The sequence below is a fragment of the Thermus arciformis genome, assembly GCF_900102145.1.
GTDB lineage: Bacteria > Deinococcota > Deinococci > Deinococcales > Thermaceae > Thermus > Thermus arciformis.
In genome coordinates, this window is record NZ_FNBC01000015.1 from 1 (window position 1) to 53,511 (window position 53,511).

Genomic DNA, 53,511 nt, shown 5'->3' on the forward strand with positions numbered 1-53,511 from the left:
GGAAGAAGGCGCGGAAGAGAAGGAGGGCCAGGTAAAGGGCGTGGCTGTAGCGCCAGGGGCGGCCCCGCTTGCCTTTGGGGGTGGGAGGGGCCACCTCCCGGGCCAGGCGCAGGCAGTGTTCCAGGACCTCCTTGGGGCTTGCCTCCCTGCGAAGGAAGCCTCGCTTGCCCATCAGGAGAGAGATATACACCCGTCCTCCTGACCTTTGCAAGGCAAGCCCGCCTACCCCTTGACGCCCTCCCGCAGCAAGGTTAGGATTGACCCCGGAAACTGCGAGAAGGAGGTGCCGTATGACCCACACCTATAGGCCTAGGCTCCGGTCGCAAAGGATCCCTTCCGTTGGGGGTGATTTATGAGAAAAGCGTTAGGGCTCGGGCTTTTACTGGGCGCTCTCCTCTTGGCGGGCTGCAGTCAGGACACCGTCAAGCCCAGCGTCACCATCACCGCCCCCCAGAACGGCGCCACGGTCAACCAGGACACCCTCACCGTCCAAGGCACCGCCCAGGACAACGTCCGCGTAAGCCGGGTCACCTACCAGCTCAACAACGGCCAGGAGCAAGAGGTCCCCATCACCCCGGGGACCTCCGTCAACTTCGCCTTCACCCTCACCCTCCAACAGGGCCAAAACACCATCACCGTCCACGCCTACGACCCCTCCGGTAACAAGGGAAGCGCTAGCGTACAGGTCACCTACGATCCCCAAGCCGTCCATACCCTTTCGGGCTACGTGGTGAGGGAGAACGCTGGCGGTCCTGTGGCCTCGAGCACCCTTAAGCTTTACCGGGGAGGTGCCCTCGTCGCCACCACCACCACGGCGAGCAACGGCTCCTTCACCTTCACCAACCTGGCTCCCGGGACCTACCGCCTCGAGGCCCAAAAACCCGGGATGGCGGGGAGCCTCGTGGAGGGCATCCGGGTCCCGGAGATGGCCTCCATCACCCTCATCCAGAAGCCCGCCTTTGACGCCACCGCCACCACCACCCCGCCCACCCTCCTCATCACCCAAGACGGGAACACCCCGCTGGAAGGGGGAACCTTCACCAACGCCATCCCCTTCCGCGTCCAGGTGGACACCTCCAAGGACTACGTGCGCCCCATGCGCTACATCTACGTGGCCTTAGGCCGTACCCCAGGCTCGGCCTTCGTCACCAACTCCGCCACCTGGACGCGCCGCATCTTCACCGACACCGAGGACACCGGCAACCAGGCCCTGAGCGGGTCCAACGTGGCGGGCTTCGGCAGCGCCGCCGGGGAAACGGTCTACGTGGAAGTGGTAGCCTACGACTTCAACCAGAACCGAAGCCACTACATCCTCCCCGTGACCTTTGTCAACACAAGTGCTACCCAGGCCAATACCGTCCAACCTCCCACGGGCGTGGCCGCCACCGCCATCACCCTCACCCAGGCCGTGGGCTTCTACGGCGTCAATGCCCCCGCCAAGATCCAGGTTCCCGTGGCCAAGGGCCAGGTGGGCGAGCTCACGCTGGACCCCATGGCCGTCCCCGAGGAGAGCAACCTCTACGTGGAGGTGCGTTGGTGCTATACCAACACCAACTCTTCCGCCCGCCCATTCGCCTTTGACGTTGAGCGCTCCACCGACGGGGCCAACTGGACCCGGGTGGGCACCGTGGGCGGTGGGGCCAGCTCCAGCTGTCCCAGCAACCCCTTCAACCGCCCCTTCTACTTCCGCGACGCCTCTCCCGACCTCACCCCCGGCCAGACCTACTACTACCGGGTGGTGGCCCGGGGCGCGAACTCGGCCGAAAGCCAACCCAGCTCCACCACACCCCTCCCGCCCTTCTTCGCCCCCCTCCTCTCCCCCGCCGACGAGAGCGTGGGCGTGTCCAAAACCCCGGACTTCGTGATCGGCCATCCCCAGCTTGAGATCGGTGCCGACGGCGCCGCCTACAACCTGGTCCTCTGGGACATGCTGACCGGGGACAGCGTGGCCTGGCAGACGCTTGCGGGCTACAACCTCTACGTGGAGTTTGGCAACGAAGATAACGGCATCCCCGCGGGAGAAGCCTTGGTCTATGGCTTCCATCCCGCCGCCAACAACCTCGTGATCTTCACCGACACCACCGACCCCAACAACCCCGACCTCGTCCCCGTGGACGTGGCCCAAGGCCAGGTCGCCCTGCCCTACAACTTTGACGGCCTGGCCCAGCTTCCCGAGCTCCAAGCCCTCCGCACCTACGCCTGGCAGCTTTACGTGAGCTACGCCTACAAGTACAACCCCGGAGAAAACTACCGCATCTCGGCCTACAGCATCCAGACCTGGCCCAGCTCCACCACCTTCATCCGCATCAGCCGCCCGGGGACCCAGGTCTTTGATTTCACCACCGGTGAGTAAGGAGGCAGCATGAAGAAGCCCTTGATCCTCTCCGCCCTTGCGCTGGCCGTCCTGCTCTCGGCCTGCTCCCAGGCTCCGAGGCCGACGAACACCTCCCCGACGCCCGGCCTCGTGACCACCTCCGAGGGCGTGCGCCACTACCAGGGGCAGGTGGTGGTGGGCTATGAAGACGAGCCCGGCCTTCAGGAGGCCATCCGTAAGCTTAGGGCCAAGGAGGTCGCCCGCATCCCCGAGCTGAAGGCTGCCCTCCTCGAGGTGCCCGGGGACGCCGTCAAGGCAAGCCGCGCCCTGAAGGGCCTCCCTGGCCTCCGCTACGCCGAGCCCCACCTGGCCCAGGTGACCCCACCCAAGGACGACCCCGTGGAGCTCCCCAGGGGCCGGGAAAGCAGCCTCATTCCCTTGGGCAACCCCAGCGACCAAATCCTGGACGAGCTGCCCCAGTACGCCCTGGACCCCCGCCACCTCGCCGCCAAGGCGGCCTGGGACAGGGGATTTGAGGGTGAGGGGGTGGTGGTGGCCATCATTGACGATCCCGCGGACGTAACCCACCCCGACCTCGCCCCCAACTGGGCGGGGAAGGCCTATGACCCGGTCACCGACACCACCTACACCAGCGCCAGCGGCTGGTTGAGCTTTATCCAGAACCTCAACGCCCCGGCCGACCTCTACCACGGCACCTACGTGGCCTCCACGGTGAGCGCTCCTAGGGACGGCCAAGGCATCGCCGGGCTTGCCCCCAAGACCAAGTTCCTCCCCGTGGCCATCTTCCAGCCCGACTATGTGGGGGATTTCTACGTGGCCCGGGGCATCGTCTGGGCCGTGAACAACGGGGCCCAGGTGCTCAACAACTCCTGGGGCGGCCTCGGCTACGGCCACCTGGTCAAGGAGGCCTTTGACTACGCCTTGGCCAACGGCGTGGCAGTGGTGGCGAGCGCCGGAAACTCCTCCAAAGACGAGGTGCGCACCCCCGCGGGCTATCCTGGGATCATCGCCTCGGCCGCCGCCGACGGCAACCGCAACAAGACGGACTTCTCCACCTACGGGAGGCACATCTCCAGCGCCGCCCCTGGCCTGGACGTCCTCCTGGCCAACCCCACGTGGCTTGGAGGCGGCTATGGCCTCATCTCCGGGACTTCCTTCTCTGGCCCCTACACGGCCGCGGCGGCCGCCCTGGTGAAAGCCACCTGCCCCGGCGCCACCCCTTACCAGGTGCGCCGTGCCCTGGAGACCACCACCTGGGAGGAAAGCTTCAGCCGGGAGAAAGGGTGGGGGCACCTGAACGCCGACAAGCTCTCCCAGCTCCTCGCCCAAGGGTGCACCGCCCTCCCCGCCAAGGGCTCGGTGGTGCGGATCAAAGTGGAGTACTTCAACGAACGGGGCACCTTCCCCGGTCTTCTCGCCGACGTGATCCTGCGGGGAAAGGGCCTAAAGCCAGGGGATCCCAGCGACCCCACCCCCGTTTACTGGGCCCGCACGGACCAAAACGGCGAGGCCTGGTTCTATGAGATCGCCCCGGGCGAGTACGACATCTACGTGGCCGGGGCGGACCTGGCCCTCACGGGCGGACTTCCCGAGGAGCGGGGCACCTTCGTGGGCACCCTGGTGGCCACCCCGGGCTCTAGCGCCTTCAGCCCCGACTCCAGGCTCGTCCGCCTCAACGCCAGCGAGGTCAACCTAAACCCCACCGATCCTTACGAACCCAACGACACCCTTTCTCAGGCCAAGCCCATCGCCTACGGCCAGACCACCCAGCTGGCCTACATCTACGGCCAGCCCCAGGACTACGACTACTTCCAGTTCACGGGAAGCGCTGGGGACACGATCAAGGCCCGCGTCTACGCCCGCTCCAGCATCGGGGGTACTTTGGACTCCTACCTCTACCTCCTGGACGCCAACGGGCAGGTCATCGCCGAGAACGATGACGTTGTTGCCGGCCAAATCACCGACTCGGAAATCACCCTTACCCTGCCCCAGAGCGGCACTTACTACCTGGTGGTGACCAGCTACACCATCGCCAACGGCGGGAGCGACGACAGCCCCTTCAACAAGTACCGCCTCGAGCTCCAGAAGACCAACTAAGGTCCGTTAGCACCCACCCCCCGGGCTTCCCCGGGGGGTGGTCAAGTTTCGCCTACAGGTGGATCGGCCTCTCCCACGCCGCCAAGGCCGCCTCCTTGAGGACCTCGGAGAGGGAGGGGTGGGCGTGGGGGGCGCGGCCCAGGTCCTCGGCGCTCGCCTTGAAGAAGATGGCCAAGGCCGCCTCGGCCAGGACGTCCCCCACCCGGGCCCCGATCCCGTGGACCCCGAGGATCCGGTCCGTCTTGGCGTGGGCGAGGACCTTGATGAACCCCTCCGTCTCCCCCATGGCCCGGGCGCGGCCCGAAGCGGAGTAGGGGAACTTCCCCACCTTGTAGGGGATGCCCTGCGCCTTCAGCTCTTCCTCGGTGTAGCCTATGGCGGCGATCTCGGGGTGGGTGTAGACCACGCTGGGGATGGCCTGGTAGTCCACGTGGCCGAAGCCCCGCGCCATGTGCTCCACGGCGGCGATTCCCTCCTCGCTCGCCTTGTGGGCGAGCATGGGCCCCCGCACCACGTCCCCGATGGCGTAGATGTGGGGGACGCGGGTCCTCAGGTGCTCGTCCACGGGGATGCGGCCCTTCTCGTCCGTGGCAAGCCCGGCGTTCTCCAAGGCAAGGCCTTCAGTGTAGGGCCTCCGGCCCACGGCCACGAGGACCCGGTCCGCCTCCAGGACCTCGCCCCCCTCAAGCTCCACCCGGGCCCCCTCGGCCTCGGGCACCACGGCGGTGACCCGCACCCCGGTGCGGATCGTGAGGCCCTGCTTCTTGAAGACCCTCTCCGCCGCCCGGGAGACCTCGAGGTCCATGGTGGGGAGGATCCGGTCCAGGTACTCCAGGACGAGGACCTCCGCCCCCAGGCGGTGCCAGACCACCCCGAGCTCCAGCCCGATCACCCCGCCCCCCACCACGATGAGCCTCTTTGGCACCTCGGGGAAGGCAAGGGCCTCGGTGGAGGTCACCACCCGCTCGTGGTCCACCTGGGCCCAAGGGGGGATGAGGGGGGCGCTTCCCGTGGCGATGAGGATGTAGCGGGCCTCCAGCTCCTCCCCCGTCTCCTCCACCAGGACCTTACGCTCGGAGAGGAAGCGGGCCGTGCCCGGGTAGCGGGCGATGCCGTTCTTCTTGAAGAGGAACTCCACCCCTTGGGTGTTGGCCTGGACCACCTTGTCCTTGTGGGCCATGAGGGCGGGAAGGTCGGGCTCCACCCCCTTCACCTTGGCCCCGAGGAGGCCCTTCTTCGCCTCGTAGATGCGCTCCGTGGTCTCCAGGAGGGCCTTGGAGGGGATGCACCCCACCCGGAGGCAGGTCCCCCCTAGGGCCTTCTCCTTCTCCACCACCCCCACCTTCATCCCGAGCTGGGCTGCCCGGATGGCGGCCACGTACCCCCCGGGCCCGGCGCCGATCACCAGGAGGTCGTACACGCTACACCTCCAGAAGGAGCCGCGCCGGGTTCTCAATGAGCTCCTTCACCCGGCGGAGGAAGGTGACCGCCTCCCGCCCGTCCACGATGCGGTGGTCGTAGGAGAGGGCCAGGTACATCATGGGCCGGATCACCACCTGGCCCTCCCGGGCCACGGGGCGCTCCTGGATGGCGTGCATGCCCAGGATCCCCACCTGGGGCGGGTTGAGGAGGGGGGTGGAGTTCAGGGAGCCGTAGATCCCCCCGTTGGTGATGGTGAAGGTGCCCCCCATGAGCTCCTCGGGCTTGAGCTTCTTGGTGCGGGCCCTTTCGGCGAAGTCGGCGATTTGCCGCTCAATCTCGGCGAAGGAGAGGCGGTCGGCGTCCCGGATCACGGGGACCACCAGGCCCTCGCCCCCACCCACGGCGATGCCGATGTCGTAGTAGCGGTGGTAGACGATGTACCCTTCCCGGATCTCGGCGTTGAGCTCGGGGATCTCCTTCAGGGCCTGGACCACGGCCTTGACGAAGAAGCTCATGAAGCCGAGCTTGACCCCGTGCTTCTTCTGGAAGGCCTCCCCGAGCTCCTTCCTGAGGGCGATCACCGCCGACATGTCCGCCTCGTTGAAGGTGGTGAGCATGGCCGTGGTCTGCCGGGCCAGGAGGAGGCGCTCGGCGATGCGGCGGCGCAAGGGGGTCATGGGCACGGCCTCGCTCACCCGCCAGGGCTTGTCGGCGGGGGGCTGGGTGGGCGCGGGGCGGGAAGGGGGAGGAGGCGGCACCTCTTGGGGCCTGGCGGGGGCCCTTTCCTCCAGGTAGCGCTCCACGTCCTCCTTCAAGATGCGGCCGCCGAGGCCTGTCCCCTGGACCTCTCCCGGGGAGACGCCCCTTTCCCGCATGAGCCGCTCCGCCGCGGGCATGGCCAGAGGCTCCGGGGAGGGCTCCACGGGGGCCTCGGCGGGGGGCTGGGCCTTGGGGGAGGCCTCCGCTCTCCCCTCCTCCAAAAGGGCGATGGCCTCCCCCACCCGGGCGGTCTCCCCGGTCCTCTTCAGGATCTGCTTTAGGGTCCCGGGAAAGGGGGCGGGGAGCTCCAGGGTGGCCTTGTCGGTGATGAGCTCCACCAAGGGCTCGTCCTGGGCGAAGCTTTCCCCTTCTCCCTTAAGCCAAGCGCCGATCTCCACTTCCACGATGCTTTCGCCCACGGAGGGCACCTTGAGTTCCTGCACGGCTACCTCCTTACCTGAACGCTTCCTCCAGAAGCTCCTCCTGCTCCAGCCTGTGGACCTTGGAGGAGCCCACGGCGGGGCTCGGGGACTCGGGCCGGGCCACCACGGAGAAGGGGTGGCCGTAGATCTCCCCGCAGAAGCGGGCGGAGAGGTACCACCAGGCTCCCTGGTTCACCGGCTCCTCCTGCACAAAGACCACGGGGACCTTCTTGGGGTAGAAGCCGAGGGCCTCCTGAAGCTCGGCCTCGGGGAAGGGGTAGAGGAGCTCCAGCCTCAGGATGGCCACGTCCTCCGCCTGAAGCTCCCTGCGCTTCTGCAGGAGGTCGTAGTAGACCTTGCCCGAGGTGAGGAGGACCTTCCGCGCCCCCTTGACCCTTTCGGGGATCACCTTCTGGAAGCGCCCTTCCGCGAGCTCCTCCAGGGCGGAGACCACCTCGGGGTGGCGGAGGAGGCTCTTGGGGGTCATGACCACGAGGGGCTTGCGGATGGGGCGCTTCACCTGGCGGCGGAGGAGGTGGAAGAACTGGGCGGGGGTGGTGGGGTAGGCCACCTGGAGGTTGTCCTTGGCCCCAAGCTGCAAGAAGCGCTCCAGCCTCGCCGAGGAGTGCTCGGGGCCTTGGCCCTCGAGCCCATGGGGCAGGAGGAGGACGAGGCCCGAGAGGCGGTTCCACTTGGCCTCGGCGCTCGCCAGGAACTGGTCTATGTAGACCTGGGCCACGTTGACGAAGTCCCCGAACTGGGCCTCCCAGAGGACGAGGCCCTCGGGGTAGTCCAGGCTGTAGCCGTACTCAAACCCCAAGACCCCGGCCTCGGAAAGGGGGGAGTTGTAGATCTCCACCTCCGCCTGGCCCTCGGCCAGGTGCTGGAGGGGGATGTAGGGTTCTCCCGTCTCGTAGTCGTAGAGGGCGGCGTGGCGCTGGGTGAAGGTGCCCCTTAGGGCGTCTTGGCCCGTGAGGCGCACCCTATGCCCCTCCACGGCCAGGGTGGCGAAGGCCAGGGCCTCGGCGGTGGCCCAGTCCACGGGGCGCTTCTCCTCGGCCATCTCCAGGCGGGCCTCGAGGAAGCGCTTGAGCTTGGGGTGCACCCGGAAGCCCTCCGGCACGGAGCCAAGCCGCACCAGGAGGTTCTTCAGGCCCTCCTTGGGGAAGGCGGTGTCCGCCTCGGGCACCAGGCGGTCGGGCCCGCCCACGTAGCCCTGCCAGATCCCGGAAAGCCCGTGGGGGACCACGGGGCCAGGCTCGCCCTTGACCCGGGCGAACTCGCTTTCCAGCCGCCCCAGGTAGGCCTCCTGCCAGGCTTTGAGCTCTTCCTCAGAGACCAGGCCCTCGGCCTTCAGCCTCTCGGCGTAGACCCGCCAGGGAGCGGGCTTCTTGGCGATGAGGGCGTACATGGGGGCCTGGGTGAAGGTGGGCTCGTCCGTCTCGTTGTGCCCCCGGCGGCGGTAGCCCACGAGGTCAAGGACCACGTCCTTCCCGTAGCGCTGGCGGTAGGCGAGGGCCAGGCGGAGGGCAAACCAGAGCTCGTCCAGGGCCTCGGCGTTCACGTGGAAGACGGGGGCCCCCACCATCTTGGCGATGTCCGTGGGGTAGCGGCAGGAGGTGTACTCCGAAGGCAGGGTGGTGAAGCCCAGCTGGTTGTTGGCCACCACGTGGAAGGTGCCCCCCACCCTATAGCCCGGAAGCCCGGAGAGGTTCAGGGTCTCTTGGACGATGCCCTCGCCGATGAAGGCCGAGTCCCCATGGACCAGGATGGCGAGGCCCCGCTTCCTCTCCCGGTCGCCGAAGCGGTCCTGCTTGGCCCGAAGCCTCCCCAGGGTCACGGGGTTCACGAACTCCAGGTGGCTCGGGTTGAAGTTCAAGGAGACGTGCACCGGGCCAAAGGGGGTCTCCTGGTCGCTGGAGAAGCCCAGGTGGTACTTCACGTCCCCCGAGTACCCCTCGGGGAAGATCTCCTCAAACTCCCGGAAGATGCGCTCAAAGGGCTTGCCCACCACGTGGGCCAAGACGTTGAGCCGCCCCCTATGGGCCATGCCCAGGACCACCTCCCGCACCCCCTGCCTCCCGGCCTCGAGGATGGCCTCCTGGAGGAGGGGGATGAGGCTTTCCAGGCCCTCGGCGCTGAAGGTCTTGGCCCCCAGGTACTTCCGCTGCAGGAACTCCTCAAAGAGGCTCGCCTCCAGAAGGCCCTTTAGGAGCCGCCGCCGGGTCTCGGGGTCGGGCCTGGGCCAAGGGGCCTCCACCTGGGCGAGGAGCCAGTCCCTCTCCTCGGGCTCCAGGTGGGCGAGCTCCCACCCCACCGGGCCCAGGTAGGTGGCCTCGAGGCGCTCAAGGAGGGCCCCCAAGGTAGGCGCGCCGAAGAGGGGGGGAAGGGGCCTCCCCAGGTCCTCGCGGGAGAGGCCGTGGGCCTCGAGGGAAAGCGCCCTGGGCCTCGGCCGTTCCCGGCCCAGGGGGTCTATCCGGGCCGCGAGGTGCCCGAGCTCCCGGTAGGCCTGGCGCAAGGCCTCCACCTTGAGGAGGAAGCCCAGGTCCAAGGCCTCGCCCGGGAGGGGAGCGGCCTGGCGTTCTCGTCGGCCGTCCTCCAGGGTGAGGGCGGAGAAGTAGCGCCGCCACTCCTCCGGCAGGGAAAAGGGGTCCTCCAGGTACGCCCGGTAGAGGGCCTCCAGGTAGCCTTGGCTTTCCAGCGTGAGCTCCATGCCTCGCCTCCAAGGGGGGTATACCCCTCCATCTACCCTACACCAAAAACCGGTGTAGGTGCGCCGCCCTTTACAATGGGGCCATGATCCTCAAGGAGCGCCAAGAAGGGGTCCTGGTCCTCACCCTCAACCGGCCGGAGAAGCTCAACGCCCTCACCGGGGAGCTCCTAGACGCCCTCCACGCCGCCCTGAAGGAGGCGAACGAAGACCCTGGGGTGCGGGCCCTCCTCTTCACGGGGGCGGGAAAGGCCTTCTCCGCCGGGCAGGACCTCACGGAGTTCGGCGAGGAGAAGCCCGACTACGAGGCCCACCTCCGCCGCTACAACCGGGTGGTGGAGGCCTTGAGCGGCCTGGAAAAGCCCCTGGTGGTGGCGGTGAACGGCCCGGCGGCCGGAGCGGGAATGAGCCTCGCCCTCTGGGGGGATCTGCGCCTCGCCGCCGTGGGGGCGAGCTTCACCACGGCCTTCGTCAGGATCGGCCTGGTGCCGGACTCGGGGATGAGCTTCCTCCTCCCCCGCCTGGTGGGTCTGGCCAAGGCCCAGGAGCTCCTCTTCCTCTCCCCAAGGCTTTCCGCCGAGGAGGCCTTGGCCCTCGGGCTCGTGCACAAGGTGGTGCCCGCGGAAAGGCTCATGGAGGAGGCCCTTTCCTTGGCCCAAGCCCTCGCCCAGGGCCCCACCCGGGCCCACGCCCTCACCAAGAAGCTCCTCCTGGAGACCTACCGCCTCTCCCTCACCGAGGCCTTGGCCCTGGAGGCCATCCTCCAGGGGGAGGCGGGGCGCACCCTGGACCACGAGGAGGGGGTCAGGGCCTTCCGGGAAAAGCGCCCCCCCCGCTTCCAAGGGCGATGATCCGCTACCTGAGGGGACGGGTTTTGGGGAAGGAGGCCGAGGGGTTCTCCCTCCTGGTGGGGGGGATGGGGTTCTTCCTCCAGGCCCCCGCGCCCTTCCTAGGGGCCCTAAGGGAGGGGGAGGAGGTGGAGGTCCACACCCACCTCCAGGTCCGGGAGGACGGGCTTTTCCTCTACGGCTTCCCCGATGGGGAAAGCCTCCGCCTCTTTGAACTCCTCCTCTCGGTGAGCGGCGTGGCGCCCAAGGAGGCCCTCTCCCTCCTCTCCACCCTCCCCCCCAGGCTCCTGGCCCAGGCCCTGGCGGAAGGGGATGCCCGCCTCTTGGCCTCGGCGAGCGGCGTGGGGAAAAGGCTCGCCGAAAGGATCGCCCTGGAGCTCAAGGGCAAGGTGCCCCCCCACCTCCTCGGGGAGAAGGCGGAAAGCGAGGCCGCCCTCGAGGCGGTGATGGCCCTCGCCGCCCTTGGGTTCAAGGAGGCCCAGGCCCGGGCGGTGGTCCTGGACCTCCTGGCCAAAAACCCCAAGGCCAAGGCCCAGGAGCTCATCAAGGAGGCCCTGAAGCGGCTCCGCTAGGGAGGACGAGCCGGGCCACGAGGCCCGAGGGGGGGTTGGGCCTAAGCTCAAGCCGCCCCCCGTGGGCCTCGGCCACCTTCTTGGCCACGGAAAGGCCCAGCCCCTCCCCGGGTTTGGGGGAGGCCCGGTGGAAGGGTCGGCCCGCCTCCTTCAGGGCCTCCTCGGGCATCCCCGGGCCCTCGTCCTTCACCTCCAGGACGAAAGACTCCCCCTCCTGGGAAAGCCGCACCTCCACCCCCTTCCCCTCCCCGTGGAGGAGGGCGTTTTGCAGGAGGTTCCTGAGGGCCTGGGCGAAAAGGAGGGGGTCGCCTTCGTAGGGGAGGGTTTCGGGTCCCTGGTAGGGCACCCCGAAGGCCCTGGCCTCCTCCCGGACGAGGGCGGCAAGGTCCAAGGGCACGGGCGTCACCCGGCCTTCCCGCGCCAGGAGGAGGAGGGCCTCCACCAGGCGCTTCATGCGGAGAAGTTCCTCCTTCACCGCCTCCTGAGCCTCCTGGGGAGGAAGGTAGCCCGCTTCCGCCGCCTCCAGCTGGGCCAAAGCGGCGGCCACCGGGGTCCTGAGCTCGTGGGCCGCGTCCCGGGTGAAGCGCTTCTCCCGCTCCAGGAAGGCCTCGAGGCGTTCCAGCATGTGGTTGAAGGCCTCGGCCAAGGCCTTGAGCTCCCCACCCCCCTCCGGGGGCACCCGGTGGGAGAGGTCCTGGGAGTCCGCCACCCGCCGCGCCACCTCCGTGAGGCGGGAGAGGGGCCGTAGAGCGGCCCCGGCGAGGCGGGTGGCGAGGAGGGCGAAGGCCAGGGTGAGGGCCGCCCCCGTGGCGAAGAGGGCCAGGCGGAAACGGGAGAGGGCCAGGAGGGCCTCAGGCTCGTACCGGGCCAGGGTGAGGGTGCCCCCAGGCGCCTCCATGACCCAGACCCGCCACCCCTCCTTCCAGTACCGCCCCGGGGCAAGGGGGGGTAGGTCGGGGAAGCCGGGGCTTTGGGTCCTTGTCCCGCCTTGGACCAGGCGGAAGGCGAACTCGCCCCTAGGGCCAGGCCGTCCCTCGGCGAGGGCGCGGGCGTAGAAGAGGAGGGAGCGGTCTAGGTCCAGCTCCAAAAGGCGCCGGAAGGCCACGTAGCTCAAGGCCCCCTGGAAGAAGAGGGCAAGCCCAATGGAAAGGGCGAAGAAGAGAGCAAGCCGCGTCCTAAGGCTCATGGCCGAGCCGGTACCCCCCGGGCACGGTGCGCACCACCTCGGGGAAGAGCTTCTGCCGGAGGTAGTGGACGTAGACCTTCACCGCCCCCACCTTCTCGGGGTCGCCGAAGACCCGCTCGGCGAGCTCCTCGGGGGCGAAGACCCGGCCCGGGTGGAGGAGGAAGGCCTCCAGGAGGGCGAACTCCTTCAGGGAGAGGTCCACCCGCTTTCCCCCCAGGTAGACCCCCCGCCCCGCCAGGTCCACCTCCAAGGGGCCGAGCCGCACCCGGGAGGCCTTCACCTCCGAGGCCCGGCGGAGGAGGGCCCGCACCCGGGCCAAAAGCTCCTCCAGGTGGAAGGGCTTCACCAGGTAGTCGTCCCCGCCCAGGTCCAGGCCCTGGACGCGGTCCTCGAGGGCGTCCCGGGCGGTGAGGAAGAGGATGGGCCCCTTGTAGCCCGCCTCCCGCGCTTCCTCCGCGAAGCGGAAGCCGCCGTCCTCGTCCTCGGGAAGGCGCACGTCCAGGACCATGAGGTCGGGCTCCAGCTCCAGGAAGGCCTCCCGGGCTTCCTCCAAGTTTTTGGCCCAGCGGACCCCGTAGCCCTGGGCGGCGAGGGCCCGGGCCACCGCCTGCCCCAGGCGGGGCTCGTCCTCCAGGAGGAGCACCTGCACCCCCTAAGTATCCCCCCTGAGGGTTAGGAGGGGGTTATGGGCCGGGGTTAACGGCGGTCTAACCCTTTGACCCTACCCTTCCTTCCATGGGCCGGTACGGGGCCAGGTGGGAAGGGGTTTTGGGGAGCTTCCTGGAGGTGCAGCTCCTCGCCCCTCCCTGGCGGGCCCGGAGGGCCTTTGGGGCGGTGCTGCGGGAGGTGAGGCGTTTGGAAGGGGTCTTCAGCCGCCACCGGGAAAGCGAGCTCACCCGCCTGGTGCGCCAGGGGGGCGGGAGGCCGAGCCCGGAGATGCGGGAGGTGCTGGCCCTCGCCCTCCACCTCCAGGAGGCCACGGGCGGGGCCTTCCACCCGGCCCCCGCCCACGGCGGGGAGGCCTTCCGCTTCGTGGGCGAGGAGGTGGAGGTCTTGGCGCCCCTGGACCTGGACGGCCTGGCCAAGGGGTACATCGCCGACAAAGGGGCGGAGGCCGCCCTGAAGGCCGGGGCCAGGGCCGCCTTGGTGAACCTGGGGGGGGACCTGGCGCGAAGGGGCCCGGGGCGGGCCGAGGTGTTGGTGGAAGCCCCCACGGGCCCCGACAACGCCCCGCCCGTCCACCGCTTCCTCCTGGAGGAGGGGGGCGTGGCCACGAGCGGGGTGCGGCACAAGGGGCCCCACCTCCTGGACCCGAGGACGGGAAGGCCCGCCCTTGGCCTTCAGGCCACGGTGCTCGCCCCCTCGGCCCTCCTCGCCGACGGCCTCGCCAAGGCCCTTTTCGTCCTTAAGGAGGAGGCCTTCCCCGTCCTCCGGGCCTTCCGCGCCCAAGGCCTCCTCCTCACCCCCCAAGGCCCCGTGGCCGGCCCCTAAGGAGGTGGAGATGCTGAAGCGCTACTACAGCCGGAGGAGCTTTTTCCGCAGGGTGCTGGGCGGGGCGCTCGCCCTGGGCCTTTCCCGGGCCCAGGCGGGGAAGCCCTGGCCCCAGGGGTTCGTCCTCGAGGTCGCCTTCGCCTACGAGGGCGGGGGCTTCCGCTACCGGGCCCCCTACGTGGCGGCCTACGTGGAGGACGAGAAGGGGAACCTGGTGAGGACCCTGGCCCTCTTCCTCATGCCGGGGAAGGGGGAGCGCTGGTGGGACGCCTTGAGGCGCTACTACCTCCTGGGGGACGTGGCCGCCATGCGCGCCCTCTCCGGCCCCACCCGCCCCCCGGGGCGGTACGCCGTGGCCTGGGACGGCAAGGACGAGCGGGGAAGGACGGTGACCCAGGGCGTCTACTACGTCTGCGTGGAGTACGCCCGGGAGCACGGCCCCTACGAGCTTTTCCGGGAGAAGGTGGAGCTTTCGGACAAGCCCTTCCAGAAGGCCTACACGCTGAAGGGGGAGCTTAAGGAGGTGGTCCTTGACTACCGCAAGAAGGCCTAGGTCTAAAGCGGGCGCCTGGCGGAGCCGGGCCTACACCCTAAGCCGCACCCTCCACCTCTACCTCTCCCTCCTCGCCTTCCTCACCCTCCTCTTCTTCGCCGTCACCGGCCTCACCCTGAACCACCCCGAGTGGTTCGGGGAGGGCGCCCCGAGGAAGTTTTCCGGGACCCTCCCCGGCGCGCCCTACCTCGAGGGCGAGGCCGTGGACTGGCTCCGCCTGGCGGAGGACCTGAGGGCCTTGGGCCTTAGGGGGCGGGTGGCGGACCACGGGGAGGCGGGGGAGGAGGTCTGGGTCTCCTTCCGCGCCCCCGGCTACGCCGCCGACGCCCAGGTGGACCCCAAGACGGGGGCCTACCGCCTGGTGGTCACGGACCACGGCCTGGTGGCCCTGCTCAACGACCTGCACAAGGGGCGGGACACCGGGGGGGGCTGGAGGGTCTTCCTGGACCTCTCCGCCCTCTTCCTCGCCCTGGTGAGCCTCACCGGGCTCCTCCTGGGGGTCCTCCTCCCCAAGACGCGGAAGGCCGCCCTCCTCGTCCTGGGGCTTGGGGCCTTGGCCTTTTTGGCCCTGGCCCTCTGGGCCTCCTTGTAGCCCTACCCCAGGTCGTCCAGGGCCTCGCGGAAGCCCCGGGGAAGGGCCAGGTACCCCCCTTCCGCCACCGCCAAGGGGAAAAGACGGGCCCAAGGCCCCTCCAGAAGGGCCACCCGCTTCCCCCGAAGGAGGCGGGTGCCCTCAGGGGGCAGGACCTCTAGGCCCTGGGGAAAGAAGGCCAGGGCCTCCCCGCTTGGGCCTCCCTCCCCCCGGTCCAGGAAGAGGGCGCGGGCCTCGAGGTAGCCCAGCATCCGGGTCCGGTGCATCTCCCGGCGCAGGGCCTGGAGGGCCTCCAGGTCCTGGGCCCCCTGCCAGAGGAGGAGGTCGGCCTCGGCGGAAAGCCCCACCAGGCTGTAGGCCCCAAGAAACCCCCCTTTGCCCCGGAAGCGGGCGAGGAGGGCGGCAAGCTCCTCCTTCAGGTGCTCCTGGTGCTCGGCCTCGAGGCGGCGGAACTCCGGCAGGAGGCGGAAAAGCCCAAGGGCCCAGAAAAGCTCCATGCCCCTAGCTTACGCCCAGGAAGCGGGCCAGGGCCTCCTCGTCCAGGTACTTGCCCACGAAGAAGGGCCCGAACTCCCCGTAGCGGGCGGAGACCTCGTCAAAGCGCATCTCGTAGACGATCTTCTTGAACTGGATGGGGTCCTCGCTGAAGAGGTCCACCCCCCACTCCCAGTCGTCCAGGCCCTGGGCCCCGCTGATCACCTGCAGGACCTTCCCCTGGTACTTCCGGCCCGTCTCCCCGTGGGCCCGCATGAGGCCCGCCCGTTCCTTGGCGGGGAGCAGGTACCAGTTGTCCTGCCCCTGGCGGCGCTTGTTCATGGGGTAGAAGCAGACGTACCCCGACTTGGGGACCCTGGGGGTGAGGCGGGGCTTCACGTAGGGGGCCTCGGGGTCCAAGGGCTTCTCCTGGCTTCCCAGCTCCACCACGGAGTAAAAGCCGTAGGCCGGGAGGAGGTACTGGGCGAAGAGGCTCCGGTTTAAGGCGGCCTCCAGCTCCAGAAGCTCGTCCAGGCCCTCCCGGAGGTTGAGGAAGAGGAGGTCCGCCTTCTGGGTCACCACCTGGTAGACCCCAAAGGACCCCCGCCCCTCGGCCTCCACCTGGCCCCAGGCCCCGAGGAGCCCCCGAAGCCCCTCCCAGGCCTCCCGGCGCTCCTCGGGGGAAGCCTTGCGCCAGCGGGGGAAGTCCAGCCTGCGGAAATCGTGGAGGACGTGCCAGCCCTCGAGGGTGAAGGTGGGCTCGGGAACGTGCCCTTCCATGCCCTTCACTATACGGCGGGGGGGCTTTGGGTATAGTGCCCCCATGGAGGCTTGGCCGCAACTCGTCCTCACCCTCCTGGTGGCCTGGCTTCTGGGCCGGTACGGGGCGAGGCTTCTGGCCGCCTTGGGGCGCCTCACCCCTAGCGAAGGGGACGACCGCTTCTTCCGCCTCCTGGGCCTCCTCTGGTGGGGGGTGGTCCTCCTCCTCGCGGGGAGCTACCTCGCCCACGCCCTGGGCCTTCCCCAGGAGCCCTTCCGCTCCTGGGGGGCGGGGCTCGCCGCCTGGCTTGGGGAGCGGGGGCTTGCCGCCTTGGCCCTTTTGGCCCTCACCTTCTTGGGCTACCGCCTCGTCCCCCTCCTCCTCCGGGGGCTCCCCGCCCCCGAGGGGGTCCACACCCGGGAGGCGGTGAGGCGGCGCACCCTGAAGGTGGTGTCCGAGTCGGTCCTGAAGGGGGTGGTCCTCCTCCTGGGGGGGCTTTTGCTCCTCTCCAACCTGGGCTTAAACGTCACCGCCCTCCTGGCGGGGGCGGGGGTGGCGGGGCTTGCGGTGAGCTTCGCCGCGCAAAACCTCCTTCGGGACTACATCAACGGCTTCTTCATCCTCCTGGAGGACCAGTACGGGGTGGGGGACATCGTCCAGATCGGCGGGGTGGGGGGGCAGGTGGAGCGCTTCACCCTGCGGCTCACGGTGCTTAGGGACCTCGAGGGCCGGGCCCACTTCATCCCCAACTCCGAGGTGCGCCAGGTGACCGTGCTCACCCAGGAGTGGAGCCGGGCGGTGGTGGACGTGGGGGTGGCCTACAAGGAGGACCTGGACCGGGTCTTGGAGGTCTTCCGGGACGAGGCGGCGCGCTTCTCTCAAGACCCCGAGTGGCAGGCGCGGTTCACGGCCCCCCCCGAGGTCCTGGGGGTCCAGAACCTGGCGGACTCCGCCGTGGTCATCCGGGTCCTCTTCGCCACCAAGCCCGCGGAGCAGTGGGCCGTGGCCCGGGAGTTCCGCCGCCGCATCAAAAACCGGCTGGACCGGGAGGGCATAGAGATCCCCTTCCCCCACCTCAAGCTCTACCTGGGGGAGGCCCTCCGGCTGGAAAGGGGGTAGGCTAAGGGGGATGCGGGACGTCTACGGGGAGATCCTGGAGGCCCTCCGCCCCCACCTGGGGCCCCGGGCCCACGCGGTGCTGGACGAGGGGCTGAAGCGGCTGGGAAAGCGCCCCCATGAGCTCACCCCCAAGGACGGGGAGGTCCTCCTCAAGGGCCTCGTCTTCCGCGAGCTCCAGGCCCGGCTGAGCCCGGGGGAGGCCCGGCAGGTGGTGGAAGGGGTCCTGGCCCGCCTCAAGGAGGAAGCCCCCGGCCTCGAGGCCCTGGAGGAGGCCTTAAAGCGCTTCGGCCTCTACCTGGACTGGCCCGAGGTGGCCCGTCTCCGGACCCTGGTGAACCACCTCCGCCAAAGGCCCGACCCCAAGCTCTTCCGCGAGGCCCAGGAACTGCGGGAGGCCCTGGAGGAAAAGCTGGAGGAGGCCCTTTTGCGCCAGGCCAAGGACCTGGCCCACCTGGAGGAGAGCCTGGAAAGGGTCCGGCACCTGGGGGGGCCCAAGGTGCGCAGGCTGGAAAGCCTCGTGGAGATGGTGCGCCAGGCCCAGGCGGAGGGCCTCTTGGCCCAGGCGGAGGTGGAGCGGGCGAGGAAGCTCGCCCTGGAGCTGCGCAAGCTCCTGGAGTCCAGCGTGGCCCAGCCCCCCACCCTGCCGGAGATCGTCTTTGAAACCGTGGAGGAGGCCCCCAGGCACCCCACGGAGGCCTACCTCACCGTGGAGGAGGCGGGGGACCTGGAAGGGGAGCTGGTCATTGACCTGGAAGCCCTCCCCGAGGAGGCGGCGAGGCGACTCCAGGCCCTGGAGGTGGAGGAGGAAAGGCGGAGGCTGGAAGCCCTCCGCGCCCGCTACGCCCCCCTCCTGGAGCGGGCCACGGTGAGCCCCCTCCTGGCGGAGGTGGAGGCCCTCCTCCAGGCGGGAACCCCCGCGGGGGAGAAGCTCGCCCTCCTGGAAAAAGCCTTCCAGGAGGCCGAGGCCAACCTGCGGGCGGAAAAGCGCGCCCGGCTCATCCAGCTCTCCGAGGCCCTTAGGGCCCTGCCCCTGCCCGAGGAGGCCAAGGCCCCTCTGGAGAGCGCCTTGCGCCTGGCGGAGGAAACCCTAAAGGAGGGGGGCCTCCCCGACCTCCTGCCCCTGGAAGGGGAGCTTAGGCGGCTGGAGGAGGAGGCCAAGCGCCTGGAGGAAGAGGCGAAGCGCCTGGAGGAGGAAAGGCAGGCCCTGAAGGGGGAGCTCGCCCAAAAGGGCGAGGCCTTCCTCCCCCTCCTTCGGGAGCTTGAGGCCCTTCCCCAGGAGGCCCTTCCCGAAAGGCTCCCCGAGATCAAGGCCCGCTACGCCCAACTCCTCAAGGCCCAGGGGGAGGAGGCCGCCCTGAAGGCCAAGCTGGCCGAGGCCTCGGAGGCCCTGGAGGCCCTGCGGGAGGAGGCCCAGGCCCTGGGGCTGGAAGGGGCTTGGGAGGAGGCGAAAAAGGCCCTGGAGGAAGGGAGGCTTGAGGACCTCGAGGCCCTGCGGAAGGCCCTGGGGGAGGCCAGGGCCCGGGCCCGGGGGATGGCCCTGGAAGAGCTGGGCCGCCTCCAGGCCCTGGCGGAGCGCTTCCGGGGCTTCGGGGGGGAGGGGGTGTTGCGGGCCATTGAGGAGGAGAAGGCCAAGCCCCTGCCCGACCCCGCCCCCATCGCCCGGGCCCTCCAGGCCCTGAAGCGCCGGCTGGAGACCAAACGGGAGGAGCTTTTCACCCGCCTCACCGCCTTCTTCCAGGCCCACGCCCGCCTCCAGGGCTTCCAGAGCGAGACGGGCCGCCGCCTAAAGCCCCTCCTCCCGGTGCTGGAAAGCGCCCGGGAAAAGCTCCCCCGCCTCGGGCCCCAGGGGCTCCTCCAGGTGGAAAGCACCCTGGCCCAGGCGGAAGCCCTCCTGGGGGAGCTGGAGAAGGAGGCGGAGGCGGCCAAGGCCGTGCTCCGGGAGCTCAAAGGCGCGGACCTAGAGGCCCTTTTGGAGGCCCTGGGAACCCCTCCCCCTCCCCAGGACCTGGACCGCCTGCGCCTGCCCGGGGTGGAGGCCCTGGGCTACCTGGAAGGGGACCTCCCCCTGCCCAAGGAGCCCCTCTGGAAGCTCAAGGAGGCCCTGGACCGCCTGGACGAGGCCCTGGCCCAAAGGCGGGGCCCCGCGGCCTTGGCCTTCGGGGGGAAGGCCCTGGTCCTCGCCCCCCTAAAGGGGAAGACCCTGGTGGCCCTCCTGGAGCGCCCGGCCCTTTCCGCCTTCCTCCTGGAGCTTTCGGGAAGCTAGCGGGTGCTACACTAAAAGTAGTGGTCGTTCACGACGCCCTCTGGGAACGCCTGGCGGCGCACCTCGCCTACCTCTCCCCCAAGGAGTGGGAGAAGGTCCAGGAGGCCTACCGCTTCGCCGAGGAGGCCCACAGGGGCCAGGTGCGAAGAAGCGGGGAGCCCTACATCACCCACCCCGTGGCCGTGGCGGAGATCCTGGCCTCCTTGCGCATGGACGCCGACACCCTGGCCGCAGGCCTCCTCCACGACACCCTGGAGGACTGCGGGGTGGCGCCCGAGGAGCTGGAGAGGCGCTTCGGCCCCACGGTGCGCCGCCTGGTGGAGGGGGAGACCAAGGTCAGCAAGCTCTACAAGCTGGCGAACCTCGAGGGGGAGGAGCGCCGGGCGGAGGACCTCCGCCAGATGTTCATCGCCATGGCGGAGGACGTGCGCATCATCATCGTCAAGCTGGCGGACCGCCTGCACAACCTCCGCACCCTGGAGCACATGCCCCCCGAGAAGCAAAAGCGCATCGCCCAGGAGACCCTGGAGATCTACGCCCCCCTGGCCCACCGCCTGGGGATGGGCCAGCTCAAGTGGGAGCTGGAGGACCTCTCCTTCCGCTACCTCCACCCCGAGGCCTACCAGGGGCTCCTCCTTCGCCTAGAGGAGACCCAGGAGGCCCGGGAGCGCCTGGTGAAGAAGGCCATGGCCCTCCTGGAGGAGGCCTTGAGGCGGGACGAGCTCCTCCAGGCCCAGCTCCAGGGCTTTGAGGTCACGGGCCGGCCCAAGCACCTCTACTCCATCTGGAAGAAGATGGAGCGGGAGGGCAAGGCCCTGGAGCAGATCTACGACCTCCTGGCGGTGCGGGTGATCCTGGACCCCAAGCCAAGCCCCACGGAGGACCTGCGGGAGAAGCAGGTCTGCTACCACGTCCTGGGCCTGGTCCACGCCCTCTGGCAGCCCATCCCGGGCCGGGTCAAGGACTACATCGCCGTGCCCAAGCCCAATGGCTACCAGAGCCTCCACACCACGGTCATCGCCCTGGAGGGCCTGCCCTTGGAGGTGCAGATCCGCACCCAGAAGATGCACCGGGTGGCGGAGTACGGCATCGCCGCCCACTGGCTCTACAAGGAAGGCCTCACCGACCCCGAGGAGCTCAAAAGGCGGGTCTCCTGGCTCAAGAACATCCAGGAGTGGCAGCAGGAGTTCAGTAGCTCCCGGGAGTTCGTGGAGGCGGTGACCCGGGACCTCCTGGGAGGGAGGGTCTTCGTCTTCACCCCCAAGGGGCGGATCATCAACCTCCCCAAGGGGGCCACCCCGGTGGACTTCGCCTACCACATCCACACGGAGGTGGGGCACCACATGGTGGGGGCCAAGGTGAACGGGCGCATCGTCCCCCTTTCCTACGAGCTGCAAAACGGGGAGATCGTGGAGATCCTCACCGCCAAAAACGCCCACCCCTCCAAGGGCTGGCTGGAGTTCGCCAAGACCCGGAGCGCCAAGAGCAAGATCCGCCAGTACTTCCGCGCCAGGGAGCGCCAAGAGACCCTGGAAAGGGGCCAGGAGCTTCTGGAGCGCTACCTGAAGCGCAAAGGGCTTCCCAAGCCCACGGACAGCCAGCTGGAGGAGGCGGCCAAGAGGCTTGGCCTCACCCCCTCCCCCGAGGAGCTTTACCTGGCCTTGGCCCTAAACCGCTTAACCCCCAGGCAGGTGGCGGAAAAGCTCTACCCCAAGGCCCTCTCCAAGCCGGAGAAGCCCAAGGCCACCCCCAAGAACCAGTGGGGCATCCGCCTGGAGCAAGACCTCGAGGCCCCCATCCGCCTGGCCTCCTGCTGCGAGCCCATGAAGGGGGACAGCATCCTGGGCTTCGTCACCCGGGGCCGGGGGGTCACGGTGCACCGGGCGGACTGCCCCAACCTGCGCCGCATCCTCCAGGGCCCCGAGGCGGACCGGGTCATCGGGGCCTACTGGGAAGGGGTGGGGGGGAAGGTGGCCACCCTCGAGGTCCTGGCCCAGGACCGGGCCGGGCTTCTCCGGGACGTGATGCAGGTGGTGGCCGAGGCGGGGAAGAGCGCCCTGGGCTCGGAGACCCGCATCCTGGGCCCCCTGGCCCGCATCCGCCTCCGCCTCACGGTGCAAGACGGGGAGCGGGAGGCCCTGGTGGAGGCCCTAAAGGGGGTCAAAAGCGTCCAGGAGGTGCGCTGGGTGTAAGGGGTTGGACCCAGACCTCCCGGGTCCTGGGGCCATCGTACTCCGCCAGGAAGACCTGCTGCCACCGCCCGAGGCGAAGCCTTCCCCCCTCGGCGAAGAGGAGGAGAAAGACCCCCGTGAGGAGGGTCTTCAGGTGGGCGTGGGTGTTGCCCTCGGCGTGGCGGTCCTTGGGGTGGAACCTGGGGGCGAGCTCGGCAAGCCGCGCCAGGAGGTCCTGGGCCACGTGGGGGTCGGCCCCCTCCTGCAGGGTGAGGCCGCAGGTGGTGTGGGGGACGAAGAGGTAGACCAGGCCCGTGTGCCCTTCCAAAAGCCCTTCCACCGCCTCCGTGATGTTCACCAGGCCTTCCTTGGGGGTGCGGACGTAAAGGGTCTTCATCTCAGGAAAGGCGCGTGACCCGCAGGAAAAACCGCTTCTCCACCGCAAAGGGGCGGTCCAGGTCGCCGAACTCCGCCTCGGCCCAATCCCAAAGCCGGGCCATGGCCCTCTCGTGGACCTCCGGGGGCACCCCTTGGGTGAAGGAGTAGAGCCTCTCCTGCAGGGCCTCGAGGGCCTCCCGGGGAGTGCGCTCCTCCCGCCAGGCCACCACCTCCCGGGTCCTGGGCCTAAGGCCGAGGCGCCGCAGGGCCTCCTCCACCTCCTGAAGCCGCCTCCCGTGGAGGCCCCGCTCCACCATCACCCCTTCCGCCTCCACCAGGGCCCGCCAGCGCTCCTGTAGGCGGCAGTCCGCCTCGGCCTCCACCCGGTCCCACCCCTCCAGGAGGACCCCCCCCGGCTTCAGCACCCGCAGGGCCTCGGCCAGGGCCCGGGGCCAGTCGGGGAGGAGGTGCCAGAGGTGGACCACGATCACCCCGTGCACCTCCTCGGAAGGCAGGGGGATCTCCCGGGCGTCCGCCAGGAGGAGGCGCACCTTGCGCATGACCCCCGCCACCTTCTGCCGGAAGACCTCCAGCATGGCCGGGTTGCTGTCCAGAGCGATGTACCGGTACCCGCGGGCGATGAGGGGCAGGGCGATCCGCCCCGTGCCCACGCCGAGCTCCAGGAGGACGGGCTCCTCGCCCTTCGCCTGGAGGGCGTTGGCGATCCCCGTGGCGATGCGCCCCGCCACCTCCGGCGGGTAGGCCCGGAGGCGGTCGTAGGCGTAGGCCGCCCGGGTGAGGGCGCTGGACATCTCCTCCTCCATTGTACGGGGTATACTCCCGGGCATGAAGGGGCTCATCCTGGCCGCGGGCAGAGGCACGAGGCTCCGCCCCCTAACCCACACCCGGCCCAAGCCGGTGATCCGGGTGGCGGGGCGGCCCATCATCCACTACGCCGTGGAGAACCTCCTGGCCGCAGGGATGGAGGAGATCGGGGTGGTGGTCTCCCCGGAGACGGAGAAGGACATCCGCGAGGCCCTTTCCGGATACAAGGTGCGCTACCTCCTGCAGGAGGAGCCCCAGGGCCTGGCCCACGCGGTGGCCGTGGCCCGGGGCTTCCTGGGGGACGGCCCCTTCGTGCTCTACCTGGGGGACAACCTCTTCCAACGGGGGATTGGGCGCTTCCTCGAGGCCTTCCGCGAGGGGGTGAGCGCGGTCTTGGCCCTGGTGCGGGTGAAAGACCCCCGGCAGTTCGGGGTGGCGGTGCTGGAGGGAGACCGCATCGTGCGCCTTTTGGAAAAGCCCAAGGAGCCCCCCTCGGACCTGGCGGTGGCCGGGGTCTACGTCTTCGGCCCCGAGATCTGGGAGACGGTAGAGGGCCTCAAGCCCTCGGCCCGGGGAGAGTACGAGATCACCGACGCCATCCAGGGTCTCATTGACCGGGGGAGGAAGGTGGTGGGGGTGGAGGTGGAGGGCTGGTGGAAGGACACGGGCCGCCCCCAGGACCTCCTGGACGCGAACCGCCTCCTCCTGGAGGAGCTCTCCCCCAAGGTGGAGGGGGAGGTGGTGAAAAGCCAGCTCACGGGCCGGGTGGTGGTGGAGAAGGGGGCCAAGGTGGTGGGGAGCACCGTCATCGGCCCCGCCTTCATCGGGGAGGGGGCGGTGGTGGAGGAGGCCTACGTGGGGCCCTTCACCTCCTTGGGGCCGGGGGCGCGGGTGGTGCGCGCGGAGGTGGAGTACTCCATCCTCGAGGACCACGCCCTTCTGGAAGACGTGGCCCTGCGCCTCCAGGAGAGCATCCTCGGGGTGGGGGCCGAGGTGCGAAGCCGAAACGGCCTCCCCCGGGCCCACCGCCTCATCCTCGGGGACCTCTCCCAGGTGGAGCTGGCCTGAGGGATGCCCGGGCTTTTGGACCTCCTCACGGAGTCCTGGCAAAGCGGCGAGGCCCTGGCCCGAGCCTTGGGGGTGAGCCGGGCCGCCGTCTCCAAGGAGGCCGGGCGGCTCCGGGCGGAAGGCTACCCCGTGGAGGTCTCCCGCCGGGGCTACCGCATCCTCCCCGGGACCCCCCTCCCCCACCTCTTCCGCCCCCAAGGCCGCCTGGGGAGGCCCTACCGCTACCTGGGCCGGGTGGGGAGCACCCAGGACGTCCTAAGGGCCTGGGCCGAGGAGGGCGCCCCCGAGGGGGCCCTGGTCCTCGCCGAGGTCCAGGAAAGGGGCCGGGGCAGGCGGGGCCGCCCCTGGGAAAGCCGCCCCGGGGGAAGCCTCACCTTTTCCCTCCTCCTGAGGCCAAGCCTCCCCCTCCCCGCCCTCGGGCTTTTGCCCCTCCTCGCAGGCCTCGCCCTCGTGGAAGCGGTGGGGGTGGGGGGGCTCAAGTGGCCCAACGACCTCCTGGCCCAAGACGGGCGCAAGCTCGCCGGGGTGCTCCTGGAGGCCAAGGCCGAGGGGGAGGAGGTGGCCTACGCCCTCCTCGGCGTGGGGGTGAACGTGGCCTGGGCCCCGGAAGGGGCGGCCTTCCTCCAGGAGTTCGCCCCCCTCTCCCGGCGGGAGGTGCTGGAAGGCTTCCTCCTGAGGCTGGAGGCCCTCCTTCCCCTCCTGGAAACCCCGGAAGCCCTTCTGGACCGCTACCGCCAGGCCTCCTACACCCTGGGGCGAAGGGTGCGGGTGCGCACGGGAAGGGGGGTGGTGGAGGGCCTGGCCGAGGACGTCCTCCCCGACGGGAGCCTCCTCGTGGGCGGGGTGCGGGTGGGGGCGGGGGAGGTGGAGCTTTTGCCCCTCCTTTAACCCACCCCATGCGGGCTTGCGCCAGCACGGGGGCCCCAGCCCCAGGGGTATGAGTGAGGTAGGCTTAGATTTTCCCAAGCAGATGTGCTAGGATAGGGGCAGGTATGTTCGCCCGCATCTTCACCAAGGAAGAGGCCGACGCCCTCCTGCCCGAGCTCCGGAGGGTCCTCCGGGAGATGCGCCAGGCCCGCGAGGAGCTCAAGGCGCTCCAGGCCCGTCTCCCCGAGGCCCGGGGGCTTGAGCGGCGGGCCCTGGAGGAGGAGGCCCGCTTCCTCCTGGGCTCCCTCGAGGCCGATGCCCGCTACCTGGCCTCCCTGGGCGTCTTCCTCAAAGACCTGGACCGGGGCCTGGTGGACTTCCCCGCCCGCCTCGGGGGCGAGGTGGTCTTCCTCTGCTGGCAGGAAGGGGAGCCCGAGGTGGCCCACTACCACCCCCTCTCCGGGGGCTTCGCCGAGCGCAGGCCCCTCGCCGAGGAGGCCCCTACCCTTCCCCAGGAGGCCCGCCCCGGCGAAAGGCGTCCAGGCGCCTGAGGTCCTCCCGGACGAGGTCGTCCCGCCCCGCCAGGGACTCCAGGTGGTGCTTAAGCTCGTGGAGGAGGGTTTCCCACGCCTCGGCCTCCCAGTCAAACCCCTCCCCCGCCACCTCCCGGAAGGAGCCATAGTAGAGGGCGATGTGCCGCCCCAAGCCCTCAAACCCCCCGAAGGCCGAGGGCGGCCCCGGGTCCAGGTACTCCCCCAGGCGCCACACGCCCCAAAGCCCCGGCTCCGGCTTGGCCTGAGGTAGGACGTGCACCCCCTGAAGCCCCCGCTTGAACTCCTCGGGGACCTCCTCCCAAAGCCTCTCCACCAGCTTTACGAAGGCCTCGTAGGTCATGGCCGGTGGTAGGGGTGCCCCGCCCTCAAGGTCAGGACGCGGTAGAGCTGCTCCATGAGGACGAGGAGGGCGAGCTCGTGCTGCAGGGTCAGGGGGGAGAGGGCAAGGAGGAGGTCCGCCTCCCGCCGCACCGCCTCCGGGTGCCCCTCGGCCCCGCCCACGAGGAAGGCCACCCGCTCCCCCTCCCAGGCAAGGAGCCTCCGGTAGAACTCCTCGGTGGTCAAGAGCCTTCCCCGCTCGTCCAGGACCACCTTCCGGTGGCCCTCCGCCCGGGGGAGGAGCTCCTCCCCTCTCCGAACGAAGACCAGGTCCAAGGGGGCGTACCTCCGGATGCGCTCGGCGTACTCCTCCACCCCAAGCCGGGCGTAGGCCAGCCGGGGCCGGCCCACGGCCACCACGCGAAGGCGCACGCCTCCATCCTAAAGGGGTATACTCGGGGCGAAGGGAAAGTGGGGTCCAAACCCACCCCCGACAAGGAGGCCAGGCCCTTACCCAGGGCGGGCTTCCCGGCGCCACAAGCGCCAAGAAGGAGGGTGCCATGGTCAAGGAGACCCATCGGTTCCAACCCTTCACCGAGGAGCCCATAAGGCTCATCGGGGAGGAAGGGGAGTGGCTTGGGGGCTTCCCCTTGGACCTCGAGGGGGAGAAGCTACGGAGGCTCTACCGGGACATGCTGGCGGCCCGGATGCTGGACGAGCGCTACACCATCCTCATCCGCACGGGCAAGACCAGCTTCATCGCCCCGGCCGCGGGGCACGAGGCCGCCCAGGTGGCCATCGCCCACGCCCTCCGGCCGGGCTTTGACTGGGTCTTCCCCTACTACCGCGACCACGGCCTGGCCCTGGCCCTAGGGATCCCCCTCAAGGAGCTCTTCGGCCAGATGCTCGCCACCCAGGCCGACCCCAACAAGGGCCGCCAGATGCCCGAGCACCCCGGCTCCAAGGCCCTCCACTACTTCACCGTGGCGAGCCCCATCGCCTCCCACGTCCCCCCCGCCGCGGGGGCCGCCATCAGCATGAAGCTCCTCCGCACGGGCCAGGTGGCGGTCTGCACCTTCGGGGACGGGGCCACGAGCGAAGGGGACTGGTACGCCGGGATCAACTTCGCCGCCGTGCAGGGGGCCCCGGCGGTCTTCATCGCCGAGAACAACTTCTACGCCATCAGCGTGGACTACCGCCACCAGACCCACAGCCCCACCCTCGCCGAGAAGGCCCACGCCTTCGGCATCCCCGGCTACCTGGTGGACGGGATGGACGTGCTGGCCAGCTACTACGTGGTCAAGGAGGCGGTGGAGCGGGCGAGAAGGGGGGAGGGCCCAAGCCTCGTGGAGCTCAGGGTCTACCGCTACGGTCCCCACTCCTCCGCCGACGACGACAGCCGCTATCGGCCCAAGGAGGAGGTGGCCTTCTGGCGGAAGAAGGACCCCATCCCCCGCTTCCGGCGCTTCCTCGAGGCCAGGGGCCTCTGGAACGAGGAGTGGGAGGAGGACGTGCGGGAGGAGATCCGGGCCGAGCTGGAACGGGGCCTCGAGGAGGCGGAAGAAGCGGGCCCTGTGCCCCCCGAGTGGATGTTTGCAGACGTCTTCGCCGAAAAGCCCTGGCATCTCCTGCGCCAGGAAGCCCTTCTCAAGGAGGAACTCTAGGGGGTGGGTATGGCCCTCATGACCATGGTGCAGGCCCTGAACCGGGCCCTGGACGAGGAGATGGCCAAGGACCCCCGGGTGGTGGTCCTGGGGGAGGACGTGGGGAAAAGGGGCGGGGTCTTCCTCGTGACCGAGGGGCTTCTCCAGAAGTACGGCCCCGACCGGGTCCTGGACACCCCCCTCTCCGAGGCGGCCATCGTGGGGGCCGCTTTGGGCATGGCCGCCCACGGCCTGAGGCCCGTGGCCGAGATCCAGTTCGCCGACTACATCTTCCCGGGCTTTGACCAGCTCGTAAGCCAAGTGGCCAAGCTCCGCTACCGCTCGGGGGGCCAGTTCACCGCGCCCTTGGTGGTGCGGATGCCCTCCGGGGGCGGGGTGAGGGGCGGGCACCACCACTCCCAAAGCCCCGAGGCCCACTTCGTCCACACCGCCGGGCTCAAGGTGGTGGCCGTCTCCACCCCCTACGACGCCAAGGGCCTCCTCAAGGCCGCCATCCGCGACGAGGACCCCGTGGTCTTCCTGGAGCCCAAGAGGCTCTACCGCTCGGTGAAGGAGGAGGTGCCCGAGGAGGACTACACCCTCCCCATCGGCAAAGCCGCCCTAAGGCGGGAGGGGAAGGACCTCACCCTCATCGGCTACGGCACCGTGATGCCCGAGGTCTTGCAGGCGGCGGAAGAGCTGGAGAAGGCGGGGGTTTCCGCCGAGGTGTTGGACCTCCGCACCCTCATGCCCTGGGACTACGAGGCGGTGATGAACTCCGTGGCCAAGACGGGGAGGGTCATCCTGGTCTCCGACGCCCCCAGGCACGCGAGCTTCGTGAGCGAGGTGGCGGCCACCATCGCCGAGGACCTCCTGGACATGCTCCTCGCCCCTCCCATCCGGGTCACGGGGTTTGACACCCCCTACCCCTACGCCCAGGACAAGCTCTACCTGCCCACCGTCACCCGCATCCTGAACGCCGCCAAGCGGGCGCTAGACTACTGAAGGAGGGAGCATGCGTTTGAAAGTGGTCCTGGAAAAAAGCGAGGAAGGAGGGTACACCGTCTACGTACCGGCCCTTCCCGGTTGTATTAGCGAGGGGGACACCCTCGAGGAGGCCTTGGCCAACATCCGCGAGGCCATAGCCCTCTATCTGGAGCCGTTAGAGGAAAAACTCCCGGAGAACGCCGAGCTGGCCGAGGTAGAGGTTTGAAGATCCCCTCCTTGTCCTACAAGCGGGTGGTCAGGGCGCTGGAAAAGGCGGGCTTTCAGGTGGTACGTCAACGGGGAAGCCACATCCGGATGGAAAAAGAGGTGGAGGGAAAGCGGATCATCGTCATCGTACCCGCACACATCCCCATCAAACGCTCCACTTTAGCCCACATCCTTAAGGATGCCCAGCTTCCCCTTGAAGATTTTCTAGATCTGATCTAGGAGAACTATGCCCAAGGAAATCCTCATGCCCGAACTCGCCGAAAGCGTGGTGGAAGGCGAGATCCTGAAGTGGCTGGTGGAGGAAGGGGACTACCTGAAGAAGGACCAGCCCTTCGTGGAGGTGATGACCGACAAGGTCACGGTGGAGCTCCCCTCCCCTTACGAGGGGGTGCTCCTGAAGAAGCTGGCCAAGGAGGGGGAGGTGGTCAAGGTCCACGCCCCCATCGCCCTCATCGCCGAGCCCGGCGAGGCGGCGGAGGCCCCCCCGGTGCAGGCGGTGGAGGAGCGCTCCATCGTGGAGCCGGGCCTGCCCGCGAAGGAGGAAAAGGAGGACCTCTCCCTCTTCAAGCCGGACCCCACCCAGGTGGCGGTGAAAAACCCCTTCCTCTCCGAAAAGCCCCAGGAGGGAGCGAGGCCGGGACGGGTCCTCGCCGTCCCCGCCGCCAGGAAGCTCGCCCGGGAGCTCGGGATCCCCATTGAGGAGGTGCCGGGCTCGGGGCCTCTGGGCAGGGTCCGGGTGGAGGACGTGCGGGCCTACGCCGAGCGGAGGAAGGCCCCGTCCCCGGCGCAGGCGCCTTCTCCAGAGGCGCCCCAGGCGCCCCCTTCCGGCTTCCCGCCCCCGCCCAAGTACGCCCCGCCCAAGGGGTACGAGCACCTGGAGGAGCGGGTGCCGCTAAGGGGGATCCGCCGCACCATCGCCCAGGGGCTCTGGCAGAGCCACCTCTACACGGTGCGCACCCTCAACGTGGACGAGGCCGACCTCACGGAGCTCGTGGCCCTTCGCGAGCGCCTCAAGCCCCAGGCCGAGGCCCAAGGGGTCAAGCTCACCTACCTGCCCTTCATCGTCAAGGCGGTGGTGCGGGCCCTGAAGAAGTTCCCCATGCTGAACACCAGCCTGGACGAGGAACGGCAGGAGATCGTCTACAAGCGCTACTACCACATCGGCCTCGCCGTGGCCACCGAGCGGGGCCTCATCGTCCCCGTGGTGCGGGACGCGGACCGGAAGAGCGTCTTGGAGCTCGCCCGGGAGATCGCCGAGCTCTCCCAGAAGGCGCGGGAGGGGCGCCTTTCCCCGGAGGAGGTCACGGGGTCCAGCTTCACCATCACCAACATCGGTTCCGTGGGAGCCACCTTGAGCTTCCCCATCATCCACCTGCCGGACGCGGCCATCCTCGGCGTGCACTCCATAAGGAAGCGCCCCTGGGTCATGCCGGACGGCTCCATAAGGCCGCGGGACATCATGTTCCTCTCCCTCTCCTTTGACCACCGCCTGGTGGACGGGGCCGAGGCGGCCATGTTCACCCGGGAGGTCATCAGGCTCTTGGAAAACCCCGACCTCCTCCTTCTGGAAATGTAGGATGACGCCCATGAAGACCTACGACCTCATCGTGATCGGCACGGGCCCGGGCGGCTACCACGCCGCCATCCGGGCCGCCCAGCTTGGCCTCAAGGTGCTGGCGGTGGAGGCCGCCGAGGTGGGAGGTGTCTGCCTCAACGTGGGCTGCATCCCCACCAAGGCCCTCCTCCACGCCGCCGAGACCCTCCACCACCTGAAGGTGGCCGAGGGGTTTGGCCTGAAGGCCAAGCCGGAACTCGACCTAAAGAGGCTCGGCGGCTGGCGGGACCAGGTGGTGAACAAGCTCACCGGGGGCGTGGGCACCCTCCTCAAGGGGAACGGGGTGGAGCTCCTCCGGGGCTCCGCCCGCTTGGTGGGCCCCAAGGAGGTGGAGGTGGGGGGCGAGCGTTACGGGGCGAAAAGCCTGATCCTCGCCACGGGGAGCGAGCCCCTGGAGCTTAAGGGCTTCCCCTTCGGGGAGGACATTTGGGACTCCACCCGGGCCCTAAGGGTGGAGGAAGGAATCCCCAAGAGGCTTCTCGTCATCGGCGGGGGAGCGGTGGGGCTGGAGTTCGGCCAGATCTACCGCCGCCTGGGGGCGGAGGTGACCCTCATTGAGTACATGCCGGAGATCCTCCCCCAAGGCGACCCCGAGACCGCCGCCCTCCTAAGGCGCGCCCTGGAAAAGGAGGGGATAAGGGTCCGCACCAGGACCAAGGCCGTGGGCTACGAGAAGAAGGGGGACGGGCTCCACGTGCGCCTCGAGGCCGCCAAGGGGGGCGGGGGCGAGGAGGTGGTGGTGGACAAGATCCTGGTGGCCGTGGGCCGGAAGCCCCGCACGGAGGGCCTGGGCCTGGAAAGGGCCGGGGTGGAGGTGGACGCGCGGGGCTTCATCCGGGTAAACGCCCGGATGGAGACCTCCGTCCCCGGGGTCTACGCCATCGGCGACGCGGCCCGCCCTCCGCTCCTCGCCCACAAGGCCATGCGGGAGGGGCTCATCGCCGCCGAGAACGCCGCCGGCAAGGACAGCGCCTTTGACTACCAGGTCCCGAGCGTGGTCTACACCTCCCCCGAGTGGGCCGGGGTGGGCCTCACCGAGGAGGAGGCGAGGCGGGCGGGCTACAAGGTGAAGGTGGGGAAGTTCCCCCTCGCCGCATCGGGGCGGGCCCTCACCCTGGGCGGGGCCGAGGGGATGGTCAAGGTGGTGGGGGACGAGGAGACGGACCTCCTCCTCGGGGTCTTCATCGTGGGGCCCCAGGCGGGGGAGCTCATCGCCGAGGCCGCCTTGGCCCTGGAGATGGGGGCCACCCTCACCGACCTCGCCCTCACCGTCCACCCCCACCCCACCCTCTCGGAAAGCCTCATGGAGGCGGCGGAGGCCTTCCACAAGCGGGCCATCCACATCCTGAACCGCTAGAGAAGGCCCAAAAGCCCGTAAAGCCCCGCCCCCAGGAAGACGGCGAGGCCGAGGTTTCCCGTAAGGCGCGCCCCCATGTAGGTGCCAAGAAGGGCTAAAAGGGCGCGGAGCCACTCGGAGGAAGGGGGCGGGCCGAAGGCGGAAACCAGGAAAAGGGCCACCACCAAGGCGGGCCCCGCCTGGCCCGCCTTTAGGCCTTTTTCCGCCCGCCAGGGCAGGAACCGGAGGAGAAAGGTGCCCAGGGCCAGAAGGAGAAGGGCCAAGGTCATGGACGCCTCCTTTCGCCCAATCCCTTTCCAAGAAGCCCGATGACCCCCGCCAGGAAGAGGCCCCAGGCCGTCTGGCCCAGGAGGTGGAAGCCCAGGGCCACCCCGCCCGCCAGCAAGGCCACGGGGTTCTTCAGGTGGGGCAGGGCCAGGAGGAAGAAAAGGGCGGGAAGGGCGAAGGAAAGGGCCTCCCCCAAACCCGGAAAGGCCAGTAGCCCCTGGGCCCCCAAGGCCCCGAGGGCGGTGCCCAGGTTCCAGGAGAGGTAGGCGCCGAGGCCCAAGCCCAGGAAGTAGCCCCGCCTTTCCCCCGGGGGAAGGGTGGGAAGGGCCCTCAAGGCCACGGCGAAGACCTCGTCGGTGAGGAAGAAGGCCTCCACGGGACCTCCCTTCAGGTAGGGCCTCAGGGCGGGGCCGTAGAAGGCGTGGCGCAGGTTGAGGAGAAGGCCCAAAAGGGCCGCCAACAAGGGCGGGACCCCCTGGGCCAAAAGCCCCACCAGGGCGAACTGGCTGGTCCCGGCGAAGACCAGGAGGGAGGTGAGCTGGACCCAAAGGGGGCTGAGCCCCGCCTGCGCCCCCAAGGCGCCGAAGGCCACGGCCACGGGGAAATACCCCAAGGCGATGGGCCAAGCTGCCCGTAGTCCCCGCTTCATTTGGGCCTCCTCAGGAGGAAGAGGTGGGTGCCCCCGTCCCAAGAACCGCTGCCATGGGTGGCAAACAAACGGTGGTGGTGCTCCAGCTCAAAGCCCACGGCAAAGGCCAGCTCCAAAAAACGGCGGGGATAGGTCTTGGTCTCCACCTCGTAGTCCAGCCCGGCCAGAAGGGCCTGGAGCTCCAGCCGCGCAAAGGCAGCGAAGGGATCGGAACGCGTTTCTAGGTCTCGCTCAGCCTCCTCGGCCAAGGCCCTAAGGCCTCGGGACTCTCCTTGCAGGGCTAGCAGGCGTAAAGCCCAAAGGGCCTCCGTTTCCTCCAAGGGAAAGGGGAGCAGGTAGGCCGTGTGGTGAAGCACCAGGTTCCGGGCCCGCTCCTCTCGGGTGGTGAAGGGACTCAAAAACTCGTCCGCCACCGCCAAAAGGCCCCCAGGGCGCAAGAGCCGGTAAGCCTTCTCTAAGAAGCGCCACGTGGACATGTGGTGGCTGGCCCCCACGCAGACGATCAGGGGAAAGGTTTCCTCCGAATCCAAAAGGGTGAAATCCTCAGGCAACACCTCCACGCCTGGGACCAACTGGGCCAAGGCTTGCCTCGAGGCCGGACTGGGTCCCACCGCCACAGGCTCCAAATGGGGCAACAGCTCCAAGAGCAGGAGAAGGTGATGCCCGGGCCCCGTGCCCACGTCCAAAAACCTTCCCCTCTCCAGGCCCACGGCCTGCAGCCCATAGGCCAGAAAAAGGGGCTGCCTGGCGTAGCCGGGATGGAGGAGTTCCACCCGGGCGTAGAGGTCCACGGAGATGCGACTTTCCCAATCCTCTTCCTTCAACGAGCCCACAGGAGGCCGCGCGGTTTGGACGAGAAGGGGGGCCGGGTCGGCCACTTCCCCCTTAAGGAGCAACCCCTCCCAAGCCAGGGTCCGTAGGAGGAGGCTGGGGCTTTGCCCATGGGACCTCAGATCTTCTGTAGGGGCATGGAGGAGGGCCAAGGCCTCGCCCAAAAGCCCCTGGGCCTCGAGGCGGGGTAAGGGGGCCAAAGGGAGGCTAAAGAGGTAGGTGCGGTTTGCGCCCCAACGAACAAAAACCCCTTCCTGGAACCCCGGCGCAAGCCAGCGGCCTTCCAAGGCCAGCCCCCCCACCCCTAGGCTCACCTCCCACAGGGCCAAGGAGGCTTTCTCCGGGCTACCAGCCTCCCCTTGCGGCCGGGGAGGCAGTGGGTAGTGCAGGAAAACCAGGAGGCTCGCCCCCTCCTCGCTTGCGTACACATGGGGTTCATCCCCAGCGAACTCCACCTCTTCCCCCGGCCCCACCTCCCTGCCCGGAGGCGGTCCCACCCTGGCCTTCCCCCTTAGGCCGATGACCCGCTCACGAAGCCCCCGCTCGTGCGCCTCCGCCCAACGCACAGAACGGGGGGCGAGGTCCATACGGTACACCTCCAGCGGCTCACCCGACCGCCCTCGGGTTTGTTCAATCAGTTGAACCGTAACGCCCTCATCGCCTATAGGGCGGGCTTGGACCAACTCACCAAAGGGCACCCCCAGGGCCTGGGCCAAGGCCCAAAGGGTGGCCAAGGTGGGGTTGGCGCGTCCCGCTTCCAAGGCGTGAAGAAGCGATTTCGCCACCCCAGCTTTGGCCGCCAAGCCAGACAGGGTCAGCCCCTTGGCCTGACGCAACCGGCGGAGGTTTTGCCCCACTTCGTAGAACAGATCGTTCTTCATACAGAACACTTTAGGGGGACGTCCCCCAAAGGTCAACCCTTTCCCTTCCCCCTGGGAAAAGGGGCCCCTAAGGGGCCCCCAATCTGGTTTCCCGGCGAATCTAAGGCGGGGTATAGGGCCGACCCAGCGGTCCGGAGGAGAGAACTTGGGGTCTTTTCCCCGTCCAGCGATTTAACCTAAAGGGCGGAAGCTCCGGATGGAGATTTCCGGTGGCGGCGGGATAAACGAAACGGGGAAAAAGGGCCTCAGCGGATCTCCGCCCCGCCCCAGCGCTCCAAAAGCCTCAGGGCCTCCACGTGGTCCGCATCCGGGCCCAACTCCCGCTTGGCCATCTCGTAGACCTCCCGGGCGAGGCGGAGGAGGGGGCTTGGGGCCTTCTCCCCGTCCAGAACCCCCATGGCGATCCCCAGGTCCTTCACCAATAGCCCCAGGGCGAAGGTCTTGGGGAAGGCCCGGGTGAGGACCCTTTGGGGAATGAGGTTCTCCGTGGCGTTGGAGCGGCCCGAGGAGGCGTTGATGACCTCGAGGGCCTTCTCCGCGGAAACCCCCTGCTTCACCAGGGCCAAAAGCCCCTCCCCCGCCGCCCAGAGGTTCACGGCGAGGAGGGCGTTGTTGATGGCCTTCACCGCGTGCCCCGCCCCCACGGGGCCCACGTGGACCACCTTCTTGGCGTAGGCCAGGTAGGGCCTGACCCGCTCCACCGCCTCCTCCGGCCCCCCCAGCATCACCGTGAGGGTCCCCGCCTCGGCCCCCGAGGTGCCCCCGGAGACGGGGGCGTCCAGGTAGGTGACCCCCTTTTCCGCTAGCCTCTCCGCCAGCCTGCGGCTCGCCTCCGGCTCCCCGCTCGTGGCGTCCACCCAGTAGGTGCCCTCCCTGAGGTGGGGCAGGAGGGCCTCGGCCACCTCGGCCACCTCCTTGGTGGTGGGCAGGCAGGTGAAGACCACCCGGGCCTCGGCCACCCTCTCCAGGGGCACGGCCTCGGAGCCGAACTCCTCTTGGTGCCTAAGGGCCTTGGCGAAGGTGCGGTTCCAGACCAGGGTGGGGAAGCGCCGCGCCAGGTGCCCCGCCATGGGGTAGCCCATGGCCCCAAGACCGAGGAAGGCCACCTTTTCCATGGCTTCTTTTTACCAAAGGCGAAGCCCCTTGGCGAGACCCCTTAGGAGAAGGAGAAAAAGGAGGCTAAACCCCATGGCCACGCCCAAGAAGACGAAGAACCCCACCCCAAAGCCTTCCCCGAGGACCATCTGCCGAAGCCATAACCCCGCGGGGAAGGCCAAAGCCCAGGTGAGGAGGAGGTTTTTCCAGGTGGGGCGGCGGTAGGTGCCGAGGAAGGGGGCAAGGAGAAGCCAGACGAAGAGGACGGGGAGGACGTTCCGGGCGAGGCCCCCCAAGGAGAGGGGAAGCCCGTGGGAAAGGAGGCCCACCCCGGCGAAGAGGAGGAGGGCGAGGAGGTCCAGGAGGAAAAGGGCCGTCTTTCGGCTCATCTTTGGGTGGCCTCCAGGAAGACCCGGTCCGCCCGGTAGGAGCTCCGCACCAAGGGCCCGGCGAAAACCTCCTTAAAGCCCAGCTCGTACCCCCAGGCCTCGTACTTCTTGAAGTCCTCGGGGGGCACGTAGCGCACCACGGGGAGGTGGGCGGGGGTGGGCCTCAGGTACTGGCCCAGGGTGAGGATGTCCACCCCCGCGGCCCTGAGGTCCCGCATGGCATCGAGGATCTCCTCCTCCGTCTCCCCGAGGCCCAGCATGAGGCTAGACTTGGTGAGGATGTCGGGCCGGACCTTCTTGGCGTGGGCAAGAACCCTTAGGGTCTGCTCGTACCCCGCCCGGGGGTCGCGGACCTTGGGGGTGAGGCGGCGCACCGTCTCCAGGTTCTGGGCGTAGACCTCGGGGTTCGCGGCGAGGACCGTCTCCACGGCCTTCAGGTCCCCCTGGAAGTCGGGGGTGAGGGCCTCCACCAAGACCCCGGGGGCCCTCTCCTTGATGGCCCTTATGGTGGCGGCGAAGTGGGAGGCGCCGCCATCCGGAAGGTCATCCCGGTCCACGCTGGTCAAGACCACGTACCGCACCCCCATGCGGGCGATGGCCTCGGCCACCCTCCTCGGCTCCTCCGGGTCCACGAGGCCCTTGGGGTTCCCGGTGTGGACGGCGCAGAACTTGCAGGCCCGGGTGCAGATGTCCCCTAGGAGCATCACCGTCAGGGTCCCGTGGGTCCAGCACTCCCCGATGTTGGGGCAGAGGGCCTCCTGGCAGACGGTGTGGAGCCTAAGCTCCCGCACCATGGCCTTCAGGGCCTGGTACCTGGGCCCGGTGGGCAAAGGGGCCTTGATCCAGGCGGGCTTGTTCCGGTCCACGGGCTCGGGCCGGGCCTGGGCCAGGCCCCGCTTCACCACCTTGAGTTCCACCACCTCCCCCGTGGGGGAGAGGAGCTCCACCGTCTCAAACTTGGGCTTCATGAGCGTTCCTTTCCACGGGCTTTAGGCCGAAGACCTCGGCGAAGGCCGCCACCACCCTGGCCTTGGCCTCCTCCATGGGAACCTTCCGGCCCAAAAGCTTCTCCAAGGAGGTGACCCCCTTTCCCTTGAGGCCGCAAGGGACGATGACGGTGAAGTCGTTGAGGTCGGTGTTCACGTTCAGGGCGAAGCCGTGGAAGCTTACCCCCTCCTTCACCGCCACGCCGATGGCGCAGAGCTTGTCCTCCCCCACCCAGACCCCGGCGTAGCCCGGGGTGGGGTAGGCGGGGATCCCGTAGCCCGCGGCCACCTTTACGATGGCCTCCTCAATCTGCCTTAGGAAGCGGCGCACCTCCCGGCCCACGGGGAAGATGGGGTAGCCCACCAGCTGCCCGGGGCCGTGGTAGGTCACGTCCCCACCCCGCTCCACCCAGTAGAGCTCAAACCCGTTCTCCCGGTACCAGCTCTCGGGGAAGAGGAGGTTCTCCCCCGTGGCCTTCCGGCCTAAGGTGATGACCCTGGGGTGCTCCAGGAGGAGGAGGGTGGGGGGGCGGTTTCCCGCCACCACCTCCCGGTGCACCCGCTTCTGGTAGGCCCAGGCCTCCCCGTAAGGCACCAGGCCGAGGTCCTCCACCAGGAACTCCACGCCCTAAGGATACGCCGCCCAGGCCCCCGTGTCCAAAGGCCGGGGCACAAAGCCTCTAGGCGCCGAGGAAGCGGGCCACGAGCCGGTCCCGTAAGGAAGCAGGAAGGAGCCTGAGGAGGAGGGTTTCCCGGGCCCGGGCCGGGTGGGCCACCAGGTAGCGGGCCCTGGGGTTTGGGCTTTCCAGGGCCTTTAGGACGGCCTCCGCCACCCTCTCCGGGGGAAGGCCCCTCTTGGCGCTCCTTTCCGCCACGCGCCGCGCCACCTCCAGGTAGCGGCCGTACACCCCCTCGGTCCCGGGGGGCGGGGGTTCCAGGTAGCCCTCGGCCCGCCGCAAGGAGCGCTCCCAGATGGGGGTGGCCACGGAGCCGGGCTCTATGAGGACCACCCTGACCCCGAAGGGAAGGAGCTCCACCCTGAGGGCATCCGCCAGGGCCTCGAGGGCGAACTTGCTCGCGGCGTAGGGCCCCATGAGGGGAAGGGCCACCAGGCCGGAGACGGAGCCCATGAGGACCACCCGGCCCCGGGAGGCCCTGAGGAGGGGGAGAAAGGCCTTCACCGTGGCGAAGGCCCCGAGGACGTTCACCTCCAAGGCCTCCCGGAAGGCGGAAAGGGGAACGAGCTCCAGGGGCCCCGCCACGGCGATGCCGGCGTTCACCACCAGGCCAAAAAGGCCCTCCCCCTCCAGGCGCTCCCTGGCCCGGAGGAGGTCCTCCTCCCGGGTCACGTCCAGAAGGAGGGGCACCACCCCCTCCTGGGCCAAGCGCGCCGCGTCCTCCTCCCGGCGCACGCCCCCGTAGACCCGGTACCCCTTGGCCGTGAGGAACCGGGCCGTGGCCAGGCCGATGCCGCTCCCCGCCCCCGTGACCAGGACCGCCCTCCCCATTTGGACCCAGTTTACCTCCCTCCCCAAGGGGTGGTACAATCCCGGCCAAACCCCTTGGGAGGTGCGGATGATCGGGCGAAGGGTGCAACAGCGGATCTACCTGGAAGGCCTCATGGGCAGGCGCCCTCCCCTCCCCGTGCGCCCGGACGCCCTCGAGGTGGAAGCCCAAAAGCGCATGTCCCCGGAGGCCTTCGCCTACGTGGCGGGCGGGGCGGGCCTGGAGTGGACCATGGAGGCGAACCGGGAGGCCTTCCGCCGCCTCGCCCTCCTTCCCCGGATGCTCCGGGGGGCCAAGCCGCCCGGCCTCGGTGTGGAACTTTGGGGGCGCCAGTGGGCCGCGCCCCTCTTCCTCTGCCCCATCGGGGTTTTGGAGCTCGCCCACCCCGAGGCCGAGCTCGCCGCCGTCCGGGCCGCCGCCAAGAGGGGCCTCCCCTTCATGGTCTCCAACCAGGCCTCCCACCCCCTGGAACGGGTGGTGGAGGCGGCCAAGGCGGTCAACCCCGAGGCCCCCGTCTTCTTCCAGCTCTACCACTCCACGGACCCCAAGGCGGTGGCGAGCTTCCTCCGCCGGGCGGAAAAGGCGGGGTGCGCCGGGGTGGTGCTCACCGTGGACACGGTCCAGCTGGGGTGGCGGCCCCGGGACCTGGACCTCGGCCACCTCCCCTTCCTCAAAGGGCAGGGCCTCGCCGTCTACCTCACGGACCCCGCCTTTTTGGGGGGCCTGGACGAGCCCCTGGAGGGCCCCGCTCTTCGCCCCAAGCCCACCCTCGCCCTCTTGAGGAACCTCCTCGCCCTGAGGCGGACGGGGAAGCGCTATGGGCTAAGCCTCGCCCAGATGCAGAAGGCGGTGCGCCGCTTTGTGGCCACCTACTCCTACCCGGAGCTCTCCTGGGAGGAGGTACGGCGGGTGCGGGAAAGCACCGCCCTGCCCCTCCTCCTCAAGGGGCTCCTCCACCCCGAGGACGCCCTGCGGGCCGTGGAACTCGGCGTGGACGGGGTCTACGTCTCCAACCACGGGGGAAGGCAGGTGGACGGAAGCCTCGCCGCCCTCCACGCGCTTCCCCAGGTGGTCCGGGCGGTGGAGGGCCGGGTGCCCGTCCTCCTGGACAGCGGCGTCCGCACCGGGGCCGACGCCGTCAAGGCCCTGGCCCTGGGCGCCCGGGCGGTGGGCCTCGGCCGCCCCTACGTCTACGCCCTGGCCCTGGGCGGGGAGGAAGGGGTGGGGGCGTTTTTGGACCACTTCCTGGCGGAGCTGGAGCTCACCCTGGCCCTCTCGGGGGTGGGAAGCCTGGAGGAGCTCGGCCCCCACCTCCTCACCAAGGAAAACCCCCCGCCCGGGGAGGGCGGGGAGCGGCCTGCCGGGCTCGGGTTTACTGGGCCACCACGCTCACCTTGAGCTGGATGGGCACCTCGGGGTGGGGCTTGTAGGGCACCACGTACTCCCCAAGCTCCTTGATGGGCTTGGAAAGCTGCAGGCGCTTGGGGTCAATGGTGATGCCGTGCTGGCGGGCCAAGGCCTCGGCGATGTCCTTGGCGGTGACGGAGCCGTAGATCTTGGTCTCCCCCGCCCGCACCGGGATGGTGAGGGTGAGGTTCTCCAGGATCTCCTTAAGCCTTTCCGCCTCGGCCTTCCTCTCCGCCAGGCGCTTGGCCTGGGCGCGGATCTTGGCCTCGAGGGCCTTCAGGTTGCTCTCCGTGGCCAAGACGGCGAGGCCCCGGGGCAGGAGGTAGTTCCTGGCGTAGCCCGGCTTCACGTCCACCACCTGGCCCACGTCGCCCAGGTTCTCCAGGGGTTCTAAGAGGATGACCTTCACCGCTTACCCCCTACTTCCGCACCAGCTTCTCCGTGAAGGGCAGGAGCCCGAGGATCCTCGCCCGCTTGATGGTCTTGGCCAGGATCCTCTGCTCCTTGGCGGAAAGCCCCGTGCGGCGGCGGGGAAGGATCTTCCCCGTCTCCGAGAGGAACCGCCTGAGCACCTCCACGTTCCGGTAGTCCCTAAGGTCAAACTCCCCCAGGGTGGCCTTCACCTTGGCCTTCCTGGAGGGGCGCTTTTGCGCCTCCTTCTTGGGTTTAGCGTCCTTCCCGTTCAAAACGGCAAATCCTCCTCCGGCGGGAAATCTTCCAGTCCTTCGTCTATGTCCACCCCACCCGTCTGGACAGGTTGGGGCCTGCTTCCGCCGGCTTGGGCAGGCCCACGGGTGGGCCGCTCCAGCCTGAGGGCCTCCACGCGGGTCTGGAAGCGCCGCTCTCCGCTGGAGCTGGTCCAGGAGTCGTTCACCAAACGGCCGATGACCAAAAGCCCGTCGCCCTTCCTGAGCTCCCCGGCCCACTCGGCCAGCTCGCGCCAGGCCTGAACCTCTATGAAGTGGGTCCGCTCCTCCTCTCCCCCCTGGCCCCGGCGGCGCTCGTTCACCGCCAGCCCCAGGCGCACCACCGCCGTCCCTTGCGGGGTGTAGCGGAGGTCGGGGTCGCGGGTGAGGTTGCCCATGAGGAACACCTGGTTGAGGGCCCGGCGGAGCCTGGGCTGGCCCCGGGCGTCCTCCACGGTCTCGCGGTGGCGGGCCTCCAGGGGGTCAATGAACTCTCCCCGCACCTGGAGCTCGCTCCGCTTCTCCCCTTCCCGCTCCCACTGGCGGTACTCCAGGCGGCCCTCCACGAAGATGGGCTGGCCCTTCTCCAGGACATCCCCCCACATCTCCGCCTGACGGCCCAGGAGGCGCACCCGGTGGTACCAGGGGATCTCCTTCTCCTGGCCCGCCTCGTCCAGAAGGACGTCCTGGCCTGCGAGGTTGAGGTCCAAGACGGCCAGGCCCGTCTGGGTGTAGCGCATGTCCGGGCGGGCGGTGAGGGTGCCGATGAGGAAGACTTGGTTCAGGCCTCTTGCCATGGGCTCAGTTTACGCCTTGGAGAGGAAGGGCTCGGCGGTCTTGACCACCATCACCCGGCGCACGTTGTCGCGGATGCGGAGCTCCCGGGCCAGGTCGTTCACCCGGTCCTCGGGCATCTCCACCTGGTACCAGAGGAAGTAGCCCTGGGAGTCCTTGGCGATGGGGTAGGCCAGGCGGCGCATCCCCCACTCCTCCACCTTCTCCACCCTGGCCCCGTGGGCCTCGAGGGCCTTGGCGATGATCTCCTTCTCCAAGGCGAGCTGGCTCTGGTCCAGGTTGGGGTTCAGAATGACGTTCACCTCGTACTTGCGCATCTCCACCTCCCTTCCGGGCCCGGCAGGCCGCACGAAGGTTGATTATAGCCCCTTTTCCCCGCCGATAAAAGACCCAGGGGGCCCTAAGGCCCCCATCTGGCTCCGCGGGCAGGACTCGAACCTGCGACCAACCGGTTAACAGCCGGCCGCTCTACCAGCTGAGCTACCGCGGACCGACCGCAGAGAGCACTATACCAAGAGGCCCCCTAAGCGTCAAGAAGCCCCGGGGGCTTCCCCCGGGGCCAAGGGGGCTTTCCCTCAAAGCTTCTTCAGGGCCTGGATGAGCTCGGTGAGGACCTTCTGCGCGTCCCCGTAGAGCATGCGGGTGTTGTCGGCGTAGAAGAGCTCGTTCTCCACCCCGGCGAAGCCCTTCCCCTGCCCCCGCTTGACCACGATGACGTTCTTGGCCTTGTCCACGTCCAGGATGGGCATGCCGTAAAGGGGGCTTCCCGGGCGGCGGGCGGCGGGGTTCACCACGTCGTTGGCCCCGATGACCACGGCCACGTCCACCGTGGGGAACTCGGGGTTGATCTCCTCCAGGTCCTTGAGCTTGTCGTAGTCCACCCCGGCCTCGGCCAGGAGGACGTTCATGTGCCCGGGCATCCGCCCGGCCACGGGGTGGATGGCGAACTTCACCTCCACCCCGCGGGACTCCAGGAGGTCCGCAAGCTCCTTCAGCTTGTGCTGGGCCTGGGAGAGGGCCATGCCGTAACCGGGGACGAAGACCACCTTGTTCGCGTAGGCCAGCATCACGGCGGCGTCCTCCACGTCAATGGGCTTGAGGCTTCCCTTGACCTCGCCCGCCTCCTGCTCCACGCCGAAGCCCCCCACCAGGACGCTCCACACGGAGCGGTTCATGGCCCGCGCCATGAGCACGGTGAGGAGGGTGCCCGCCGCCCCCACCAGGGTGCCCGCCACCATGAGGGCTGGGTTCCCCACGGCGAAGCCCTCAAAGCCCACGGCCATCCCCGTGAAGGCGTTGTAGAAGGAGATGGCCACGGGCATGTCCCCGCCCCCGATGGGAAGCGTCATGAAAACCCCAAAGGCCAAGGCGAGGAGGAAGAAGAGGACGATGCTCGCCGTGGCGTCGTTCCAGAGGAGGGAAAGCCCGATCACCACCGTCAGGGCCAAGACCAGGGCGTTCACCACCTTCTGCCCCGGGAAGAGGATGGGGCGGCTCTTCATGATCCCCTGGAGCTTGGCGAAGGCGATGAGGCTTCCCGTGAAGGCCACGCTCCCGATGAGGCCGCCCAGGATGGCCAAGGCCATGAGCCCCTGGTTCTCAAAGGCCCCCTTGAGGAGCTCCACGAAGGCGATGGTGGCGGCGGCCCCACCCCCCATGCCGTTGTAGATGGCCACCATCTGGGGCATGTCCGTCATGGCCACCTTCACCGCCGCCCACCAGGCCACCGCCGAGCCCAGGAGGAGGGCGAGGAGCATAAGGCCGAAGTTCCCCATCCCCGGCCAGAAGAAGGTGGCGAGCACGGCGAGGACCATGCCCCAGCCCGCCCAGACGATGCCGCTTTTGGCGGTGGTGGGGTGGGCCATGCGCTTCAGGCCCACGATGAAGAGGATGGCCACCACGAAGTAGGCCGCCTGGATGAGGTCCATCACTGACCACCCCCCTTGCCGGGTTTCTTCTCAAACATCTCCAGCATGCGCACCGTGACCGCGTACCCCCCGGCGGCGTTGGCCGCCCCAAGGATGACCCCCAGGAAGCCGATGAGTTTTTCCAAGCCGGTCTCCGCGTGGCCCAGGACCACCATGGCCCCCACCACCACCACCCCGTGGATGAAGTTGGACCCCGACATCAAGGGGGTGTGGAGGATCACCGGCACCCGGGTGATGAGCTCGTAGCCCAAAAAGGCCGTGAGCACGAAGATGTAAAGCGCCGACCAGAAACCGAACTCCATCACGCACCTCCTAGAAGGGCCTTGGTGGGCCCGTGGAGCACCTCGCCCTCCTTCATGAGGAGGGCCCCTTGGAGGATCTCGTCCTCCCACTTGGGGGCGAACTCCCCCTTTTCTATGAGCAGGCCGGAGAGGTTCAGGAGGTTTTTGGCGTACATCTCCGAAGCGTGCACGGAGAGCTCGCTCGGCAGGTTCAAGGGGCCAAAGACCCGCACCCCCCGCACCTCCACCACCTCCCCCGGCTTGGTGAGGACGCAGTTGCCGCCACTCTCGGCGGCCAGGTCCACCACCACGGTCCCGGGCTTCAGGCGCTCCACCATGTCCTCGGTGAGGAGGATGGGGGCCCGCCGGCCCGGGACCTGGGCGGTGGTGATGATGGCGTCCATCCCCGCCACGTGGTCCCGGAGGGCCTCGTGCTGGATGCGCTTCTCCTCCTCGGTGAGCTCCCGGGCGTAGCCCCCTTCCCCTTCGGCGCTGATGGGGAGCTCAATGGGCTTCGCCCCCAGGGAGAGGGCCTGCTCCAGGGCGGCCTTGCGCACGTCGTAGGCGAAGACCTGGGCCCCCAGGCGCTTGGCGGTGGCGATGGCCATGAGCCCCGCCACCCCCACCCCCATGACCATCACCTTGGCCGGGCGGATGGTGCCCGCCGCCGTGGTGAGCATGGGGAAGAAGCGGGGGGAAAGCCTCGCCGCGTGGACCGCCGCCAGGTACCCCGCCACCGTGGCCTGGCTGGAGAGGGCGTCCATGCTCTGGGCCCGGGTGATGCGGGGAATGAGCTCCATGGCGATCACCGTGGCCTTTTTAGCCACCAGGGCCTTCACCAGGTCCAGGTTCTTGTGGGGCTGGACGAAGCCCACCACGATGGCCCCGGGCTCCAGGGCCCCGATGAGGTCCTCCGGGGGGGGCTGGACGGTGAAGAGGAGGTGGGCGCCCTTTAGGAGCTCTCCTCGTTCCACCACCTCGGCCCCGGCCTCCTGGTAGAGGGCGTCGGGGTAGTAGGCCCCCTCCCCCGCCCCCCGTTCCACCCGCACCCTGGCCCCTTGCTTCACCAGGCGGGCCACCACCTCGGGCACCAGGGCCACCCTGCGCTCGCCCGGTGCCCTCTCCTTGGGAACGGCGATGGTCACCATAGGACCTCCTTCCGCGCCAGTATACCAACCCGGGTATGGGCATTTGCCCCGGCGCTTGCGGCTGACCCACTGGTCAAGGACCCCCGCTTGTGAAACAATGCCGCCATGCGGCCCTCCGGCCTCCAGATCGCCGCGGTTTTGGTGGTGGGGATCCTGGCCATCAGCTTTGGCTCCATCCTGGTGCGCCTGGCCCTTTCCGCCTCGGGGGAGAAGGGCCTCGCCTTCAGCCTGGTGATGAGCGCGGGGCGGATGGGGCTTGCGGCCCTCCTCCTGGCCCCGGGCTGGAGGAGGGGCTTGGGAAGCCGGGCCGGGCTTCCCTGGGCGGTGGGGGCCGGGGTCTTCCTCGCCCTCCACTTCGCCTTCTGGATCACCTCCCTTTCCTACACCTCCGTGGCCGCGAGCACCGCCTTGGTCACCACGAACCCCGTGTGGGTCACCCTTTTTGGCTGGCTTCTTTTCAAGGAAAAGCCCTCGGGAACCACGCTCCTCGGGGTGGCCGTGGCCCTTTTGGGGGGCCTTCTCATCGGGCTTGGGGACGCGGAAGAGGGAGGGGGAACCAACCCCCTTCTGGGGGACCTCCTGGCGGTCTTAGGGGCGGTGGCGGCCTCCTTCTACTTCCTCCTGGGACGAGAGGCCCAGCGCAGGGAGCTTTCCACCCTGGAGTACGTGCGGGTGGCCTACACGGCGGCCGCCTTCCTCCTCCTACCCCTGCCCTACCTCTTCGGCGGGGGGTACGGGGGGTATCCCCTCGAGGTCTATGCCTACCTCCTCCTCATGGCCCTTCTGCCCCAGCTCGTGGGCCACACCAGCTTCAACTGGGCCACCCGGCACATCCCCCCGGTCCTCGTCACCCTGGCCATCCTCTTTGAGCCCGTGGGGGCGAGCCTCCTCGCCTACCTCCTCTTCGGGGAGCTCCCCGGAAGCCAGGTCCTCCTTGGGGCCCTGATCCTCCTTCTGGGCGTGGGCCTGGCCGTGGTGGGGGGTAGGCGGTGATCCCCGTGGCCCTGGCCGCCCTGCTTTGGGGGCTTGGGGGAGCCCTGGCCGGGCGGTTCATGCGGGAGATCCCTCCGGAAGCGCTCATCCCTTTGCGCTTTCTCCTGAGTTTCCTCCTGCTCCTTCCCCTCGTCCTCCGCCGTCCCCCCCGGCCCGAGGAACGACCCCGCCTCCTCCGGGTGGGGCTTGCCCTCTCCGGGGCCCAGGCCTTTTACTACCTGGCCATCCACACCACCACGGTGGCCACGGGCATCTTCCTCCAGTACTTGGCCCCAGCCCTCCTCACCCTCTACGCCCTCCTCCGGGGGGAAAAGCTACCCCTTAGGGCCCTTCTGGGGGTGGCCTTGGCCCTCCTTGGGGCCTACGTCCTGGTGGTGGGGGGAAAGGGCCTTTCGGGAAGCCCCCTGGGGGTGGCCTTCGGCCTCCTTTCCGCCCTCTCCTTCGCCCTCTACGCCGCCTTCTCCCACGGCCTTAAAACCCCGCCCCTGGTGAGCCTCGGGGTGGCCACGGGGGTGGGAAGCCTCCTCTCCCTGCCCTTCCTCCTTTACAACCTGGAAAAGGCCCTGGCCCTCACCCCGGGGCAGTGGGGCGCGGTGGCCTATCTGGTGGTCTTCGGCACGGTGGTGCCCTTTGGCCTCTTCCTCCTGGGGGTGCGGACCCTTCCCGCCCGCACCGCCACCCTGGTGGCCATGCTGGAACCCCTGAGCGGGGCCCTCTTCGCCTGGCCCTTGGCGGGAGAGCCCTTGAGGCCAGAGGCTTTCCTTGGAGGCGCTATGATTCTTTTGGGGGTGGGGCTCAACCGGAGGTAGCATGGCGGCACGGGTTTTCTTCCTCTTCACCCTGGGCTATTTCCTCTCCTACTTCTACCGCTCGGCGAACGCGGTCCTCGCCAAGGACCTCTCCCAGGAGCTGGGCCTGGGGCCGGCTGAGCTCGGCTTCATGACGAGCCTCTTCTACCTGGCCTTCGCCGCGGTGCAGCTCCCCTTGGGAAGCCTCCTGGACCGCCTTGGCCCCAGGCGGGTCACCCCGGCCCTCCTCCTGGTGGCCGCCCTGGGGAGCGGGGTCTTCGCCCTGGCACCCAACTTCGCCGTCTTGGCCCTGGGGCGCGCCCTCATCGGGGTGGGGATGGCCGCGGCCCTCATGGGCTCCCTGAAGGCCTTTAGCCTTTGGTTCCCTAAAAACTACGCCACGGTCTCCACCCTCCTCGTGGGCCTCGGGGCCACGGGGGGGCTCCTGGCGGCCACGCCCCTCGCCCTCCTGAAGGAGGCCCTGGGCTGGCGGGGGGTCTTCCTCCTGGGGGCTTTGGTGGTGGTCCTGGTGGCCCTGGCCCTCTACCTGGGGGTGCGGAACGCCCCGCCCGGGGTGGCCTGGCCCAAAGGGGAAGACCAGGGAGGGCTCGGGCAGGTCTTCCGCAACGGGAGGCTCATACGGGTCGCCTTCTTGGCCTTCGCCTTCGCCGGGAGTTTCCTCGCCCTCCAGACCCTCTGGGCCGGGGCCTACGCCTACCACCTGGGCCTCGAGGCCCTGGCGGTGGGCAACCTCCTCTTCCTCTACTCGGGGGGAGCGGTTTTGGGCTTTCTCGTTTCCGGCTACCTGGCGGACCGGCTGGGCACGGCCCGGGTCCTCCTCGCTTCGGCCCTCCTCTTCGCTCTGGGCCTCCTTCTCCTCCTCCTCAAGGCCCTCGTTCCCGCTTACCTCCTCCTCGGCTTCTTCGGGGCCTTCAACATCCTCACCCTCACCCAGGCCCGGGAGCTGGTCCCTTCCCACCTGGTGGGCCGGGGCACCACCTTGGTGAACCTCTTCGGCATCGGGGGCACCTTCCTCCTGCAGTGGGGCCTCGGGGTGGTGGTGGGGGCCTTGGGGTACCCCTGGGCCTTTGGCGGGCTCCTTGGCCTCCTCCTCCTGGCCCTCGGCCTTTACCTGCCCCTGCTTCACAAATCCTCTGGGTGAAAGAGAAGCCGCTGGAGGTCTTTCACCCTCTCGGGCCACTCGGGCCTTGGGGGTGGCAGCTTGGGGGGGAGGAGGGGAGGCCGCTCCCGGGTCCCCAGGAAAAGCCAGGGGTGGGAAAGGAGGCTTCGCTTACCGCCGGGGCGGTAAACCACAAGCCTCCCCCTTTGCTGCCAGACGTAGAGGATCTGCCGATCCACCCCCAGGGACCGCGCCACCTCATCCAGGGGAAGAAGGTCGGCAAAACGCAGGAGGGCCAAGGCGATGACCTTGTCCAGACGGGCCAAGAGGGCTTCGCCCAAAAGGAGGGCCAAGGGCCGCCACTCCCCCTGGTCCAGGGCCTCCACCAGGGCGTTGGGTTCGGGTGGAGGAAAGCCATGGTGCAACCCCCGGTCCGCCTGCTCCAAGGCAAGGTAATAGCGCCTGCGGTCCTCCTCCTCTAGGCCCTTGACCACCAGGGGGGGAAGACCGGAGCGTATGGCCACGTAGTTGAGAAGAATCCTCCCCACGCGGCCGTTGCCGTCCCGGTAGGGGTGGATGGCCTCAAAGAGGGTGTGGACCTTGGCCAGGGCTTCCAGAACCTCGCCCCTTTTCAGGAGGAGGGGAACCGCTCGGACAAAGGCCCTGAGGTACTCCCCGGCTTCCAGAGGGGGCCTCACCTTGGCCCCTTGGATTCGGCGCTCCACCCCATCGGCGGGCCTGCCCCGCTCCGCCTCTTGGGGGGTTTCGCGGAAAAGCTGGCCGTGGATGTTGTTCACGAAGGCCACGTCCAGATGCCAAGCCTCCTCTTGGAGGTCCTGCAAAGCTTGCTCGTAGACAAACTGGGCCGTGCGAAAGTAGTTGAGGACCTCCGCCGCCCCCTTGCGTCCCCTAAGCACCTCCCGTAGCTCCCGCTCCGTGGTGAAGTAGCCCTCTATGGCCAAGGAGTTGCGGGTGTCCTCCTGAAGCATGTAGAGCCACTCCTCGTTGGCCACTTGGATCAAGCGGAGGTCCATTCCCCCAAGGCGGCGGAGGAGGGCCGAGCGCTCCTCCAGGGCGCGGCGCATTTTGTTATACGCCACATGAGGCTCGTGCGCCATCTGGCCCCATGATAAGGCCGTTTTCGCCCCTGCTCACTAAACCCCTATTTTGGGCGGAACTAACAGCGCCGTGATAAACTCTCTCCATGCTGGCCCAGGTGCGAAGCTACGCCCTCTTCGGTCTGGACGCGGTTCCCGTCACCGTGGAGGTGGACGTTAGCCCCGGGCTTCCCAGCTACGCCCTGGTGGGCCTGCCCGACAAGGCGGTGGAGGAAAGCCGGGAGAGGGTGCGGGCCGCCCTGAAGAACGCGGGCTTCCCCTACCCCCAGGCCCGGGTGGTGGTGAACCTGGCCCCGGCGGAGCTCAAGAAGGAAGGGAGCCAGTTTGACCTGCCCATCGCCCTGGGCCTCCTGGCCGCGCAAGGGGTGGTGCCCCTCGAGGCCCTCTCCCCCTTCGCCCTCGCCGGGGAGCTCGGCCTGGACGGGAGCCTGAGGCCCATCCCGGGAGCGGTGAACCTGGCCCTGGGGGCCCTGGCCGAGGGGAAAAAGCTCCTCCTCCCCCTGGAAAGCGCCAAAGAGGCGGCCTTGGTGGAGGGGGTGGAGGTGTACGGGGTGGGGCACCTGGAGGAGGCGGTGGCCTTCTTCGAGGGGGAAGCCCCCCTGGAAAGGGCCCGTCCCGAGGACCCCTTGGAGGCCTTGGAGGTCCTGGACCTCCGGGACGTGAAGGGCCAGGCCAAGGCCAAGCGGGCCCTGGAGATCGCCGCCACGGGCTACCACCACCTCCTCATGGTGGGAAGCCCGGGCTCGGGCAAGACCATGCTGGCGAGGCGGCTTCCCTTCCTCCTCCCGCCCCTCTCTCGGGAAGCCGCCCTGGAGGTGACCCGGATCCACTCCGCGGCGGGCCAGCCCGTGCGGGGCCTCCTCAAGACCCCGCCCTTCCGCGCCCCGCACCACACGGTGAGCTACGCCGGGCTCATCGGGGGCGGGGCCATCCCCAAGCCGGGAGAGGTCTCCTTGGCCCACCGAGGGGTGCTCTTTCTGGACGAGTTTCCGGAGTTCTCCCGGGAGGCCCTCGAGGCCCTCCGCCAGCCCCTGGAGGACGGGGTGGTGACCATCGCCCGGGCCCGGGCGAGCCTCACCTTCCCCGCCCGCTTCCTCCTGGTGGCGGCCATGAACCCCTGCCCCTGCGGCTGGTACGGGGACCCGGAAAGGCCCTGCGCCTGCAGTCCCGCAAGCCGCCAGCGCTACGTGGGCAAGATCTCCGGGCCCCTCCTGGACCGGTTTGACCTGGTGGTGGAGGTGCCCCGCCTCACGCCCCAAGAGCTCGCCCACGCCCCGGAAGGGGAGGGCACGGAGGCGGTGCGGGAAAGGGTCTTGAGGGCCCGGGAGAGGATGCTAAAGCGCCAGGGCCGCCCCAACGGGGAGCTTTCCGGAAAGGCCCTAAGGGAACACGTCCGCCTCACCCCGGGGGCCGAGGCCCTCCTCTTGGCGGCGGCCAAGAAGATGCTCCTCTCCGCCCGCTCCTTTGACCGCCTCCTCCGTGTGGCCCGCACCGTGGCCGACCTCCAGGGTGCGGAGAGGGTGGAGGAGGCCCACGTGGCCGAGGCCCTGGCCTACCGCAAGGCCCTTTAGGAGAGGCTCCTGAGCCAGGGGACCAGGGCCTCGGCCCCTTGGGGGTTGGTCACCAGGGGCACCCCGTGCACGTTGCAGACCCGCATCAGGGCCTGGACGTCGGGCTCGTGGGGCTTGGGGGTGAGGGGGTCTTGGAAGAAGATCACCGCCAGCACCCGGCCCTCGGCCACCCTGGCCCCGATCTGCTGGTCCCCCCCCAAGGGCCCCGAGAGCACCCGCTCCACGGGAAGCCCCGTGGCCTCGGCGATGCGCTTCCCCGTGGTGCCCGTGGCGAGGAGGGGAAAGCGGGCAAGAAGCTCCCGGTGCCTTTGGCAGAAGGCCACCATCTCCTCCTTCTTGGCGTCGTGGGCGATGAGGGCCAGAAACCTCATGGGGGCATTGTAAGCTTGGGGCATGGACTACGCGCCCAACCTGGACTTCCTGGAAAGGCTCCTCCTCGCCGTGGGGCCCTCGGGCTTTGAGGAGGAGGCGGCCCAGGCCTTCTTGGAGGAGGCCCGCACCTTCGCCGAGGCCGAGCGGGACCGGCACGGCAACGTCTACGCCCGCATCCACCCCGGGGGGAGGCCCAAGGTCCTCCTCCTGGGGCACCTGGACGAGATCGGGGTCATCGTGAGCCACGTGGAGGAAAAGGGCTTCCTGCGCCTGAAGCCCCTCGGGGGCTGGGACCCCCAGGTGCTGGTGGGCCAGCGGCTGCGGTTTTTGGGCAAGCGGGGGCACGTGCTGGGGGTGGTGGGGCGGAAGGCCATCCACGTGCTGAAGGAGGAGGAAAGGAGGAAGGCGGTGGAGCTTTCCGAGCTTTTCGCCGACATCGGGGCGAGGAGCCGGGAGGAGGCCCTGGAGCACCTCGAGGTGGGGGCGGTGGGGGTCTTGGACCAGGCCCCCCAGTGGCTCCTGGGGGAGAGGCTGGTGTCCAAGGCCCTGGACAACCGCCTGGGGGCCTTCGTGGTCCTCGAGGCCCTGCGCCTCCTGAAGGGGAAGACCCCCGCCGAGGTGGTGGCGGTGGGCACCGTGCAGGAGGAGATCGGGGCCTACGGGGCCAGGACCGCCGCCTTCCGGGAGAACCCGGACCTGGCGGTGGTGGTGGACGTGCACCACGACAGCGCCACCCCGGGCATGGAGAAGGCCCAGGTGGGGGAGGCGGAGCTTGGCCGGGGGGTGGTCCTGGACATCGGCCCCTTCGTGGACAAGGAGGTCTTCCGGGCCCTGAGGCGGGCGGCGGAGCGGGAGGGCCTCCCCTACGTCCTCCACGCCCACGGCCGCTGGTCGGGCACCGACGCCGACGAGGTGGCCAAGGTGCGGGAGGGCATCCCCACGGGGATCGTCTCCATCCCCCTGCGCTACATGCACTCCCCGGTGGAGATGGTGGACCTGGGGGACGTGGAGCGGGCCGTGCGCCTCCTCGCCGCCTTCGTGGAGGGGGTGTAGTCGTGGCCCTCACCTTCAAGGAGGCCCAAGAGCGGGTGGACGCCTGGATTTCCTCCTTCCAGGAGGGCTACTTCCCTCCCCTCCTCATGCTCGCCCGCCTCACGGAGGAGCTCGGGGAGGTGGCCCGGGTCCTGGCCCACCGCCACGGCAAGAAGCCGAAGCCCGGGGAGGAGGAGGGGGACCTGGCCATGGAGCTCGCCGACCTCCTCTTCGTCCTCATCTCCCTGGCCAACCGGGAGGGGATTGACCTGGAGGAGGCCTTCCTCAAGGCCATGGAGAAGTACCGCTTGCGGGATAGCGGGCGCTGGACCAGGAAAGGATGAGGCCCGTTCCGGTCCTCCACGTGGGCTACCGCTCCACCAACTACTGGCTGGTGGGCCACGGGGAAAACCGCCTTCTTGTGGACCTAGGCTGGCCCGGGACCCTAGGGGCCTTGCGGGTAGCCCTGCGCCGGGCCGGGGTCTCTCTGGAAGCCGTTCGCTACGGCATGGCCACGCACTACCATGTTGACCACGCAGGCCTGGCCCAGGAGCTCAAGAAATTTGGCATGACCCTCCTGGTCATGGAAACCCAAGTAGAAGCCATACCCTTAATGAAGCGCTTTACCAAACCCTGGGACCGCTACCGAGAAATCCGCGCGGAAGGAAACCAGGTCCTGGGCTTTGGGGAAAGCCGGGCCTTCCTGGAGGCCTTGGGCATTCCCGGGGAAATCCTCCCCACCCCCGGGCACACGGAGCACTGCGTGAGCCTTCTTCTGGACGATGGCCGGGCCTTTACCGGGGACCTGCCCCCAGAAGAGGCCGCCTGGGATAACCCCGTTGCGCTTCAAAGCTGGAGCCTCCTACGCGCCCGGGGAGCAAGGTGGGTGTACCCCGGGCACGGCCCCGTTAGGCCTTTAGAATAGGCCCATGGAAAAGGTCCTCCTCGAGGCCCCGAAGGCGGCCCAGGGCGTAGGGCGGTGGAGGCTTCCCCATGGGCGCTAGGGGGCTTCTTTTAGCCCTGGGCCCGGCTGCAGCCTTGGGCCTCGGCCGCTTCGCCTACGCCCTGGTTCTTCCCCTCATGCAAACCGCCTGGGGGCTTTCCTACGCGGAGGCGGGCCTCTTGGGGAGCGCCAACACCCTAGGCTACCTGGTCAACCAAAGTGCACATTAGCGCACCCCGGCCCTCCACCAGGAGGAGGACCTAAGCTTCCTTTCCACCCCTCCCACGCTCCCCGGTGAAGGAGGGCCTTCAACGGGGAGAGGTCACGCGGCACCGCGTTCCTGAGGAGGGGAAGGAAAGTGCCTACCCTCAGGACCCTCCAGGCGTTCCCTCCAGGACGGTTCCTTCCCTCGGTAAACCCGTCCTGGCCACCTAGCGAGCCCTGAAGGCTTGAAAGCAAGGCCAAGTGGCGCTTCGCCCTCCCGATCTCCCGGGAAAGCCTGCGCCTCAGGTAAGGGTTGCGCTCCTGCGCTTTTTTGGCCCGGAGTTCCTGCACCTTGGAGGCGTAGAAGCCCTGGACGTGACCCCTGAAGCGTTCGTCCCGGAGAAGCCTCTCGTACCCCCTGGGAAGCTTCTCCCTGAACCCCAAGGCCCTCCTCCCGATGACGTAAGCGGCGGCCACGTCCTTGGAGAGGGAAAGCTGGGGGGCGTACTTCAGCATCCCGATGGTGGAGGTGTCCTGCGGGTTGACCTCCACAACCTGGATGCCCTTCCTCCTGGCTAGGGAGTGGACCTTTCTGAGCAGAGAGGCGTAAGCGAAGCGGTGCTGCTTCCCGCGGAAAGCCCTCCCCGAGCCGTCACCCCTCCTGGACTTCCTGAGGTGCTTTAGGCGCTCGGTGGCGATGACCACTCCGTGTTCCTCCGCCAGGGAGATGACCTGGTGGGCGATCTTCCAAAGAACGAGTTCCTTGGCTCCCTTGTTCTTCGCCCGATCCACTTCCTCAAGGGAGAGGGTGAGGTGGCGCCTCAGGTTCCCGTCAGGGGCGACGAGGGCCAAGGCCAGGTGGTAGGGGTCCGAGTTCACGTCCAGGGCGAGGACCCCGTTCTCCTTC

56 protein-coding genes, 1 tRNA gene and 3 pseudogenes are annotated in these 53,511 nt (G+C 68.9%); 28 read left to right on the forward strand and 32 right to left on the reverse strand.

Annotation, left to right across the window (positions count from 1 at the left end):
• Positions 1–190, reverse strand: a pseudogene (locus BLP62_RS13735) (hypothetical protein); the annotation flags it as partial.
• 162 nt (positions 191–352) lie between these two features.
• Between BLP62_RS13735 and BLP62_RS06585 the strand changes: the two are divergent.
• Both BLP62_RS06585 and BLP62_RS06590 read left to right on the forward strand, forming a co-directional pair.
• Positions 353–2,353, forward strand: coding sequence for an Ig-like domain-containing protein (locus BLP62_RS06585; protein WP_093007057.1), 2,001 nt, complete (start codon positions 353–355; stop codon positions 2,351–2,353).
• 9 nt (positions 2,354–2,362) lie between these two features.
• A complete protein-coding gene (locus tag BLP62_RS06590) occupies positions 2,363–4,432 on the forward strand; it encodes a S8 family serine peptidase (RefSeq protein ID WP_093007059.1) in 2,070 nt (689 codons plus the stop codon).
• Between the two features lie 52 nt (positions 4,433–4,484).
• Here BLP62_RS06590 and lpdA (BLP62_RS06595) read toward each other — a convergent pair whose 3' ends face one another.
• The 3 genes from lpdA (BLP62_RS06595) to BLP62_RS06605 are packed head-to-tail and all read right to left on the reverse strand — an operon-like array spanning position 4,485 to position 9,748.
• Positions 4,485–5,852, reverse strand: coding sequence for a dihydrolipoyl dehydrogenase (gene lpdA / locus BLP62_RS06595; RefSeq protein WP_093007061.1), 1,368 nt, complete (start codon positions 5,850–5,852; stop codon positions 4,485–4,487).
• A gap of 1 nt (position 5,853) precedes the next feature.
• Positions 5,854–7,056: a 2-oxoglutarate dehydrogenase complex dihydrolipoyllysine-residue succinyltransferase gene (gene odhB / locus BLP62_RS06600; RefSeq protein WP_093007063.1), complete on the reverse strand. Its 1,203-nt coding sequence runs from the start codon at positions 7,054–7,056 to the stop codon at positions 5,854–5,856.
• A gap of 10 nt (positions 7,057–7,066) precedes the next feature.
• Complete coding sequence (locus BLP62_RS06605; RefSeq protein WP_093007065.1) at positions 7,067–9,748, reverse strand: 2-oxoglutarate dehydrogenase E1 component; 2,682 nt, start codon at positions 9,746–9,748, stop codon at positions 7,067–7,069.
• Positions 9,749–9,831: 83 nt separating this feature from the next.
• On the opposite strand from BLP62_RS06605, the gene BLP62_RS06610 reads away from it, so the two are divergent.
• Positions 9,832–10,596: an enoyl-CoA hydratase/isomerase family protein gene (locus BLP62_RS06610; protein WP_093007067.1), complete on the forward strand. Its 765-nt coding sequence runs from the start codon at positions 9,832–9,834 to the stop codon at positions 10,594–10,596.
• Positions 10,593–11,165, forward strand: a complete 573-nt coding sequence (ruvA, locus tag BLP62_RS06615) for a Holliday junction branch migration protein RuvA (RefSeq protein WP_093007069.1) — start codon at positions 10,593–10,595, stop codon at positions 11,163–11,165. Before BLP62_RS06610 ends, ruvA begins: the two co-directional genes overlap by 4 nt.
• Here the strand turns inward: ruvA and BLP62_RS06620 are convergent.
• Positions 11,137–12,351: a sensor histidine kinase gene (locus BLP62_RS06620; RefSeq protein ID WP_093007071.1), complete on the reverse strand. Its 1,215-nt coding sequence runs from the start codon at positions 12,349–12,351 to the stop codon at positions 11,137–11,139. The genes ruvA and BLP62_RS06620 overlap by 29 nt on opposite strands.
• Positions 12,341–13,000 carry a response regulator transcription factor gene (locus BLP62_RS06625; RefSeq protein WP_093007073.1) on the reverse strand — a complete coding sequence of 220 codons (660 nt, stop codon included), beginning with the start codon at positions 12,998–13,000 and terminating at the stop codon, positions 12,341–12,343. The genes BLP62_RS06620 and BLP62_RS06625 overlap by 11 nt, the downstream gene beginning before the upstream one ends.
• Positions 13,001–13,086: 86 nt before the next feature.
• Here BLP62_RS06625 and BLP62_RS06630 point away from each other — a divergent pair, with 86 nt between their 5' ends.
• Genes BLP62_RS06630 through BLP62_RS06640 form a run of 3 tightly spaced genes read left to right on the forward strand, consistent with a single transcriptional unit; the run spans position 13,087 to position 14,987 of the window.
• Positions 13,087–13,842, forward strand: a complete 756-nt coding sequence (locus BLP62_RS06630; RefSeq protein ID WP_093007075.1) for an FAD:protein FMN transferase — start codon at positions 13,087–13,089, stop codon at positions 13,840–13,842.
• Positions 13,843–13,852: 10 nt separating this feature from the next.
• On the forward strand, positions 13,853–14,395 hold the full coding sequence (locus BLP62_RS06635; protein WP_093007077.1) for a DUF2271 domain-containing protein: 543 nt from the start codon (positions 13,853–13,855) through the stop codon (positions 14,393–14,395).
• The gene (locus tag BLP62_RS06640; RefSeq protein WP_093007079.1) at positions 14,373–14,987 is read left to right on the forward strand and encodes a PepSY-associated TM helix domain-containing protein; all 615 of its coding nucleotides are present in this window, start codon (positions 14,373–14,375) and stop codon (positions 14,985–14,987) included. Before BLP62_RS06635 ends, BLP62_RS06640 begins: the two co-directional genes overlap by 23 nt.
• Before the next feature lie 2 nt (positions 14,988–14,989).
• On the opposite strand, the gene BLP62_RS06645 is transcribed toward BLP62_RS06640, so the two are convergent.
• Both BLP62_RS06645 and hemQ read right to left on the reverse strand, forming a co-directional pair.
• A complete protein-coding gene (locus tag BLP62_RS06645) occupies positions 14,990–15,484 on the reverse strand; it encodes a chlorite dismutase family protein (protein ID WP_093007081.1) in 495 nt (164 codons plus the stop codon).
• A gap of 4 nt (positions 15,485–15,488) precedes the next feature.
• Entirely contained in the window at positions 15,489–16,241 is a 753-nt protein-coding gene (gene hemQ / locus BLP62_RS06650) for a hydrogen peroxide-dependent heme synthase (RefSeq protein ID WP_093007083.1), read from the reverse strand.
• Between the two features lie 43 nt (positions 16,242–16,284).
• Between hemQ and BLP62_RS06655 the strand changes: the two genes are divergently transcribed.
• Genes BLP62_RS06655 through BLP62_RS06665 form a run of 3 tightly spaced genes read left to right on the forward strand, consistent with a single transcriptional unit; the run spans position 16,285 to position 21,795 of the window.
• A complete protein-coding gene (locus BLP62_RS06655) occupies positions 16,285–17,340 on the forward strand; it encodes a mechanosensitive ion channel family protein (RefSeq protein WP_093007085.1) in 1,056 nt (351 codons plus the stop codon).
• A 10-nt stretch (positions 17,341–17,350) separates the two neighbouring features.
• The gene (locus tag BLP62_RS06660) at positions 17,351–19,603 is read left to right on the forward strand and encodes a coiled-coil domain-containing protein (RefSeq protein WP_093007087.1); all 2,253 of its coding nucleotides are present in this window, start codon (positions 17,351–17,353) and stop codon (positions 19,601–19,603) included.
• Between the two features lie 20 nt (positions 19,604–19,623).
• Positions 19,624–21,795 carry a RelA/SpoT family protein gene (locus tag BLP62_RS06665; protein ID WP_093007089.1) on the forward strand — a complete coding sequence of 724 codons (2,172 nt, stop codon included), beginning with the start codon at positions 19,624–19,626 and terminating at the stop codon, positions 21,793–21,795.
• Here BLP62_RS06665 and BLP62_RS06670 read toward each other — a convergent pair.
• Together BLP62_RS06670 and BLP62_RS06675 are read right to left on the reverse strand one after the other, a co-directional pair.
• Positions 21,764–22,171, reverse strand: coding sequence for a secondary thiamine-phosphate synthase enzyme YjbQ (locus BLP62_RS06670; RefSeq protein WP_093007091.1), 408 nt, complete (start codon positions 22,169–22,171; stop codon positions 21,764–21,766). The genes BLP62_RS06665 and BLP62_RS06670 overlap by 32 nt on opposite strands.
• A gap of 1 nt (position 22,172) precedes the next feature.
• The gene (locus tag BLP62_RS06675; RefSeq protein WP_093007155.1) at positions 22,173–22,964 is read right to left on the reverse strand and encodes a class I SAM-dependent methyltransferase; all 792 of its coding nucleotides are present in this window, start codon (positions 22,962–22,964) and stop codon (positions 22,173–22,175) included.
• Positions 22,965–22,998: 34 nt separating this feature from the next.
• Between BLP62_RS06675 and BLP62_RS06680 the strand changes: the two genes are divergently transcribed.
• The 3 genes from BLP62_RS06680 (at position 22,999) to BLP62_RS06690 (ending at position 25,463) form a co-directional block, all read left to right on the forward strand.
• Complete coding sequence (locus BLP62_RS06680) at positions 22,999–24,045, forward strand: glucose-1-phosphate thymidylyltransferase (RefSeq protein ID WP_093007093.1); 1,047 nt, start codon at positions 22,999–23,001, stop codon at positions 24,043–24,045.
• Between the two features lie 3 nt (positions 24,046–24,048).
• Entirely contained in the window at positions 24,049–24,933 is an 885-nt protein-coding gene (locus tag BLP62_RS06685; protein WP_093007095.1) for a biotin--[acetyl-CoA-carboxylase] ligase, read from the forward strand.
• A 104-nt stretch (positions 24,934–25,037) separates the two neighbouring features.
• Complete coding sequence (locus BLP62_RS06690; RefSeq protein ID WP_093007097.1) at positions 25,038–25,463, forward strand: DUF2203 domain-containing protein; 426 nt, start codon at positions 25,038–25,040, stop codon at positions 25,461–25,463.
• Here the strand turns inward: BLP62_RS06690 and BLP62_RS06695 are convergent.
• Positions 25,414–25,806, reverse strand: a complete 393-nt coding sequence (locus tag BLP62_RS06695; RefSeq protein WP_093007099.1) for a metallopeptidase family protein — start codon at positions 25,804–25,806, stop codon at positions 25,414–25,416. The two genes, BLP62_RS06690 and BLP62_RS06695, sit on opposite strands and share 50 nt — an antisense overlap.
• Entirely contained in the window at positions 25,803–26,216 is a 414-nt protein-coding gene (locus tag BLP62_RS06700) for a 23S rRNA (pseudouridine(1915)-N(3))-methyltransferase RlmH (protein WP_093007101.1), read from the reverse strand. The genes BLP62_RS06695 and BLP62_RS06700 overlap by 4 nt, the downstream gene beginning before the upstream one ends.
• A gap of 128 nt (positions 26,217–26,344) precedes the next feature.
• On the opposite strand from BLP62_RS06700, the gene BLP62_RS06705 reads away from it, so the two are divergent.
• From BLP62_RS06705 to lpdA (BLP62_RS06730), 6 genes are read left to right on the forward strand one after another with little or no spacing between them, the layout of a single operon-like run.
• Positions 26,345–27,448, forward strand: coding sequence for a thiamine pyrophosphate-dependent dehydrogenase E1 component subunit alpha (locus BLP62_RS06705; RefSeq protein WP_093007103.1), 1,104 nt, complete (start codon positions 26,345–26,347; stop codon positions 27,446–27,448).
• 9 nt (positions 27,449–27,457) lie between these two features.
• Positions 27,458–28,432: an alpha-ketoacid dehydrogenase subunit beta gene (locus BLP62_RS06710; protein WP_093007105.1), complete on the forward strand. Its 975-nt coding sequence runs from the start codon at positions 27,458–27,460 to the stop codon at positions 28,430–28,432.
• A 10-nt stretch (positions 28,433–28,442) separates the two neighbouring features.
• A complete protein-coding gene (locus tag BLP62_RS06715) occupies positions 28,443–28,640 on the forward strand; it encodes a type II toxin-antitoxin system HicB family antitoxin (RefSeq protein WP_018111076.1) in 198 nt (65 codons plus the stop codon).
• Positions 28,637–28,861, forward strand: a complete 225-nt coding sequence (locus BLP62_RS06720; protein ID WP_093007107.1) for a type II toxin-antitoxin system HicA family toxin — start codon at positions 28,637–28,639, stop codon at positions 28,859–28,861. Before BLP62_RS06715 ends, BLP62_RS06720 begins: the two co-directional genes overlap by 4 nt.
• A 7-nt stretch (positions 28,862–28,868) precedes the next feature.
• Entirely contained in the window at positions 28,869–30,218 is a 1,350-nt protein-coding gene (locus BLP62_RS06725) for a dihydrolipoamide acetyltransferase family protein (protein ID WP_093007109.1), read from the forward strand.
• Between the two features lie 10 nt (positions 30,219–30,228).
• Positions 30,229–31,614 carry a dihydrolipoyl dehydrogenase gene (gene lpdA / locus BLP62_RS06730; RefSeq protein WP_176758161.1) on the forward strand — a complete coding sequence of 462 codons (1,386 nt, stop codon included), beginning with the start codon at positions 30,229–30,231 and terminating at the stop codon, positions 31,612–31,614.
• Here the strand turns inward: lpdA (BLP62_RS06730) and BLP62_RS06735 are convergent.
• From BLP62_RS06735 to BLP62_RS06770, 9 genes and pseudogenes are all read right to left on the reverse strand, one after another.
• Positions 31,611–31,883 (reverse strand): AzlD domain-containing protein, encoded by a 273-nt coding sequence (locus tag BLP62_RS06735; RefSeq protein WP_093007113.1) that lies wholly within the window; start codon positions 31,881–31,883, stop codon positions 31,611–31,613. The genes lpdA (BLP62_RS06730) and BLP62_RS06735 overlap by 4 nt on opposite strands.
• Entirely contained in the window at positions 31,880–32,530 is a 651-nt protein-coding gene (locus BLP62_RS06740) for an AzlC family ABC transporter permease (protein ID WP_093007115.1), read from the reverse strand. The genes BLP62_RS06735 and BLP62_RS06740 overlap by 4 nt, the downstream gene beginning before the upstream one ends.
• Positions 32,527–33,948, reverse strand: coding sequence for an SAM-dependent methyltransferase (locus tag BLP62_RS06745; protein WP_241374172.1), 1,422 nt, complete (start codon positions 33,946–33,948; stop codon positions 32,527–32,529). Before BLP62_RS06745 ends, BLP62_RS06740 begins: the two co-directional genes overlap by 4 nt.
• Positions 33,949–34,047: 99 nt before the next feature.
• Positions 34,048–34,242, reverse strand: a pseudogene (locus BLP62_RS14050) (helix-turn-helix domain-containing protein); the annotation flags it as partial.
• Positions 34,243–34,487: 245 nt separating this feature from the next.
• A complete protein-coding gene (locus BLP62_RS06750) occupies positions 34,488–35,357 on the reverse strand; it encodes an NAD(P)-dependent oxidoreductase (RefSeq protein WP_093007119.1) in 870 nt (289 codons plus the stop codon).
• Positions 35,358–35,366: 9 nt separating this feature from the next.
• Complete coding sequence (locus BLP62_RS06755) at positions 35,367–35,726, reverse strand: DUF3054 domain-containing protein (protein WP_093007121.1); 360 nt, start codon at positions 35,724–35,726, stop codon at positions 35,367–35,369.
• The gene (gene lipA / locus BLP62_RS06760) at positions 35,723–36,694 is read right to left on the reverse strand and encodes a lipoyl synthase (RefSeq protein ID WP_093007123.1); all 972 of its coding nucleotides are present in this window, start codon (positions 36,692–36,694) and stop codon (positions 35,723–35,725) included. Before lipA ends, BLP62_RS06755 begins: the two co-directional genes overlap by 4 nt.
• Entirely contained in the window at positions 36,678–37,337 is a 660-nt protein-coding gene (gene lipB, locus BLP62_RS06765; RefSeq protein ID WP_093007125.1) for a lipoyl(octanoyl) transferase LipB, read from the reverse strand. The genes lipA and lipB overlap by 17 nt, the downstream gene beginning before the upstream one ends.
• A 55-nt stretch (positions 37,338–37,392) precedes the next feature.
• On the reverse strand, positions 37,393–38,220 hold the full coding sequence (locus BLP62_RS06770; RefSeq protein ID WP_093007127.1) for an SDR family NAD(P)-dependent oxidoreductase: 828 nt from the start codon (positions 38,218–38,220) through the stop codon (positions 37,393–37,395).
• A gap of 67 nt (positions 38,221–38,287) precedes the next feature.
• On the opposite strand from BLP62_RS06770, the gene BLP62_RS06775 reads away from it, so the two are divergent.
• Positions 38,288–39,616 (forward strand): alpha-hydroxy-acid oxidizing protein, encoded by a 1,329-nt coding sequence (locus BLP62_RS06775; RefSeq protein ID WP_093007157.1) that lies wholly within the window; start codon positions 38,288–38,290, stop codon positions 39,614–39,616.
• Here the strand turns inward: BLP62_RS06775 and rplI are convergent.
• From rplI to BLP62_RS06815, 8 genes are all read right to left on the reverse strand, one after another.
• Positions 39,591–40,034 carry a 50S ribosomal protein L9 gene (gene rplI / locus BLP62_RS06780; RefSeq protein ID WP_093007129.1) on the reverse strand — a complete coding sequence of 148 codons (444 nt, stop codon included), beginning with the start codon at positions 40,032–40,034 and terminating at the stop codon, positions 39,591–39,593. The two genes, BLP62_RS06775 and rplI, sit on opposite strands and share 26 nt — an antisense overlap.
• Before the next feature lie 10 nt (positions 40,035–40,044).
• Entirely contained in the window at positions 40,045–40,311 is a 267-nt protein-coding gene (gene rpsR / locus BLP62_RS06785) for a 30S ribosomal protein S18 (RefSeq protein ID WP_093007131.1), read from the reverse strand.
• Positions 40,308–41,108, reverse strand: a complete 801-nt coding sequence (locus BLP62_RS06790) for a single-stranded DNA-binding protein (RefSeq protein ID WP_093007133.1) — start codon at positions 41,106–41,108, stop codon at positions 40,308–40,310. Before BLP62_RS06790 ends, rpsR begins: the two co-directional genes overlap by 4 nt.
• 9 nt (positions 41,109–41,117) lie before the next feature.
• Positions 41,118–41,423 (reverse strand): 30S ribosomal protein S6, encoded by a 306-nt coding sequence (gene rpsF, locus BLP62_RS06795; protein WP_093007159.1) that lies wholly within the window; start codon positions 41,421–41,423, stop codon positions 41,118–41,120.
• 97 nt (positions 41,424–41,520) lie between these two features.
• A tRNA-Asn gene (locus BLP62_RS06800) sits at positions 41,521–41,596 on the reverse strand.
• 85 nt (positions 41,597–41,681) lie between these two features.
• Complete coding sequence (locus BLP62_RS06805) at positions 41,682–43,034, reverse strand: NAD(P)(+) transhydrogenase (Re/Si-specific) subunit beta (protein WP_093007135.1); 1,353 nt, start codon at positions 43,032–43,034, stop codon at positions 41,682–41,684.
• Positions 43,034–43,336, reverse strand: a complete 303-nt coding sequence (locus BLP62_RS06810) for a proton-translocating transhydrogenase family protein (protein WP_008630585.1) — start codon at positions 43,334–43,336, stop codon at positions 43,034–43,036. Before BLP62_RS06810 ends, BLP62_RS06805 begins: the two co-directional genes overlap by 1 nt.
• Positions 43,336–44,463, reverse strand: coding sequence for an NAD(P) transhydrogenase subunit alpha (locus BLP62_RS06815; protein ID WP_093007137.1), 1,128 nt, complete (start codon positions 44,461–44,463; stop codon positions 43,336–43,338). Before BLP62_RS06815 ends, BLP62_RS06810 begins: the two co-directional genes overlap by 1 nt.
• Positions 44,464–44,568: 105 nt before the next feature.
• On the opposite strand from BLP62_RS06815, the gene BLP62_RS06820 reads away from it, so the two are divergent.
• Genes BLP62_RS06820 through BLP62_RS06830 form a run of 3 tightly spaced genes read left to right on the forward strand, consistent with a single transcriptional unit; the run spans position 44,569 to position 47,406 of the window.
• A complete protein-coding gene (locus BLP62_RS06820; protein ID WP_093007139.1) occupies positions 44,569–45,456 on the forward strand; it encodes a DMT family transporter in 888 nt (295 codons plus the stop codon).
• The gene (locus BLP62_RS06825; protein WP_093007141.1) at positions 45,453–46,265 is read left to right on the forward strand and encodes an EamA family transporter; all 813 of its coding nucleotides are present in this window, start codon (positions 45,453–45,455) and stop codon (positions 46,263–46,265) included. The genes BLP62_RS06820 and BLP62_RS06825 overlap by 4 nt, the downstream gene beginning before the upstream one ends.
• Before the next feature lies 1 nt (position 46,266).
• The gene (locus BLP62_RS06830; RefSeq protein ID WP_093007143.1) at positions 46,267–47,406 is read left to right on the forward strand and encodes an MFS transporter; all 1,140 of its coding nucleotides are present in this window, start codon (positions 46,267–46,269) and stop codon (positions 47,404–47,406) included.
• On the opposite strand, the gene BLP62_RS06835 is transcribed toward BLP62_RS06830, so the two are convergent.
• Entirely contained in the window at positions 47,388–48,449 is a 1,062-nt protein-coding gene (locus BLP62_RS06835; RefSeq protein WP_241374160.1) for a Fic family protein, read from the reverse strand. The two genes, BLP62_RS06830 and BLP62_RS06835, sit on opposite strands and share 19 nt — an antisense overlap.
• A 119-nt stretch (positions 48,450–48,568) precedes the next feature.
• Here BLP62_RS06835 and BLP62_RS06840 point away from each other — a divergent pair, with 119 nt between their 5' ends.
• Complete coding sequence (locus BLP62_RS06840; protein ID WP_093007147.1) at positions 48,569–50,053, forward strand: YifB family Mg chelatase-like AAA ATPase; 1,485 nt, start codon at positions 48,569–48,571, stop codon at positions 50,051–50,053.
• Here BLP62_RS06840 and BLP62_RS06845 read toward each other — a convergent pair.
• On the reverse strand, positions 50,050–50,424 hold the full coding sequence (locus BLP62_RS06845) for a methylglyoxal synthase (protein ID WP_093007161.1): 375 nt from the start codon (positions 50,422–50,424) through the stop codon (positions 50,050–50,052). The genes BLP62_RS06840 and BLP62_RS06845 overlap by 4 nt on opposite strands.
• A gap of 22 nt (positions 50,425–50,446) precedes the next feature.
• On the opposite strand from BLP62_RS06845, the gene BLP62_RS06850 reads away from it, so the two are divergent.
• From BLP62_RS06850 to BLP62_RS06865, 4 genes and pseudogenes are all read left to right on the forward strand, one after another.
• Complete coding sequence (locus BLP62_RS06850) at positions 50,447–51,478, forward strand: M42 family metallopeptidase (protein ID WP_093007149.1); 1,032 nt, start codon at positions 50,447–50,449, stop codon at positions 51,476–51,478.
• A gap of 2 nt (positions 51,479–51,480) precedes the next feature.
• A complete protein-coding gene (locus BLP62_RS06855; RefSeq protein WP_093007151.1) occupies positions 51,481–51,801 on the forward strand; it encodes a nucleotide pyrophosphohydrolase in 321 nt (106 codons plus the stop codon).
• A complete protein-coding gene (locus BLP62_RS06860) occupies positions 51,798–52,382 on the forward strand; it encodes an MBL fold metallo-hydrolase (RefSeq protein WP_093007153.1) in 585 nt (194 codons plus the stop codon). The genes BLP62_RS06855 and BLP62_RS06860 overlap by 4 nt, the downstream gene beginning before the upstream one ends.
• A gap of 68 nt (positions 52,383–52,450) precedes the next feature.
• Positions 52,451–52,612, forward strand: a pseudogene (locus BLP62_RS06865) (YbfB/YjiJ family MFS transporter); the annotation flags it as partial.
• Here the strand turns inward: BLP62_RS06865 and BLP62_RS06870 are convergent.
• Positions 52,611–53,511, reverse strand: a 901-nt coding sequence (locus tag BLP62_RS06870; RefSeq protein ID WP_143004344.1) for an IS200/IS605 family accessory protein TnpB-related protein, incomplete at its 5' end; no start/stop codon positions are given. The pseudogene BLP62_RS06865 and the gene BLP62_RS06870 overlap by 2 nt on opposite strands.

Coding starts and splice junctions, on each gene's coding strand:
- BLP62_RS06585 (WP_093007057.1), top strand. CDS start 353: ATGAGAAAAGCGTTAGGGCTCGGGCTTTTACTGGGCGCTCTCCTCTTG.
- BLP62_RS06590 (WP_093007059.1), top strand. CDS start 2,363: ATGAAGAAGCCCTTGATCCTCTCCGCCCTTGCGCTGGCCGTCCTGCTC.
- BLP62_RS06605 (WP_093007065.1), bottom strand. CDS start 9,748: ATGGAGCTCACGCTGGAAAGCCAAGGCTACCTGGAGGCCCTCTACCGG.
- BLP62_RS06610 (WP_093007067.1), top strand. CDS start 9,832: ATGATCCTCAAGGAGCGCCAAGAAGGGGTCCTGGTCCTCACCCTCAAC.
- ruvA (WP_093007069.1), top strand. CDS start 10,593: ATGATCCGCTACCTGAGGGGACGGGTTTTGGGGAAGGAGGCCGAGGGG.
- BLP62_RS06620 (WP_093007071.1), bottom strand. CDS start 12,351: ATGAGCCTTAGGACGCGGCTTGCTCTCTTCTTCGCCCTTTCCATTGGG.
- BLP62_RS06630 (WP_093007075.1), top strand. CDS start 13,087: ATGGGCCGGTACGGGGCCAGGTGGGAAGGGGTTTTGGGGAGCTTCCTG.
- BLP62_RS06635 (WP_093007077.1), top strand. CDS start 13,853: ATGCTGAAGCGCTACTACAGCCGGAGGAGCTTTTTCCGCAGGGTGCTG.
- BLP62_RS06645 (WP_093007081.1), bottom strand. CDS start 15,484: ATGGAGCTTTTCTGGGCCCTTGGGCTTTTCCGCCTCCTGCCGGAGTTC.
- hemQ (WP_093007083.1), bottom strand. CDS start 16,241: ATGGAAGGGCACGTTCCCGAGCCCACCTTCACCCTCGAGGGCTGGCAC.
- BLP62_RS06655 (WP_093007085.1), top strand. CDS start 16,285: ATGGAGGCTTGGCCGCAACTCGTCCTCACCCTCCTGGTGGCCTGGCTT.
- BLP62_RS06660 (WP_093007087.1), top strand. CDS start 17,351: ATGCGGGACGTCTACGGGGAGATCCTGGAGGCCCTCCGCCCCCACCTG.
- BLP62_RS06670 (WP_093007091.1), bottom strand. CDS start 22,171: ATGAAGACCCTTTACGTCCGCACCCCCAAGGAAGGCCTGGTGAACATC.
- BLP62_RS06675 (WP_093007155.1), bottom strand. CDS start 22,964: ATGTCCAGCGCCCTCACCCGGGCGGCCTACGCCTACGACCGCCTCCGG.
- BLP62_RS06680 (WP_093007093.1), top strand. CDS start 22,999: ATGAAGGGGCTCATCCTGGCCGCGGGCAGAGGCACGAGGCTCCGCCCC.
- BLP62_RS06685 (WP_093007095.1), top strand. CDS start 24,049: ATGCCCGGGCTTTTGGACCTCCTCACGGAGTCCTGGCAAAGCGGCGAG.
- BLP62_RS06690 (WP_093007097.1), top strand. CDS start 25,038: ATGTTCGCCCGCATCTTCACCAAGGAAGAGGCCGACGCCCTCCTGCCC.
- BLP62_RS06695 (WP_093007099.1), bottom strand. CDS start 25,806: ATGACCTACGAGGCCTTCGTAAAGCTGGTGGAGAGGCTTTGGGAGGAG.
- BLP62_RS06705 (WP_093007103.1), top strand. CDS start 26,345: ATGGTCAAGGAGACCCATCGGTTCCAACCCTTCACCGAGGAGCCCATA.
- BLP62_RS06710 (WP_093007105.1), top strand. CDS start 27,458: ATGGCCCTCATGACCATGGTGCAGGCCCTGAACCGGGCCCTGGACGAG.
- BLP62_RS06715 (WP_018111076.1), top strand. CDS start 28,443: ATGCGTTTGAAAGTGGTCCTGGAAAAAAGCGAGGAAGGAGGGTACACC.
- BLP62_RS06725 (WP_093007109.1), top strand. CDS start 28,869: ATGCCCAAGGAAATCCTCATGCCCGAACTCGCCGAAAGCGTGGTGGAA.
- lpdA (WP_176758161.1), top strand. CDS start 30,229: ATGAAGACCTACGACCTCATCGTGATCGGCACGGGCCCGGGCGGCTAC.
- BLP62_RS06735 (WP_093007113.1), bottom strand. CDS start 31,883: ATGACCTTGGCCCTTCTCCTTCTGGCCCTGGGCACCTTTCTCCTCCGG.
- BLP62_RS06740 (WP_093007115.1), bottom strand. CDS start 32,530: ATGAAGCGGGGACTACGGGCAGCTTGGCCCATCGCCTTGGGGTATTTC.
- BLP62_RS06745 (WP_241374172.1), bottom strand. CDS start 33,948: ATGGACCTCGCCCCCCGTTCTGTGCGTTGGGCGGAGGCGCACGAGCGG.
- BLP62_RS06750 (WP_093007119.1), bottom strand. CDS start 35,357: ATGGAAAAGGTGGCCTTCCTCGGTCTTGGGGCCATGGGCTACCCCATG.
- BLP62_RS06755 (WP_093007121.1), bottom strand. CDS start 35,726: ATGAGCCGAAAGACGGCCCTTTTCCTCCTGGACCTCCTCGCCCTCCTC.
- lipA (WP_093007123.1), bottom strand. CDS start 36,694: ATGAAGCCCAAGTTTGAGACGGTGGAGCTCCTCTCCCCCACGGGGGAG.
- BLP62_RS06770 (WP_093007127.1), bottom strand. CDS start 38,220: ATGGGGAGGGCGGTCCTGGTCACGGGGGCGGGGAGCGGCATCGGCCTG.
- BLP62_RS06775 (WP_093007157.1), top strand. CDS start 38,288: ATGATCGGGCGAAGGGTGCAACAGCGGATCTACCTGGAAGGCCTCATG.
- BLP62_RS06790 (WP_093007133.1), bottom strand. CDS start 41,108: ATGGCAAGAGGCCTGAACCAAGTCTTCCTCATCGGCACCCTCACCGCC.
- rpsF (WP_093007159.1), bottom strand. CDS start 41,423: ATGCGCAAGTACGAGGTGAACGTCATTCTGAACCCCAACCTGGACCAG.
- BLP62_RS06805 (WP_093007135.1), bottom strand. CDS start 43,034: ATGGACCTCATCCAGGCGGCCTACTTCGTGGTGGCCATCCTCTTCATC.
- BLP62_RS06810 (WP_008630585.1), bottom strand. CDS start 43,336: ATGGAGTTCGGTTTCTGGTCGGCGCTTTACATCTTCGTGCTCACGGCC.
- BLP62_RS06815 (WP_093007137.1), bottom strand. CDS start 44,463: ATGGTGACCATCGCCGTTCCCAAGGAGAGGGCACCGGGCGAGCGCAGG.
- BLP62_RS06820 (WP_093007139.1), top strand. CDS start 44,569: ATGCGGCCCTCCGGCCTCCAGATCGCCGCGGTTTTGGTGGTGGGGATC.
- BLP62_RS06830 (WP_093007143.1), top strand. CDS start 46,267: ATGGCGGCACGGGTTTTCTTCCTCTTCACCCTGGGCTATTTCCTCTCC.
- BLP62_RS06835 (WP_241374160.1), bottom strand. CDS start 48,449: ATGCGCCGCGCCCTGGAGGAGCGCTCGGCCCTCCTCCGCCGCCTTGGG.
- BLP62_RS06840 (WP_093007147.1), top strand. CDS start 48,569: ATGCTGGCCCAGGTGCGAAGCTACGCCCTCTTCGGTCTGGACGCGGTT.
- BLP62_RS06845 (WP_093007161.1), bottom strand. CDS start 50,424: ATGAGGTTTCTGGCCCTCATCGCCCACGACGCCAAGAAGGAGGAGATG.
- BLP62_RS06850 (WP_093007149.1), top strand. CDS start 50,447: ATGGACTACGCGCCCAACCTGGACTTCCTGGAAAGGCTCCTCCTCGCC.
- BLP62_RS06860 (WP_093007153.1), top strand. CDS start 51,798: ATGAGGCCCGTTCCGGTCCTCCACGTGGGCTACCGCTCCACCAACTAC.